This is a genomic window from Rhodobacter lacus, from assembly GCF_042683065.1.
Lineage (GTDB): Bacteria > Pseudomonadota > Alphaproteobacteria > Rhodobacterales > Rhodobacteraceae > Rhodobacter > Rhodobacter lacus.
In genome coordinates this window covers 55,570-106,904 of the sequence record NZ_JBHUIX010000019.1, presented here as the reverse complement: position 1 = coordinate 106,904, position 51,335 = coordinate 55,570, and the positions used below count along the sequence as shown (strand labels likewise).

Sequence of the window (51,335 nt, the reverse complement as noted above, 5' to 3'; positions counted from 1 at the left end):
GAGGGGACTGAATATGAGGATGCGCCCAATGTCGGCGCCGAGGTGATCGCGTTTCCGAATTTTTCGGGGGGGTAATGGAATATGACCGCACGCAACGAATATTTTCAGCTGCCTCACGCGACGCGTCAACGCCGATATGCGAAATTATTTTTCGCAAACCAGAGAAATGCGCGAAAACTATTACTCAAGGGCAGCTCTCGCAAAGCAATATTGCCCCATCATTTCAGGCGCTTAATGGATGTGAACTTTTGCGGATGAGGTTATCCACACCCTTGACCAACTCAAAATCGAATCAGGCATTATCGCTTATCCGTTTCTCGATTACATTCAAGGGCAAGAAGTCGGAAACAAAACTCCTTCCTCCCCGAAAAAACCTTGACGCCGCGAATTATTTTTCACTCGCGAGAACGGAGAAACTCGGACGATGGCGCGGGAACGAAAAGGCCATGTCAGCAATGGGGCAGGGGCGGATGCGCAACAGGCCAGCGTGATTTCCGTGCCGTGCGTTCCGCCGGATGAACAAAATGAAGATCGCGCGACAACAAAAACGGAATGGAAGGAACGAAAAGCCGAAGAACTACAATGGCATATGACACAAGCTAGTCCGCAATTTTCAGAAGTGGAAATGGATGTGGGTGCGGCCTCCACTCTTTCGCGTATCGAGGGTGGTTTGGGTGCAGCGTCAAGAGGCAACGCTATCAAACCATTTTTGATGACGTCCTCACAAGCAGCAAATTTCCTCGCCATCTCGGAACGCAGCCTGCGGCGGCTGCGAAGCACGGGACTCAAATATGTCGTTCTGGGCGCCGGCACAATTAGATATCGCCGGGTCGACCTCGAATCCTATATAGGAGAAAGCACATGCCATTTCGCCCCAAGAACACGCGCTACTGGCACTATGATTTCCAAATTCGGGGTTGTCGATTTCATGGAAGTTGTGAAACCGAAAACTACGAGGAGGCCAAGGCAGTAGAGGCGGCGGCCCGGGTTGAGGCGCGCAAGAGACTGTCGACCAAAAAACCAGCGCCGAGCGTCTTCACGCTCTCACAGGCGCTCGGAACCTATTATAATGATGTCGCCGCACATCAACCTTCGGCCCGAACAGCGCGCTCGCAGGCGACAGCGCTGCTTCGCGGGCTCGATCCGCAACTCACTTTGCCAAAACTCACCGCGGCCGAAATTCAGCGATATGTCTCGTTCCGCCGCACCAAGTGTGCGAATGCGACGGTCAATCGGGAACTGCAGCTTCTGGGACGCGCGATGCGCCACATGGCACGCATCCACCACGCCGAGATCCCTGCGATCGATCTGGCCGCAATGCAAATCGAGGAGGCTGAAGAGCGCGTTCGGGAATTGACGCGCGATGAGCAACAACGACTCTTTGAAAAGCTTCGCCCCGACTTGCATCCTCTGGTCTCGATGGCGTTGGCCACCGGTTTGCGGCTTTCCGAACTGTGCAATATGCAGTGGTCTGCCGTCGACTTCGGCACCGCCAGCATTCGCGTCGTTCAAAAGGGTGGACGTCATCGGAACTTTCCCGTCAATTCCGAGTTGCGGGACTTTCTGAAAGACCTCCCTCGGGCGGACAGCCTTCCACATGCGCGATTTGTGCTGACCTATCTCAATCACCGGAAGAAGAGCCTTCCTCGGCACAGGATCACGCAGGGCGGTGGCATCATGGAGCTCTTTCGGGATGCCGCCATCGCCGCCGAAATCGAGGACTTTCGCTTTCACGACCTGCGCCATACTTTTGCAACGCGACTGCTGCGTCAGACTGGCAACTTGAAGCTGGTCAGCCGCCTGCTCGGGCATTCAGACATTACGACGACGATGCGCTATGCGCATGTGCTCAACGCGGACATGCGCGCAGCTTTGGAAGACTACGCGGTCGAAATGGTACCCGCGGCACAGCGAAAAATGCGGGGTCAGAAAACCGCGTGACCTTGGCCCGCCGCCGCCATTCCCGCGATGGAGGAACCCGAACAGGGTGTTCATCTCCATGGCCGATATCAGGGCAACACTGGGATAAGGTCTCGCCAATTAGAGCTATGCCTTTGCAAAGAGACAGAGAAAAGAAAGCGCCGCAACGCCGCCCCTGATGCCCTTTCCCGAAGACCCCCCGAAGTGGCTCGCAAGGCATTGATTCCAAAAGGTAGTTGTTATCTTCCCAAGCTGATGACGAGGGTTCGATTCCCTTCACCCGCTCCAATCCCCTGCCGTCAATCTTGCCAAGAGCTTCGTGCGCTTGACCGGCCCGGTGCGCATTCGGGCCAGATGGCGCCTGTCTTGGCGCGTTGAGCAAACCGGATCGGGAGGCGGGGTATACCGCCGCCGGGGCTCCAGCCACGTTTCGGGGGGCATCATGAGGCGGGAGCGCAAGCGCAAACCGGGCGTTGCCTGAAAGGAGGCCCGTGCCGCCTCTCCGCAGGTGCCGGCGCAAATGGAGCGCGCGCGCGGCGGCTTGCCGGGTCACATCGCGCGGCTTGGCCGCTACGGCAAGTGATGCAGCACCAGCGGCCGGCCCGCATGGGAGGCCACAGCGATTTCGGTGTCGTAAAGCGCAGAGAGGCGCGGCGCGGTCAGCACCGTTTCGGGCGGCCCCTCGGCCACCACGGCGCCCGCCTTCATCGCCACCACATGATCGGCCCAGGCGGCGGCAAAGTTCAGATCGTGCAGCACGATCAGCACCGAGCCGCCCGCATCGCGCAGCCGCGCCAGATGCGCCATCAGCCCCCGCGCATGCGCAAGGTCGAGATTGTTGAGCGGCTCGTCAAGGATCAGCCAGGGCGTTTCCTGCGCCGCTGCCATTGCCAGATGCGCGCGCTGCGCCTGTCCGCCCGACAGCGTGTCGAGAAACCGATGCGCCAGCGGTTCCAGCTCGAAATCGGCCAGGGCCCGGGCGATCGCGGCGTGATCGGCGGGCCCCGGGCGACCATGGCAATGCGGCCAGCGCCCGAAGGCCACAAGCTCGCGCACCCGCAGCCGCGAGGCGAGCCCGGTGTGCTGGCCCAAAAACGCCATCTCCCGCGCCAGCTGCCCGCCCGGCGTCGTGGCGACGTCGCGCCCGTTCACCCGCACGGCGCCGGGGCGCGGTGTCTCGATCCGCGCGATCAGCCGCGACAGCGTCGATTTTCCCGCCCCGTTCGGCCCGATCAGCGCGGTGATCCGGCCCGCGGGCAGGGTCAGCGTCGTCGGTGCCAGGATCGGCGTATTCCCCACGGTGAAGGAAAGGCCCGTCACCTCGATCATCGGATCTTCCCCCGCATCAGCAATATCAGGAACAAAAGCCCGCCGCCGCATTCCAGCACCACGCTGAGTGTGGCCTTCAGCCCCAGAACCCGCTCAAAGGCCCATTGCCCGCCGACAAGCCCGACCAGCGCGAGCGCCGCCGCCAGCGCCAGAAGCCGCCGATGGCGCGCCCCCGGTGCAAGGCTTTGCGCGAGCCCCGCCACGATCAGCCCGAAAAAGGCGATCGGCCCCACCAGCGCGGTTGCCGTTGCGGTCAGCACCGCGACCAGCCCGAGCGTGAGCACCACGAGCCGCCGATGCGGCAGGCCAAGCGACAGCGCCCGCTCGCGCCCCAGCGCCAGCACATCGAGCCTTGGCCCCAGCCAGAACGCCAGCGCCATTGCCGGAACGGCAAGGCCCGCGGCATGGCTCAGCGTCTCGACCGAAGGGCGGGAGAAATTCGCGAAACTCACCGATTGCACCACCGCATTGGCATTGGGGTCGAGCATCCGCATCACCAGCACCGATCCGGCCCGAAACAGGATGCCAAGGATCACCCCGCTCAGGATCGTGCGGCCAATGTCGGCGCCGCGCGCGCGCCCCAGCAGCATGCCAAACAGCGCCGCCGCAAGCCCCGCCATCAGCGCCGTCTCGATCAGGAATTTCGGCCCGGCGGGCAGGGCAGCAAAGCCAGAGATGCCAAGCGTGGCCAGTGCCAAGCTTTGCACCAGACCATAAAGCGCGTCGAAGCCCATGATCGAAGGGGTCAGAATGCGGTTTTGCGCCACGGTCTGAAACAGCACGGTGGCGATGGCGACCGACGCCGCCACCAGCGCGAGCGCCGCCAGCTTTTTTGCCCGCAAGGTGAGCACAAAGGCCGTATTGCCCGACAGGCCCTGAAACAGCCAGAGCGCGATGACGAGCGCCAAAAGCGCCGAGAGTGGCAGCCAAAGCCTAGCGCCCATCGCGATCGCCCCGCCACAGAAGCCACAGAAAGGCGAGCGCGCCGACCACCCCCAGAATGGTCCCGGCGGGGATCTCGTAGGGGTGAATGACGATCCGCCCCAAAAGATCGCACGCGAGCACAAGCCCCGCGCCCGAGAGCGCCACAACGGGCAAAGCGGCGCGCAGATTGTCGCCCATCACGCGGGTGACCAGATTGGGCACGATCAGCCCGACAAAGGGAAACATGCCCACCGTCACCACCACCATCGCGGTGACAAGGGCCACCACCGCCAGACCAAGGCGCAGCACCGCACGCGGGTTCAGACCGAGCGCGGTGGTCGCCTCGGGCCCAAGGCCAAGGATCGCGAAACGGTCAGCCGCCGCCCATGCCAGCACCACCGCCGCGCCCGCAAACCACAAAAGCTCATAGCGCCCGGCCACGACGCCGGAAAACTCTCCCGACATCAGCCAGACCGAGACATAGGGCAAAAGATCGGTTTCCCAGCCGACAAAGGTGACGCCTGCGCCGAGCACGCCCGAGAGGATCAGCCCGGCGAGCGGCACCAGATAGACCTCGCGCGCGGGCAGGCGGCGGATCAGCGCCGCGAACAGCACCGCCCCCGCCAGCGCCGAGACGGCGGCCAGAGCCATCTTGGCCCAGATCGGTGCGGCGGGGGCGGCAAGGGTCACCGCCAGAAGCCCCGCCGCCGCCGCCTCGGGCGTGCCGGTGGTGGCCGGCTCGACAAAGCGATTGCGCACGATCTGCTGCATCACCACGCCCGCCACGGCCAGCGCCGCCCCGGTCAGGATCGCCGCCGCCGTGCGCGGGATGCGCGAGACCGACAACAGCAGCCCCGCCCGCCCGTCAAGACTGGCGGCGCCGACGAACAGGCTCGCAACGGCCAGCAGCGCCAGACCCGCGAGCGCCAGAACCAGCGGGCGCGACATCGCCCCTCAGCCTTGCAGCGCGGCCAGAAGTTCGGCCAGATTGGCCATCAATGCCTGATAGCCACCGCCCGCGATGTAGAGATCGGCGGCGTTCAGCATCACCACATGACCGGCCTTTGCGGCTTTGGTCCCCGCCACCAGCGGCGTGTTCAGGGTCTCGGCAGCCGAAGGCCCCTCCGCCCCGGTCGCCGCCCCCCGATCCACCACGATCAGCCAGTCGGGATCGACCTCGGCGATGAACTCGAACGAGATCGCATCGCCATGCACCTCGGGTTTGAGCGCCGGCCAGGCTTCGGGCAGGCCAACCGTGTCATGGATCCAGCCAAAGCGCGAGCCGCGGCCATAGGCGGACATCTTCGGCCCGTTCGTCAGCACGATCAGCGCATCGCCCTTGCCCTTGGCTGCCGCCTGCACCGCGGCGATACGGGCCTCCAGCGCGGCGGCCAGCGCCTGGGCCTCGGCCTCCTTGCCAAAGAGTGTGCCATAGGCCGCAAGCCGCGCCCTCGCATCGCCCACGACATCGGCCGAAATCGACATGTCGAGCGTGGGCGCCACCTGCGCCACCGCGTTAAATTGCGTCGCGGAGCGCGCCCCCACCACGATCAGATCGGGCGCAAGCGCGGACAGCGCCTCAAGATCGGGCTCGAACAGCGTGCCGATCGGCGCGGCAGAACCGGGCGCAAGGTAATCGACATAAAGCTTCTCGGGCAGGCCCGCCACGGGAACGCCAAGCGCCGCGAGCGTGTCAGCCGCGGCAATATCATAGACCGCGATCGCGGCGGGGCGCTCGGGCAGGGTGACGGCGCCGCGGGCGGTGGCGATGGTGACGGGATCAGCCAGAACAGGCGGGGCGGCCAGCATCAGCGCCGCCGCAAGCGCAAAGCGTTTCATCGGATCTCTCCAGGTTTGGCGTGGCTGAAACTGGCTGCGCGGTTCAGGGCATATCCCCTTGCCGCGCCAATCGCCAGTGGGTAGCCTAGAAAAAAAGTAAGGATTTTGCATGCTCGTCACCACGGCCCGCTTTGCCACCCCGTATGCCGGAAAATACATCGCCCAGCTGTGCAAGCATTTCGCCCACAAGGTGCGGGCGGAATGGGATGAGCTGCAGGGCCGGGCAGAGCTGCCCTCAGGCCCGGTGCTGCTGCGGGCCGAGCCGGAGGCTCTGGTGGTGCGCATCACCGCCCCCGATGCTAAGGCGATGATCCAGTCGCGTTTCGTGGTGGACAGCCATCTGGTGACCTTTGCGTTTCGAGAGGGGTTCACCGGCCTTTCATGGCAGCTTGGGCCCGCCCCCGAAGGCGCCGCGCAAGAGGCGCGTGAGATCAGCGCCACAGAAAGTCAACCGCGGCCGCCAGAAACGGCGTGACCGAGGCGCCATGGCTCAGGCCGGGAAATTCCACCAGCTCCGTTCCCAGTTCGCGGGCCAGGGTCTCGGCGCGCCCGGCCATGTCGCGGCTGCGCAGGCGTTCGACGCGCGCGGGCGCCGCGCCTGCCGCACGGGCGGCTTCGGGCCGCTCCAGCGCGCCGATCGAGATCAGCACCTCGGGCCGGGTGGCCCCCGGCGGCGGTGCGCCAAGCCCTGTCGGATCGGTCCAGAGCGAGGGGCTGCCCGCCGCGACATGGCTGAACAGATCGGGCCGCGCAAAGCCTGCCCGCAGCGCAAAGGCGCCGCCATAGGAATGGCCCAGCACCATCCGATGCGCCGGATCGACGGGCAGCGCGGCCTCGATCCGGGGCAGGATGGTGTCGCTCAGCACCCGGACCATTGCCTCGGCCCCCGGTGCTTCCACCAGATCGGGGCCGCGCCGGTCCATGTCGATCAGGCCGGGGCCGGGCCAGCCGATCCCCACCACCACCGTGGGCCGCACCGGACCCGCCGCCTGCGCCGAGCCTTGCAGCGCGAGCGCGTCGCAAAGCGTGCCGAAGGTCCAGCCCGCATCGAGCGCATAGATGATGCCATAGCCCTCGGGCGGGGGCGCGGCGGCGGGCCAGTGCGCCTGCACCACCAGCGGCCCGTTCGGCCCGTCCACCGCGAACCGGGCGGAGTGCTCCAGCACCACCGCCGGGCCGAGGTCTTGCGGGTCGGCGGCCGTGCCGGGGGTCCCCAGCAGCGCAACGCCGATTGCAGTCGCGAGCATGAGCCGCATCAGACGCCCCCTCAGAACCGCCGCGTCAGCGCCAGCGTCACGTTGCGCGGCTCGCCACGGAAGTTGAACACCGCGGCGCTGCCGACGCGCGAGTAATAGTCCTTGTCGAAGGCATTCGAGACGGTCAGGCGCAGATCGGTGTTGTCGTCGAGGCGGCGCTTGGCGCTCAGATTGACGACGCCATAGCCCGGCGCGTGGATCGTGGTGCCCCCGGAGGTTGAGGAAAAGCTCGACATCGCCACCAGTTGCCCGCCGAAGGACCAATCGGCCAGCGCCCCCTCGGTGACGTCATATTCCGCCGAGAGTTTCAGCATGTGGTAGGGGGTGTAGGTGGAGAACACCCCCCCCGCGCCGGTGCCGTTGAGGTATTCCGAGTCGGTATACGTGTAGCCCGCCGCCAGATGCAGATTGTTGCCGATCTCGCCCGCGGCCTCGATCTCGAAGCCCCGTATCCGCACCTCGCCATTGGCCACCGAATAGGTCTCCCCCGGCACCGTTTGCGCGCGGTTGACCTGATCAAGCTGGAACAGCGCCGCCGTCAGGCCGAGCCCCGCGGCGGTCTCGGTCTTGACGCCCAGCTCGATCTGTTTGCCCTCCAGCGGGTCGAGCACCTTGCCCGAAGCATCGAGCGCGGTCTGGGTCTGGAAGATCTCCGTGTAGCTTGCATAAAGCGTGGTGTCGGGGCGGATGTCCCAGGTCACCCCGGCGAAGGGCGTCAGATGCCCGTTTTCCCGCACCTGCGAGGCGACCCCTGTGGCCGAGACCGCGTCGATGTCGACCCAGCTCAGCCGCGCCCCGCCCAAAAGCGTCAGCGTGGAGATCGGTTTCAGCCGCAGCTGCGCATAAACGCCCTGCTGCTCGGTCTTGGTGGTGGCGGCATTGCCATAAACCACGGTGGGTTCGGCCAGCCCCGAAGTGTCCCAGTCGTCCAGATCCCATGAGCCGGTGAAAGCGCCCGAGGCCGCGCGCACCGAGGAATCGGTGCTTTGCGCATCAAGGCCGACAATCGCCAGCCCCTCCCATCCGCCAATTGCAAAGGGCAGTTCGGCATGGGCATCGAAGGCGAGCGTATCATGGCTGAAATCGCGCGCCAGCCAGGTGAGCCGCGACACGGTATTGTCGGCGGCGGCCGCCGATCCGCTGTAGGCATAAAGGAAATCGCCGGTCTGATGCGAATGGCGCAGGCTCGTCTTGACGCGCGCGCCGTTGTCGAAGCGATGTTCGATCGCCGCCACCGCATCGGTCACGTTATTGTCGAACCGGTTCCAGTCGGCGGCGGTGGTGGTTTCGACATCAAGCCAGAGCAACGACCCGTCGGCATAAGTGGGCAGGCCGTTATAGGGGGAAATGTCGCGCCGCATGTTGGAGATCGAAAAGGTGGCGGTGGTGTTGGGCGTGATGTCCCAGGCCAGCGCGCCATAAAGCTGATCGACGCCGTTTTCTTGCTTGTCCACGAAGCCGTCGCCTTGCGCATGGGCCGCCACCAGCCGCCCGCGCAGGCTGCCCGAGTGGTTCAACGCGCCGCCGTAATCCAGCTCGATCCGCTTTTGCCCGACCGAGGAGAGCGAGGTGGTCACATATCCCCCCGGCTCGGTCCGGTTCGCCTGCTTGAGCCGCATGTTCACCGAGCCCGCCGGCGATCCGGTGCCGATGAACAGCCCCGAGGGGCCCTTGAGCACCTCGACGTGATCGACAATCGACAGGTCAGGCTGGGTGCCATAGATCGAGCTGACCGGCGCGGGCAGGCCGTCGTAATAGAGATAGTCGAACTCGAACCCGCGCGAGAACAGCGACGAGCGACCAACGTCATTCGAGAGCACCAGCAGGCCCGGAACGTTCCGCACCGCCGTTTCCAGCGCGGTGTAACCGCCGTCCTCGATCTGCTTGCGCGTCACCACCGAGGTGGATTGCGGCACTTCGCGCGGCGTCATCGCCGCCTTCTCGCCCACCGAAATCAGCCCGCTCTTGTAGCTGTTCGAGCCTTCGGTCTCGTAACTCGCCCCCTCGACGTTGATCTCTTCGAGCGTGGTGATTTCCTCGGCCAGCGCCGCTCCGGCCAGCGCCGGCACGACAAGGGCCGTGCCAATGGCGAGCGCTCGGCGGATCGTGATCATGGGCATTGCGTTTCCTCGTTCTTTATATCTGATAATTTTAGTAGTATATTGCCTGCGCAGGTCCGGCTTCGCCACGGGGCGAGCTTGCGGGAACTGTCAAAATGCTTGCCAAAACCGTCAGACTGGGGCCGCGATGAACCAACCGATCCTGTTGCAAGACATCGCCGCCGGGGCGCATCACGCGGGCCGCGAGTTCGGCGCCACGATTCGCGCCGATCGGGTGGCGCTTTGCGGTGTGCGGGAGGCGGGGCGCCTGCCATCGGGGCTGCATCTGCACACGCTCGACGCGGCGGCGGCGACCGATTTTGAAACCCGGATCCTGCGCGCGCCGGCGGTGGTGGTGCATCTGATCCTTGCGGGCCGTGCCGAGGCCTTCATCGGCCGCCAGCCGCTGCGGCTCGCTCGGGTGGAGGGCGCCCCGGTGCGCATGGCCTTTTACGCGCTGCGCCATGCCGCGCCGTTCCGGCGCCGGGCGCGGGCCGGGGAGGCGCTGCGCAAGGTCAGCATCGACATCGGCTGGGAGTGGCTGGCGGCACGCGGGGTGAGCCAGGACATGGTGCTGGAAGCGAGAGATTTCCGCCACGAGGATTGGCCCGCCAGCGCCGCCGAAATCGCCATGGCAGAAGAGATCCTGGCGCTGGAGGGGCAGGGGGCCGCCTGCACCTTGCGCCGCGAGGCGCTGGTGTTCGGGCTGGTGGCGGGCTGGCTTGAGCATGTTCTGGCGGGCGCAAGCGCGCTGCGCCCCCCCGAAATGGAGCGGTTGCGCCGGATCGAGGACAGTGCGCTTTTGCCCGGCCCGGTGCCCGCCTTGGCCGAGATTGCCGCAAAGGCGGGGCTGAGCCTGTCCTCGATGCAACGGCTGTTTCAGCGCGCCCATGGCACTTCGGCCAAGGACCGGATCCGCAGGCTTCGGCTGGAGCGCGCGGAGGCCGCCTTGCGCGCGGGCGAGAGCGTGGCGCAGGCGGCGCATGTGGCGGGGTTTGTCTCGGTCGAGAGCTTCGCCACCGCCTTCAAGCGCCATCGCGGGCTATGCCCCTCGGCATTGATCTGCGCCGGGGCCGGGCGGTCGGGACAAAGCCCGGAGGCGAGAGGAGCTGTGCAAAAAGCCCGAGAAGAGCCGCCACAAACCTCGGGGCCGGCGCGCTGACGCCGTTTTCGATGGTTGCCACGCCCGGCGGATCAGGGCGTTTCGGGCTTTTGGCGCGATGCTCTCCGCGTGCTCAGGAGTTTGCCAGCGCCCGCAAAAGCTGTTGCGCACTCGCCCGCAAGGGCGTGTCCCGGCGGTAAAAGGCGCGCAGTGGCAGGGTTGGCACCTGCGCGATCGGGCGCGTGATCAGACCCGTCGTCAACAGGCTGTCCGCCGTCATGGCATCAATAATCCCGATGCCGCCGCACGCACTGATCATGTGGCACACGGTCGAGCAGTAAGGCACCTGACAGGCGAGCAGATAGGGCAGCCCCTGAGCGCGGAACGCGCGCCGGATCACCGCGCCCATCGGCGACCAATCCGGGTCAAAGCCGACCAGCGGACGCTCCCGAAAATCGCTGATCACCAGCGTCGGGCGGGTGGCGAGCGGGTGATCGGGGCGCATCACCGCGATCAGCGCCACGCTGCACAGCGTTTCCTCTGCCAGATCGGGCCGCGGTGGCACCGCCAGTTGCATGCCGATATCGGCGCGGCCGCGGCTCACGTCCTGCTCGGGCTCGCCCACCCAGAGCCTGAGCGCGCGCGCCCAGTCGCGGTAGCCCGCCCGCGCAAGGCGCGGCGCCAGATAGCCCTCGACCACCGCCGGCGTGGCCGAGATCGTCACCGGGCGCTGCTGGTTGCCGCGGATCTCCTCGATCCGCTCGCGGATCTCCTTTTGCGCCACGAACACGGCCCCGGTCTGGGCGTAAAGCTCCAGCGCCTCCGCCGAGGGCTCAAGCCGGTTGCCCCGGCGTTGAAACAGCAAAAAGCCAAGGCGGCTTTCCAGCCGCTTCAGCCGGTCACTGACGGCAGGTTGCGAGAGCCCGAGCACGCGCGCTGTCTCGATGGTGGTTCCGACCCGCATCAGCGTGCCGAACAGCTCGATCTCTGCCAGATCCATTATCAGTAATCCGATTAAAGGGCCATTATTTCTCATTATCGCGATTGTCTGCGGCAATCTAGCCTGATCCGACGGCATAGAGACAGGAGCGGATTCGGTGTTCTTTGACTCCGACAACGATTGGGCGCAGCGGGCGGCGCGGGTGGTGGCAGAGCTGCCTGCGCGGTTTGCACAAGACGGGCTGACGGTGGACAACCATGGCCTTGTTGCGCTGCGCGAGGAGGGCGGCGGCCGGTTGAGCGGCTATGCCTATCGCGGCGACTGGCGCTGCTATCCGTGCTCTCTTGTGAAAAGCTTCCATCTCGTGCATGCGCTTGGTGCGCTGGAGCAGGGGGCGCTCACGCCGCATCCCGAACTTGAGCGCGCGCTTCGGGACATGATCCTGTGGTCCTCGAACACGGCGACGAATTACGTGATCGACCTTTTGACAGGCACCACCGGTGACACGCTTCTGGAGGAGGAGGCGCTGGCGCGCTGGATTGCGGCACGCGAGGGGTTGAACCGTTGGTTTGACCGGCTTGGCTGGCCGGAGATGGCGGGCTGCAATCTGACGCAAAAACTGATGGACGACATCCGCTATGGCCGAGAGGCGCAATTTGCCGCCACCCAGGGGGGCTATCTCAACCAGTTGACACCGTGCGCCACGGCGCGGCTGATGGCGGCAATCTTTGGCGCGGCCTTGCCGCTTTCGCCCGCCGCCCATCTGCGCGCGCAGGCGCTTCTGGCGCGCGACCCCCGCGACCCCGAGGCCGCCAATCCGAATTTTCAGCTCTCGGAATATCTGGGCGGGCATCTGCCGGCCGGGGTGCGGATCTGGTCGAAGGCCGGGCACAATCTCTGGACCGGTGATCCCAAGGCCTCGTGGTTCAAGCATGACATGATCCGGCTTGAAGCGCCGGGGCAAAAGCCCGTGATCTTCGTGCTGATGACGCAGGGTGAGCGGTTGGCAAGCACCGTGCCGGACGCCTTTCCGCGCATCGGGCGGCATCTTTTTGACGCACTTTGCGGGGAGAGCGCATGACCCCAGTGCTGCGGCCGCTGTTTCCCGAGATCACCCCGCACCGCTGCGGGCGGCTGCGCGTGTCTGACCTGCACGAGATCCATTTTGAGGAATGCGGCAATCCCGCGGGCCAGCCGGTCTTGATCTTGCATGGCGGGCCGGGGGCGGGGATTGCGCCCTTTTTGCGCCGCAGCCACGATCCGGCGCAGTATCGCATCGTGCTCGCCGATCAGCGCGGGGCAGGGCAATCGACCCCGCTCGGCGCGCTGGAGGAGAATACCACAGCCGATCTTGTGGCCGATATCGAGGCGTTGCGCCTCCATCTGGGGATTGCGCGGTGGCAGATCGTTGGTGGCTCCTGGGGCTCGACACTGGCGCTGGCCTATGGGCTCGCCCACCCCGAGCGGGTGAGCGGGATGATCCTGCGCGGTATCTTTACCGGGCGGCAGGTCGAGGTGGATTGGTTTTACCAGCAGGGCGCGGGCATGATCCTGCCCGAAGCCTTTGCCCGCTACCGGGCCACGATCCCGGTGGCCGAGCAAGGCGCGATGATTGCCGCCTATCACCGGCGGCTGACCGGCCCGGCGGGCCCGGTGCGGCGGGCGGCGGCACAGGCCTGGGCCGGGTGGGAGGAGGCGGCGCTGCGCCTGATCCCGTGCCCGAGCACGCCCGACGACCCCGCCCAGATCGACGCCGTTGCCCGGATCGAATGCCATTATTTTGCCAACGGTTGCTTTTTTCCGACCGATGGCTGGCTGCTTGATCAGATCCGCGCCGCAGCGGCCCTGCGCGCCGTGCCCTGCCATATCATTCAGGGCCGCTACGATCTTATCACCCCGGCCCAGACCGCGTTCGAGCTTGCCAGGGTCTGGCCCGAGGCGCGGCTCACGCTTGTGCCCGATGCCGGGCATTCCGGCACCGAACCCGGCATCGCCGATGCGATGGTGCGCGCCAGCACCGCCCTTTCCGACCAAGACCCGCGCCAAGACGGGTCAAATCTCCCTCCCTCCCCCTTGTCCACAGAGGAACCCAACGCATGACCTTTCCGTTCAAGACCCTGCTCACCGCCGGTTCGCTGATCGCCCTGATGGCCTCCGGCGCGCTGGCGGAAACGGTGCTCAACCGCGGCAACAACGGTGATCCCGAAACGCTCGATCCGCACAAGAACTCGACCATTCCCGAAGCCAACCTGATGCGGGATCTGTTCATGGGGCTGACCATGCATGATGGTGCGGCCAACCTGATCCCGGGCGCGGCGGCAAGCTGGAGCGTATCGGCCGATGGCAAGGTCTGGACCTTCAAGCTGCGCGAGGGCGCGCTCTGGTCCGATGGCACGCCCGTGACCGCCGAAGATTTCGTCTGGTCATGGCAGCGCGTGGTCTCCCCCGATACCGCGGCGGAATATGCCTATATGCTGGCGCCGGTCTTGAATGCCGAGGCGATCACCAAAGGCGAGAAACCCGCCGCCGACCTTGGTGTGCGCGCTCTCGATGCCACGACGCTCGAAGTCACGCTGAAGGCGCCCACCCCCTATTTTCTCGAGATGCTGACGCATCAGGCGACCTATCCGGTCGAACGCGCCAATGTCGAGAAATATGGCGCCGATTTCACCAAGCCGGGCAATCTGGTCTCGAACGGGGCCTATACCCTCGACAGCTTCACGCCCAATGATCACATCTCGCTGGTGAAAAACCCGAAATTCTATGATGCGGCGCATGTCGCTTATGATCGCGTCAATTTTTACCCCACCGAAGATGCCACCGCGGCGGTGCGCCGGTTCGAGGCGGGCGAGCTGGACATGACGCTCGACTTCCCCGCGCAGCAAACCGCGGCGCTGCAGGCCGCGCTTGGCGATGAGGTCAAGGTCGGCCCGACGCTCGCGACCTATTACTACGGCTTCAAGCTCGACAAGGCGCCGTGGTCCGATCTGGAGATCCGCAAGGCGATCTCGATGGCGATCGACCGGGATTATCTGGCCGAGGAAATCTGGCAAAACACCATGATCCCCGCCTATACGCTGGTGCCGCCGGGGATCGCGGGCTATGAGGTCGCGGCCCCCGACTGGGCAGGACTGAGCCAGATCGACCGCGAGGATCAGGCCCGCGCCATCCTTGAAAAGCACGGCTACACCGAGGCGAACCCGTTGCACATGGAGATCCGCTTCAACACCAACGAGAACAACGCCAATACCGCCGTTGCGTTGCAGGAACTGCTCAAGCCGATGGGGATCGCGGTGACGATGGTCAATCTCGACATCTCGGCCCATTACGCGCATCTGGAGCAGAAGGGCGATTTTGACGTGGCCCGCGCGGCATGGTTTGCCGATTACAAAGACCCGGAGAACTTCCTGTCGCTGTGCACCACCGGGGCCGGGAACAACTATTCGCTCTACTCGAACGCCGAGTATGACGCGCTGATGCAACAGGCCGCGGTCGAGCCGGATGCCGCCAAGCGCATGGCGGCGCTCGCCAAAGCCGAGGAAAAAGGCGTGATCGAGGATCAATGCGTGATGTCGCTGATGTTCTACAGCTATCGCGGGCTGGTCTCCGACAAGCTGGCGGGCTGGCAGGCCAACAGCCTTGACGTGCATCCGAGCCGCTTCCTCGCCCCGGCGCACTGAGCTTATCCCTGGCCGGGCTTCCGTCCGGCCGGGGCTTCCTGCACAAGGCCGGGACCATGACACGTTTTATCCTGCGACGTCTGCTGACCGCGATCCCGACGCTGTTTCTGATCATCACGATCTCGTTTTTCCTGATGCGCATCGCCCCCGGCGGGCCGTTCAATCAGGAAAAGGGGCTCAACCCGGCGGTGATCGAGAACCTCAACCGCGTCTACCACCTCGATCAACCGCTCTGGAGCCAGTATCTGCATTATCTCGCCAACCTTCTGCATGGCGATCTGGGGCCGAGCTACACCCGGCCCGATTTCACCGTGACCGAGATGTTTGCCACCGCCCTGCCGATCTCGATCCAGATCGGCACGCTGGCTTTGGCTTTGGCGCTGCTGCTCGGCTCGGCTCTGGGCATCATCGCGGCGCTGAACCAGAACCGCGGGCTCGATTATCTCGTGGTGGCCACGGCAACGGCGGGGAGCACCATTCCAACCTTTGTCATCGCGCCGCTTTATCAGCTCACCTTCGCGCTTTCGCTCAGCCTCGTGCCCGTGGCGGGCTGGGGCGGGGGCGCCCTGGTGAACAAGATCGGCCCGGTGCTGACGCTGATGTTGCCGCAACTGGCGGTGGTGGCGCGGTTGATGCGCGGCTCGATGATCGAGGCCTTGCGCGCCCATCACATCCGCACCTGTCGCGCGATGGGCTTGTCCGAGGTGTCGGTGGTGGCGCGCCATGCGCTGCGCTCGGCGGTGATGCCGATCATCTCTTATGCCGGGCCGGCGGCGGCCTCACTGCTGACCGGCTCGGTGATCGTGGAAACCGTGTTCGGCATTCCCGGCATCGGGCGCTATTTCGTCGAGGCGGCGCTGGCGCGCGATTACACCGTGGTGATGGGCACGGTTGTCGTGCTGGCCGCCTTCACCATCGTGTTCAACCTGATCGTTGATCTGCTTTACGCCGTCGTCGACCCCAGAGTGCGCCATGACTGATACGCCTTCCCTTGCTCCCGGCCGCTCGCTCTGGTCCGACGCCTGGGCGCGGTTGCGGGCAAACCGTGCCGCCAGCCTCTCGGCGCTCTATCTGCTGCTGATGGCGCTGGCCTGCGGCCTTGGCCCCTATGTGGTGCCCAATGATTTCACGACGATCAACCAGAGCTACACCAAGGTGCCGCCGCGGCTGAGCGCCTATCCAACGCCGGAGATGATCGGCCCGGCGCTCGAGCAGGTGGCCAAACGCGCCCGGCTCGAGATCCGCGAGTGGCATCTGCAAGGCGGCGAGATCGTCGCCACACTGGCCGCGCCGCGCGGGGTGGATGCGCGCGCCGCGCGCTATTTCGACCGGTCTGATCTCTTTGACGGGGCCCGCATCTTAGCTGCAAGCGCCCCCGGAACCGCCCCCGGAACCGCCACGTTGACCGCGCAGGTCGAGCACAGGTGGTTTCTGTTCGGCACCGATTCCAATGGCCGCGACCTGCTGGCCCGGACCCTTGTGGCCGGCCGGGTCTCGATGGCGATCGGGCTTCTGGCCGGGCTGGTCGCGGTGGTGATCGGGGTCGTTTACGGCGCCGTCTCCGGGTTTTTCGGGGGCAAGGTCGACGAGGCGATGATGCGGCTTGTCGACATTCTCTATTCGCTGCCCTTCATCTTCTTCGTGATCATGCTGGTGGTGTTTTTCGGGCGGAACTTTTTGCTGACCTTTCTGGCCGTCGGGGCGGTGATGTGGCTCGACATGGCGCGGATCGTGCGCGGGCAGACACTGGCGCTCAAACGGCTCGAATTCGTTCAGGCCGCTGAGGCTCTCGGCGTCAGCCGGGCGGGCATCTTGCGCCGCCATATCCTGCCCAACCTGCTTGGCCCCGTCATCATCTACATGACGCTGCTCGTGCCCACCGTGATCATCATGGAGAGCTTTCTCTCCTATCTCGGCCTTGGCGTGCAGGAGCCGATGTCGTCCTGGGGGGTGCTGATCTCGCAGGGCGCAAAGAACATCCCGAACGCGAACTGGCTTTTGTTCTTTCCCGCGTTGTTCCTGATTTCCACCCTCTTTGCGCTGAACTTCATCGGCGACGGGCTGCGCGATGCGCTCGATCCAAGGGACCGCTGACATGACGACCGCACCTGTGCTGGAGCTTGACGATATCCATGTGAGCTTCGAGACCCTCGACGGCACGGTGGAGGCGGTCAAGGGCGTCTCCTTCCATGTTGCCCGGGGAGAAACCGTGGCCGTCGTCGGCGAATCCGGCTCGGGCAAGAGCCAGATCATGATGGGGGTGATGGGGCTTCTTGCGCCCAATGGCCGGATCCGCGGCCGGGCGGATTTTCATGGCACCGGGCTGATTGGCCTGCCCCGGCGCGCGCTGAACCGCATTCGCGGAGAGCGGATCGCGATGATCTTTCAGGAGCCGATGACCTCGCTCGACCCGCTCTTCACCATTGGCGCGCAGCTGATCGAGCCGCTTCGCCGCCATCAGGGCCTGTCGCACCGCGCCGCCCATGCGCGCGCCATCGAGCTGTTGCGTCTGGTGCAGATCCCCGAGCCGGAGCAGCGCATGTCTGCCTGGCCGCATGAGCTGTCGGGCGGGCAGCGGCAACGGGTGATGATTGCCATGGCGATCTCGAACAACCCCGAGCTTCTGATCGCCGATGAGCCGACGACGGCGCTTGATGTGACGATTCAGGCCGAGATCCTGACCTTGCTGCGCGATTTGCAGCAGCGCCTGGGCATGGCGATCGTGTTCATCACCCACGATCTGCATGTGGTGCGCCGGATCGCCGACCGCGTGGTGGTGATGCGGCGCGGCGAGAAGGTGGAGGAGGGGCCCGTCGAGGAGGTTTTCGCGCGCCCGCAAAATGCCTATACCCGCGCCCTGATCGACGCCGAGCCGGAGGGCCGCAAGCCGCCGGTTGCCGCCGATGCCCCGGTTGTGCTGGAGGTTAAGGAGGCTTCGGTCACGTTCGGGCGGCGCCGACGGCGGCTGTTCCAGCCCGTCGAGCCCGGGTTTCGGGCGGTCAACGGGCTCTCGCTGAGCCTGCGGCGCGGCGAAACCATCGGCATTGTGGGCGAGTCCGGCTCCGGCAAGAGCACGCTCGCGCGCGCCATTTTGCGGCTCGTGCCGGCGTCCGGGACGATCCGCCTGCATGGCCGCGCGATCGAGGATCTGTCGCCGCGCGCGCTTTTGCCATTGCGGCGCGACATGCAGGTGGTGATGCAAGATCCGTTCGGCAGCCTCTCGCCGCGGATGACGGCGGGGCGGATCGTGGCCGAGGGGCTGTTGGTGCATCACCCGCAGATGAGTGCCGCCGAGCGGGACCGGGCCGCCGCCGCGGCGCTTGCCGAATGTCAGTTCGACCCGAGCCTGCGCAACCGCTATCCGCATGAGTTCTCGGGCGGTCAGCGCCAGCGCATCGCCATTGCGCGGGCGCTGGTGCTCAAGCCCAGCATCATCGTGCTCGATGAGCCAACCTCGGCGCTTGACCGGCAGGTGCAAAAGCAGATCGTTGATCTGCTCCGGCGCCTGCAAGCGGAGCACGGGCTGAGCTATCTGTTCATCAGCCACGATCTTGCGGTCGTGCGCGCGCTCTCGGATCGCGTGATGGTGCTCAAATCGGGCGCGCTGGTTGAGGAGGGAAGCTGCGCCGAGGTGATCGGCGCGCCCCGGCAGGACTACACCCGCCGGCTTGTGCAGGCCGCGTTTCTGGCCTGAGGCCGCGCCCCGGTTCAAGGCGGTGCAACGCGCCCGCCCGCCGCGGCGGGCAGGCGGCGCTCAGCCGCGCCGCCGCCTGCGCCCGCCGCCCTCGGGGGCGGGGCCGCCGTTGAAGCTGACCTCGGGCAGGGTGACGATTTTTGCCAGTTCCGAGAATGGTGCGGTGGCATGCGGGATCGCATTGGCGGCCACGAAATGCTCCTGAAACCGCGGCTCGATGGCCGTTTCGATTTTTACGATCCGCTTCACCTGCGCCTCGATCGCGCGGCGTGCGCTGCGCGAACAAAGCGCCATGCGCGCCCCCGTGCCCGCGGCATTGCCCGCCGAGGTCACCGCCTCAAGGGGCACATCGGGGATCATGCCAAGCACCATCGCATGTTTGGGGCTGATATGCGCGCCAAAGGCGCCCGCCAGCACCACCCGGTCCACCCGGTCCACGCCCATCTCGTCCATCAGCAGCCGGGCGCCTGCATAAAGCGCAGATTTCGCAAGCTGAATCGCGCGAATGTCGCCCTGCGTCACGGTTACGCGCGGGCCATCCGGGGTGGCGTCATGGATCACATATTCATGCGTGCGCCCGGTGGCCACGCAGCGCGCACTGCCCACCTGTTCCGCCGAGCCGATCAGGCCGGAGGGATCGAGAATGCCCGCGATGCGCATTTCCGCCACGGCCTCGATGATGCCCGAGCCGCAGATGCCCGTGATTGTCGGCGTGCCAAAGGCCGGGTCATCCGACCAATGCGCATTGCCGATGATGCGAAAGCGCGGCTCTTTCGTCACCGGGTCGATCTCGATGCGCTCGATCGCGCCCGGCGCAGCACGCTGGCCCGAGGAGATTTGCGCCCCCTCGAAGGCCGGGCCGGTGGGGGAAGAGCAGGCCAGCACGCGGCTGCGGTTGCCCAGAAGGATCTCCGCATTGGTGCCAACATCGACGATGAGCGAGAGGTCATCGCGCGTTTCGGGCGCCTCGGAGAGCGCCACCGCCGCGCAATCGGCGCCGACATGGCCCGCGATCAGCGGCAGGAGATAGGCGCGCGCCGCCGGGGCGAGGGGGGCAAGGCCGATCTCGGCTGCGGCAAGCGAAAGGCTGGCGCCGGAGGCAAGCGCAAAAGGCGCCTGACCAAGCTCGACCGGATCGAGGCCAAGCAGCAGGTGGTGCATCACCGGGTTGCACACGACCACCGCCTCGACCACCGCCTCGGGCTCGATGCCCGCCTCGGTGGTGAGCGCGGCTGCGAGCCCCGCCATCGCCTCGCGCACGGCGGCGGTCATCTCCGCCGCGCCACCCGGGTTCATCATCGCATAGGAGACCCGGCTCATCAGGTCTTCGCCAAAGCGGATCTGCGGGTTCATCAGCCCCGAGGAGGCAAGCACATGGCCGTCATTGAGGGCGACCAGATGGCCTGCGATCGTGGTCGAGCCAAGGTCGATGGCAAGCCCGTAAAGCGGCGCCTCGCGGTAGCCGGGGTAAAGCGCAAGGAGCCGCGGCGCGGTGCCGTCGCCCGGTTCATGAACCGCGGCGGTCACCTTCCAGTCGCCTTTGCGCAGCCGCGTCTGCAGCACTGAGAGCACCGCAAGATCGGCCTGCAATCCCTTGATTTGCCATTGGCTTTCCAGCGCAGCGGCGAGCCGCTCAAAATCGCCGGAGGGCTCATGCATCGAGGGCTCGGCGACGTCCACATATAGCGGGCGGGTCGCCGGATCCATCTCCATCACCCGCTCCGAGGCGCTCTTGCGGATCACCTGGCGGTGCACCTGGCTCTCGGCGGGCACATCAATCACCACATCGCCCTGAATGCAGGCCTGACAGCCCAGACGCCGCCCGGGCTTGAGGCCCCGGATCCGGTCGTAGCGCTCCTCGACGGCATTGACCGGGCTCAGCGCATCGGGCGCAACATGCAGGCCATGCTTGGGAAATTCGCCATAGCCCGGCGCGACCTGACATTTCGAGCAGATGCCCCGCCCGCCGCAGACCGAATCGAGATCGACGCCGAGCTTGCGCGCCGCCGCAAGCACGCTCGTGCCCTTTTCAACCCGCCCCCGTTTGCCCGAAGGCGTGAAGATCACCAGTGCATCGTCCGACATCGCAGGCTCCCTGTTGCGCTCTCCGTTCTAGGGCAGGCGCGCGCAAAGGCAAAGCCCGGCTGCGACGGCGCGCCGCAGCTTTGCGGCATTGCGGGGGACATGACGGGTCAATGCGGAGGAATGGCCCAGCCCGGAGAGAACTGGTAGAGCCATGTCTCGGTAAGCGGGCGGCCCGCAAGCTCCAGATACATCCGCAGATCGGCGATTTCTCCGGGCAACAGCGCAAGGTCGAAATTCGCGCGCCAGATATTGCCGTTGGGCATCGGCTCGGCAAAAGTCCGGCTGATCGTGCCTGCGCTCGTGCTCACAACCACCTTCGGAAACACCCCGTAGGGGATCTGGCGCATCACCGCAGGACGGTCGAATTCCACCGCGAAATTATAGACGTTCTCGGGGCGGGGCAGGCCGGGCTGGCCGCCGCGCCCGATCCGGGTTTCCACCGTTTGTGCGATGTTTTCGGCGGGCACCGGGCAGAGGTTTTGCCAGTGCAGCCGGTAGTGCAGCGCATAATGCGCGCCCTTGAGCGCGGGGCCTTCGGGCACCCAGAAGGCGCCGATATTGTCGTTGATCTCGTCGTCGGTGGGGATTTCCATCAACTGGATCTCGCCCTTGCCAAGCGGGGTGAGCGGCTCGACCCAGACGCTCGGGCGGCGGTCATAGAGCACGCCGTCCTGATAGTGATCGAAGTCGCGGTCGCGCTGCATCAGGCCAAAGCCCTTCGGGTCAGTGTCGGTGAAAGCCGAGATCCGGGTGCCGTCGGGGTTGTTGAGCGGGCGCCAGATCCGCTCGCCCGAGCCTGCCCACATCTCCAGCCCGTCGGAATCATGCACCTCCGGGCGCCAGTCCAGAAGCCGGTCGCGGCCATATTCGCCAAACCAGAACATCGAGGTGAGCGGCATCAGCCCGAGCCGGTCAACATCTTCGCGCAGGAAGATCTGGGCCTCGATCTCCATGCCCACGCCGCGCGCGCGCTGCTGCCCGCGGGTGAGTTGGAAGCGATAGGCACCGGTGACGCTTGGCCCGTCAAGGAGCGCGCAGACGGTGACCGGGTCATCCGCGCTGGCGCCCGGGCGCTGTTCAATATAGAACTCTGTAAAATCAGGGAATTCTTCGGGTTTTCCGTTGCTCGCGGCATTGATGACGATGCCGCGCGCGGATTGGCCGTATTGCCCCGCCGCGCCGATCGCGCGGAAATAGGAAGCGCCCTGAAAGGCGACCCAGTCCTGATGCGTCCAATCCTCGGCCTCGGCCCATTCCTGCAGCCGGAAGCCGGCAAAGCCCGCGTTATGGGGCAGTTTGCGGGCCGGGTTGTCGGCGGGCATGTCGAAGAAATCGGCCGAATAGGGCACCTCGGTGGCGCGGCCCGCTTCGACGACGAACATTTGCACCCGCTTGGTGGCATATTTGCCGAGCGGGAAAAACTCGAGCGGATAGCCCTTTTGCGGCCCCGTGCCGGGCTGGCCGGAGAACGGCGCCTTTGCGGTGCGGAACACCAGCTCCCCCTTGCGCTGATAGTCGATCTGCGCAACGATTTCGGGCGCGGGCTGGAATGGCGGCGCATAGGGCGCCTGCGCCATCCCCCGCGCGCGCTCGACAAGCGCGTCGTAGCTGAAGGAAAAGGGGATGGGGGTGGCCAGTGCGGCGGGCACGGGCAGGATCATAACGCTTGCAAGGGCGGTGGCCCCCTGCAGCACGCTCCGTCGGTTCAGCATTGCGGCACTTCTTCGCTAAGGTACTGAAGGCTGACGCATCGCGGAGTTCCCGCATCTTGGCAAGAGAGTGTTTTGCGCTAACGCGACGGAGTGATGCGAAAGATACATCTGTGCTGAGGCACTGCTCAAATTCTCAGCATTTCAGCGGCGTTCGCGCCGCGCCATGAAGGCGAGGCGCTCAAACAGCTGCACATCCTGCTCGTTCTTCAAAAGCGCGCCATGGAGTTTCGGCAGCAGGTTCGCCGGATCGGCTTTCAGCTCCTCGGGCGCAAGATCCGCGGCCAAAAGCAGCTTGAGCCAGTCGAGCACTTCCGAGGTGGAGGGTTTTTTCTTCAGCCCCGGCGTTTCGCGGATTTCAAAGAACCGGGTCAGCGCGGCGGCCAGAAGCGCCTCCTTGATGCCCGGAAAATGCACCTCCACGATCGCGCGCAGGGTCTCGGCATCGGGAAACCGGATGTAGTGGAAGAAGCAGCGCCGCAAAAAGGCGTCGGGCAGTTCTTTCTCGTTGTTCGAGGTGATGATGACGATCGGGCGGTGCCGGGCGCGGATCGTCTCGCCGGTTTCGTAGACGTGAAAGGCCATCTGGTCGAGTTCTTGCAGCAGATCGTTCGGAAATTCGATATCCGCCTTGTCGATCTCGTCGATCAGCAGCACGACTTTTCCTTCCGCCTCGAAGGCCTGCCAGAGCTTGCCCTTGCGGATGTAATTCTTCACGTCATTCACGCGGGCATCGCCCAGCTGGCTGTCGCGCAACCGGCTCACGGCATCATATTCGTAAAGCCCCTGACTGGCCTTGGTGGTCGATTTGATCGCCCATTCAAGCATCGGCAGGCCGAGCGCCTGCGCCACCTGCCGCGCCAGTTCGGTCTTGCCGGTGCCGGGCTCGCCCTTCACCAGAAGCGGCCGCTCCAGCGCCACGGCAGCATTCACGGCCACCACCAGATCGGGCGGCGCAACATAGCTTTCGGTCGAGCGAAACTGCACGGCTTTCCCCCCGTTTTCCTGCCGATTTTGCAGACAAGAGCCTAGCGGCGCAGGAAAAATCACGCAAGCGGCGGGCTGCGCTTGCAGGAAACATGCCGCAACCGCAAACGCGGGGCGTGACATCGCGTCTCGCTTGGGTTATGGGAGCGCGCAAGCGGCGCCGGGCGGGTGACGCCCCCTGGGACCGAGGGCACGAAAGTGAGTGACGCGATGAAAGCCGAGACATTCCTTCCCGACGATTACCGGCCGGCCGAAGACGAGCCCTTCATGAATGATCGGCAGCTCGAGTATTTCCGCCGCAAGTTGCAAGCCTGGAAAACGGAGTTGCTCGAGCAGTCGCAAGAGACGCTCGAAGGCCTCGCCGAATCGGCGCGCAACGTGCCGGATCTGGCCGACCGCGCCTCTGAAGAGACCGACCGCGCGCTGGAGTTGCGCACCCGTGATCGCCAGCGCAAGCTGGTGTCCAAGATCGACGCGGCACTGCGTCGCATCGAGAATGGCGAATATGGCTATTGCGAAATGACCGGAGAACCTATCTCTCTGAAACGTCTCGATGCCCGCCCGATCGCCACGATGACGCTTGAGGCGCAAGAACGCCACGAACGCCGGGAACGGGTGCATCGCGACGACTGAAGCCGGACCGGCAGGCCCGGGTGAGGCCTGTTGGTGCCGCGATCCGCGCACGTTGAAGATCAGGTTTCACCGGTGCCCCAAGGGTGCCGGTGTTTGCTTATGAAAGGACGCGGGCGGTGCTGATCGGACGACGCGTAACAGTCTTGGGGGCGGGGATCGCCGGGCTCGCCGTGGCGCGGGCGCTGGCGCTTCATGGCGCTCAGGTGACGGTTCTCGAACAGGCGGATCAGGTCCGCGAAGTGGGCGCCGGGCTGCAAATTTCGCCCAATGGGGCCAAGGTGCTGCGCGCGCTTGGCCTTGGCGATGCGCTGGAAAAGGCGGGCCCGGCCACCGCGGCCATCGAGATGCTCGATGGCGAAACGGGGAGCCGGGTGATCCGGCTCGATCTTGCCAAATTGCGCCCCGGGGCGGAATACCGTCTGGTCCATCGCGCCCGGTTGATCGAGCTTCTGGCGGAGGGCGCGCGCGATGCCGGGGTCGAGATCCGGCTGTCGCAGAAGGTCGAGGATGTCGATCTGAGCGCCGGGCGGCCGAAGCTTCTCACCGCGATGGGCGAGACGATCGAGCCTGACCTGCTGATTGGCGCCGATGGGCTGCATTCGCGCGTGCGCCGGGCGCTCAATGGCGAGGCGCGGCCGTTTTTCACGCATCAGGTGGCGTGGCGCGCGCTTGTGCCCTGCGATGAGGCCGAGCCGAAGGTGGCGCAGGTGTTCCTTGGCGCGGGCAAGCATCTTGTGAGCTATCCGCTGGGCCGGGGGCTGCGCAACATCGTGGCGGTGGAGGAACGCTGGCGCTGGGTCGAGGAAAGCTGGAACCTGCGCGATGATCCGCTGACACTGCTCGCGGCTTTCGAGGAATTTTGCCCAAAGGTGCAGGAGTGGCTGGAGGCCGTGCGCGAGCCGTGGCTCTGGGGCCTCTTCCGCCATCCGGTCGCGCGCGTCTGGCAGGGGCGCCATGCGGTGATTTTGGGCGATGCCGCGCATCCGACGCTGCCCTTCCTCGCGCAGGGGGCGGTGATGGCGCTTGAGGATGCCTGGGTGCTGGCGCAGGCGCTCAACAAGTTCGAAAATGACGAGCATGCCTTTGCGGTTTATCAGCAAATGCGGGCGGGGCGTTGCAAGGCGATTGTCGAGGCGGCAAACCGCAATGCGCGCAACTATCACCTCTCGGGCTTCCAGCGCACGCTGGGGCATTTTGCGCTGCGCACCGCCTCGATTTTCGCGCCGGGGCAGGTGCTCAACCGCTATGACTGGGTGCATGGCCACGACGTGACCACAGAAATCTGAGCACAGAGATCTGAGCGATGGGCTCAGTCCGCGCCGGCAATGGCGCGAGCCAGCCCGTCGATCACCGCCGTGAAGGCCTCGGCGCGCTCCAGCCGCGCGCCCGGGCAAAGCGCCTGCGCCTCTTGCGCCACCAGCTCCATCAGGCTTGAGCCGCCCACCAGAACGACGGCACCGATCTGCCCGGGCGTGACGCTCGCAAGGCGGCAGGTTTCGGCCATCGCCTCGGCCAGATCCGCGCGGGCGCGCGCGAGCGCAGCCGCCATCGAGGCGGCGCTGATCTCGGCATAGAGCCCGCGCTCGATCTTGCCCATGCGGATCATCGCGCCGGGCTTGCCCGCATTCGCCTCGATCTTGCCGCGCTCGACGGCAAAGGCGAGATCATGGCCGATTTCATGTTTGAGCACCTCGGCAAGGCGCCCGAGCGCGCGCGCATCAACCGCAAGCTTGCGCATCCGCGCCACCGCGTTGCGGGTCTCTTGCGTGTAGAGGAACGGAATTTTCGCCCAGGTGGCGAGATCGACATAAATATCGGCGGGCATCGGCAAAAGCTCCGGGCCAAATTCGCGCCGAAGCTGCCCGCCATGGCCCAGAAGCGGCATTGCATGCTCAAGCGAGATCGCGCGGTCGAAATCGGTGCCGCCCAAGCGGATGCCGTGGCTGGCGATGATCTCGACCCCCGAGGGGGTCTCGCGGAAGAGCGAAAAATCCGAGGTGCCGCCGCCAATATCGACAATCAGCCCGAGCGCGCCGGGGGGAAGGGCAGGGGAGGCAAGCGCCGCCGCCTCCGGCTCGAAGCAAAAGCTGACCCGCGTGAAACCCGCCGCAAGATAGCAGCCGCGCAGGTCTTCCTCGGCTTGGGCATCGCGCTCGGGCTCGGCATGAAAATGCACAGGGCGGCCCGAGAGCGCATGCGTGAAGCTGTGCCCGGTCGCGGCTTCGGCGCGGGTTTTCAGCGTGGCAAGGAAGGCCGTGACCACCTCTGCGAGCGCGCGCCTTTTGCCGCCGATCAGCCGTTTTTCATGAAAGAGCGGCGTGCCGAGCACCGATTTGAGCGCGCGCATGTAGCGCCCCTCTTCGCCGCCGATCAGCGCCTCGGTGGCGGCGGTGCCAATCCGCATCGCCCCGCGGTCGGCGGGGAAGAAAACAGCGGTGGGCAGCACCTCTGCCGTGCCCTCGAGGCTCAGGCGGCGCGGGGTGCCCGCCTCCAGAACCGCCACCGCGGAATTCGAGGTGCCGAAGTCGATCGCCAGCGTGTTCATGTGAGACCTCCTGCCGAAGCCCGGCGGCCTAGCGCGTTTTCCCGCGCCGGGCAAGGGGGGCTCAGGCGTCGAGGTCGATCCAGATCGGCACGTGGTCGGAGGGCTTGTCGCCGCCGCGCACCTCCTTGTCGATGCCCACCGCCGTGAGCAGGTCCGCCGCCTGCGGGCTGAGCAACAGATGATCAATGCGGATGCCGTTGTTGCGCTGCCACGCGCCCGCCTGATAGTCCCAAAACGTATAGTGCCCCGGGCCGGGCACGCGGTCGCGGAGCGCATCGGTCAGCCCCAGATGCAAAAGCTCGCGGAAGGCTGCGCGGGTTTCGGGCAGCGCCAGCGCATCTGTCGCCCAGGCCTCCGGCTTCGCGGCATCTTCCTCTTGCGGGATCACATTGTAGTCGCCCGCAAAAACAAGCGGCTCCTCGGTTTTCAAAAGCGCGCTGACGCGTGCGCGCATGCGCGCCATCCAGGCAAGCTTGTAGTCATATTTTGGCCCCGGCGCCGGGTTGCCATTGGGCAGGTAGAGCCCGCAGATCCGCACCGCGCGGCGGCCCACCACGGTTGCCTCGATCCAGCGCGCCTGTTCATCGCTCGCATCGCCCGGCAAGCCGCAGACCACATCTTCAAGCGGGAACCGGCTCAGAAGGGCAACCCCGTTGAAGCTTTTTTGCCCGTGCGTGACGATGTGATAGCCCAGCCCGTCAAAAATCTCGTGCGGGAAGGTCTCGTCGGTCGACTTGATCTCCTGCAGCGCCACCACATCGGGCTCTGCCGCCTTGAGCCAGGCGGGAAGCGCCTCGGCGCGGGCCTTGATGCCGTTGATGTTGAAGCTTGCGATCTTCATGGGTGCCTCCCTTTTGCCCTTGATAGGGGGGGAGCGACCAGAAGGGAAGAGAGGGGGCTGCGCAAGCGCAGGCACCGTGCCCCGCCAGACATGGGGCAAAGGAAGCGCAGTAGGGCGAAACGGCTCAGCGCGCGCCGCGGCAGGTTGCGCGGTCGTGCGGATCGGTCAGATCGGCGCAATCCCAGCCGCTGCCCTCGCAGCAACAGCGGTGCCCGTCGAGATGCTCGGCGCGGTCTTTGGCCGTGTAAAGCGGCACCCCGCAATAGGGGCAAAGAATGGTTTTCTGCGCCAGACGATGCGCAGGTCTTTGGGGCACGAGAGGCGAGACGGCGGCAGCTGTCCTTGCCATGGGCACACTCCTGAAAGGGGGCGAGAGCGGAACTCTCACCCGGTCGCCGAACGCGTTCCTCCAAGCGCTCCCGGCCAGATTATCCCATTATGGAACGATTCTATTAATTAATCCATGATCGGGATCAATTCAGGCTTAATTCTTTCATGAGCGCCCGGGGGGGCGCGCGGCGAAGCGCCCATTGCTCCGCGCGCGCCCTTGCGGTAAAGGCGCGCCATGAGCAACGCACCCGTCCTCCCGCCCGAAATCGCCCGCCGTCGGACCTTCGCGATCATCTCGCACCCCGACGCCGGCAAGACCACGCTGACCGAGAAGTTCCTGCTTTTCGGCGGGGCGATCCAGATGGCGGGGCAGGTGCGAGCGAAGGGCGAGGCGCGCCGCACCCGGTCCGACTTCATGAAGCTCGAACAGGAGCGCGGGATCTCGGTTTCGGCCTCGGCGATGAGCTTCGAGTTCCGAACCTACCGCTTCAACCTTGTCGACACGCCCGGCCACTCGGACTTTTCCGAAGACACCTACCGCACGCTCACCGCCGTTGACGCGGCGATCATGGTGATCGACGGCGCGAAAGGGGTGGAAAGCCAGACCCGCAAGCTTTTTGAGGTGTGCCGCCTGCGCGATCTGCCGATCCTGACCTTTTGCAACAAGATGGACCGCGAAAGCCGCGACACTTTCGAGATCATCGACGAGATTCAGGAAAACCTTGCCATCGACGTGGCGCCCGCCTCGTGGCCGATTGGCATGGGGCGCGATTTTCTCGGTTGCTACGACATTTTGCACGACCGGCTTGAGCTGATGGACCGGGCGGATCGCAACAAGGTGGCCGAAAGCATCAAGATTGACGGGCTTGAGGATCCGAAGCTCGCCGCGCACGTGCCCGCCGCGCAATTGGCAAAGCTGCGCGAAGAGCTGGAAATGGCGCGCGAGCTTTTGCCCGCCTTCAACCGGCAGGCCTTCCTTGAGGGTCACATGACGCCGATCTGGTTTGGTTCGGCGATCAACTCCTTCGGTGTGAAGGAGCTGATGGACGGGATGGGCGAATACGGCCCCGAACCGCAGCCGCAACGCGCCGCGGAGCGGCAGATTTCGGCGGATGAGAAAAAGGTCACGGGCTTCGTGTTCAAGGTGCAGGCGAACATGGACCCCAAGCACCGCGACCGGGTGGCCTTTGTGCGCCTCGCCAGCGGCCATTTTGAACGCGGCATGAAGCTCATGCATGTGCGCAGCGCAAAACCGATGGCGGTGACCAACCCGGTGCTGTTCCTTGCCGCCGACCGCGAACTGGCCGAAGAGGCCTGGGCGGGCGATATCATCGGCATTCCGAACCACGGGCAATTGCGCATCGGTGACGCGCTGACCGAGGGCGAAAAGCTGCGCTTCACCGGCATCCCGTCGTTTGCGCCCGAACTCTTGCAATCGGTGCGCTCGACCGACCCGATGAAGGGCAAGCACCTCGAAAAAGCGCTGATGCAATTTGCCGAGGAAGGCGCGGCGAAAGTGTTCAAGCCGGCGATTGGCTCGGGCTTCGTTGTGGGTGTGGTCGGCGCGCTGCAATTTGACGTGCTGGCGAGCCGGATCGAGATCGAATACGGCATTCCGGTGCGCTTCGAGCCCTCGCAATTCACCTCGGCGCGCTGGGTGCAGGGGCCGAAAGAGGTGGTGGAGAAGATGGTCAACGTGAACAAGCAGCACATTGCCCATGACCACGACGGCGACATCGTCTTTTTGACCCGTCTGCAATGGGACATCGACCGGGTGGTGCGCGACTACGAGGGGCTGAAGCTCAGCGCCACCAAGGAAATGATGCAATAAGCCCTGACCGGGGCGGGGGGCGCTGCCCCCCTGCACCCCCCGGGATATTTGCACAAAGTCGAAGGCAAAGGGCGGTGGTCGGCCCGCATCTTGCGACAGGTGGAGGCGGGCTGCTTTCGGCGCAGCTTTATTCGGGCTCCACCAGCCGGTGATATTCCTGAATGGCGAAACGGTCGGTCATCCCCGCCACATAGTCGAGCACCACGCGCGCGATCTCGGTGCGGCCCTCTTCATTGCCCTTGGCAATCGCTTTCGCCACATCGCCCTGCCAATCCTCGGGCAGAAGCTCGGGGCGCTCCAGAAACAGCGGGAAGAGCGCATTGACCATCCCCGTCACCCGTTTGCGCTCCACCACCACCGTGGGGGCGCGATACATGCGGGTGAAAAGGAAGCTCTTGATCGCCTTGATGTTTTGGTAAAGAGGCTTGGAGAAGCGGATGATCGGCCCCTGCATGTGGCGGATGTCGTCCACATGGCGCGGCTGCAGGCTCTCAAGCCGGTTGCGCGCCACCGCGATCACATCTTCCACCATCACGCCAAAGACGCGCCGCAGCGCCTCGTGGCGGCGCCGCATCGGGTCGAGCCCGGGGTAGAGTTTGTCCACCGTGGCGAAACATTCGCCCAGCACCGGAAGCTCGCACAGATCCGCCTCGGTAAAGAGCCCGGCGCGCAACCCGTCGTGCAGATCGTGGTGGTTGTAGGCGCAATCATCGGCCACCGCCGCCACCTGCGCCTCGGCCGAGGCATTGGTGCCAAGCTCGAGATCCCAAAGCCCGTTCACCTCGGCGAGCGCATAGTTCCACGGCGCCTCGACCGGGCCATTGTGCTTGGCGATGCCCTCAAGCGTTTCCCAGGTGAGGTTGAGCCCGTCGAAATCGGCGTAATGGCGCTCGAGCCGGGTGACGATGCGCAAAGCCTGCGCGTTATGGTCAAACCCGCCATAGGGCTCCATCAGGAGCGCGAGCGCATCCTCGCCGGTGTGGCCAAAGGGCGGGTGGCCGAGGTCATGCGCCAGTGCCACCGCCTCGGCGAGATCGGTGTTGAGCCCGAGCGCCCCGGCAATCGTGCGCGCGACCTGCGCCACCTCGATCGTGTGGGTGAGCCGGGTGCGGTAGTAATCGCCCTCATGCTCCACAAACACCTGCGTCTTGTGCTTGAGGCGGCGGAAGGCGGAGGAATGGATGATCCGGTCCCGGTCGCGCTGAAACGGCGTGCGGAAGGTGGAATAGCTCTCAGGGAACAGCCGCCCCCGGCTCGCCTCCGGTTGGCACGCATAGGGTTGCAGCATTCCTCACCTCGCCTTGTCGTGGGCCTTTGCTCTCCCTATACTTATAGCCATCCCAACGACAGGTCCAACCCCATGCTTTTGCCCCCCAAAGTGACCCCCCGCGCGTTCGAACGTCTGGCTGCGATCAATGCCAAGGAGCCCGCGCCCAAGGCGCTGCGCGTGGCGGTGGAGGGCGGCGGCTGTTCGGGCTTTCAATATGATCTCAAGCTTGAGGCCGCGCCCGCCGCGGATGATCTCGTGATCGCGGGCGAGGGGGAGATGGCGGCGCAAAAGGTGCTGATCGACCCGGTGAGCCTGCCGTTCTTGCAAGATGCGGTGATTGATTACACGCAAGAGTTGATCGGCGCGCGGTTTGTGGTGCAAAACCCGAATGCGACAAGCTCCTGCGGCTGCGGCATTTCCTTCTCGATGTAACGCCCCGCTTGCCGCAAAGCCCAAGCCCCGGCAAACTTGCCCCATGCGGCAAGGGGCGGGGCATGGTGCAGGCGCGTGAGATACGGGACCATAAAACGCTGCAAGCGTGGCTGGACGCGCGGCCAAGGAAAACGCGGCAGCGCGAGGCTGTTGCTCTTGCCCATCGCGCGGCCATGCGCGTGCTGCCGCTATTCGTTTCACAGCCGGGCGCAGATTGGACGCGCGAACGGGATTTGACAGCCCTGCCAATTTTGCGCTGTGCTCTAATCACCGGGGTCTACACTGGGAACCCGGCTCCGGAGATCAAAAAGGCCGCCGACGCCTACGCCGACGCCGCCGCCGCCGCCAGAGCCACCGCCGCCGCCAGAGCCACCGCCGCCAGAGCCACCGCTGACACCGACGACGCCAGAGCCGCCGTCTATGCTGACGCTAATGCCGCCGCCGCCGCCAGAGCCGCCGCCGCAGCTTACGCCGCCGCCGCAGCTTACGCCGCCGCCGCCACCAGAGCCGCCGCAGCAACCTACGCTGCGGCCAAAGCCGCCGCCGCCGCCAACACCGCCGCCGCCTACGACGCTAGAGCCGTTGCCGACGCCGCCAGAGCAGATTCCGCCGCCGACATTTGGGCTGCGCTGCAGTTCGATGCCGCCGCGATCGAAGCGGGGGCGTTGCCGCTTGCGACGCCCCTTTGGGCCGAGCAAACGCCGGATTGGGCGCAAAAGGCATGGCGCGCTGCCGAAGACTGGCTTGGCGCAAACCCCGGTCATGACGTCTGGATCCGCTGGTATGAAGCTGCGCGCGATGGCCGCCCACTGACCGGCGATTGGAAGAGCCACGCCCAGCTTTTGACCGACATTGCCCTCATTCCCGACGCAGACTGGAAGCAGGGCGCGGAGCATGTGGCGCAGATCATTGCCGAGATCGAGGAGCGGTATCAACCCTCGAAGGCAGAGCGACTTGCTGCGGCCCTACCGCTTATTGAAACGGTCGGTGTGAACCCGGAGACGGGCCTGTTCCATGTCGTTCCTGAGCGCTTGCAGAATCCGCCTCTGATCGGCGCGGTTCTCGCGCGCGTGCGCGACGCCCTCGAAGATGCACTTTTGGGCCATAATTGCATCACTGAGCAGTCGCGAGAATTCCGTGTTGTGACCCGTGTCGTCACCCGTTACGGCAATGATCCGCAGCGGATCGAGATGGATTTCTCAGGTCTGGCGCAGGGGCTGCGGCGGCAATTCGACGTCGAAGACTTGCCGCGGACCGAAGATAACCTTGCACTCTTTGAAGCGCTTGAGGAAAGCGTTCGGGCGATCCGTGCCACCCATCCCGAAGTCGCCAAAAACCGGTCCCTTCTGGCCAAACAGGCGATGGCGGAATTGGGCATGGAGGATCGCAAGCTTCTGGAAGGTGCGGCCCCGCTTCTTGCTGCCATCAGCGATGCGCCGATGGCGGAGGATTTCTCCGAAGATATTGCCGAGATGCTGGCGCCCAGATTGCCGGGAGCTTTGCGCGCCGACCCCGGCGGGAAATCTCCTCCGCTGCCGGGGGAGATGAGGGTTTTCTCACGAGTGGCGAAAATCGCGCTCTCAAAGCAATTGGAAGATGTGATCGTCAAGATTCACGGCAGTCCTGCTTACAAAGGGGCGCAGATTGTCACGACGCTCTCTGCGCTCGTCGCGCTCGGATTGAAGCTCTTCATGGTCATCTGATGATGTCGCGCTTTAGGGCCTTCAAATTCTTATGCCCATTCACCTTGCCCCAAATATCTGCGGGGTGAATTGGGCGGAGCCCAAGAGGGGGCGGCGAGCCCCCTTGGCGCTTTCCGCGCGCGTGCCGTCAGTCCTTCTTGCGAAACAGCGCGGCGCGGCCGACGCGGTCGAGGAGGTCGCGGCCCGCTTCGGTGCCGAAATGCGGCGTGTGGATCAGATCGGGCAGGCGCGCGCGGATCTCGGCGGTCAGCTCCTCGGGCATCAGCTTCAGCACCGCCTCGCTCACCTGCAGGCTCTCGACCGGCACGCCCTCGGCATAGACGATCTCATGATGATCAAACACGAGCGCGTAGTAATCCACATAGCCGCCCTCGCGCCGCCAGACATGCTCGCCATCGACAAGGTGTTTCGCCTGCACCAGAATTTCGGCGGTATCGCCAAGCCGCTGCGCGCCGCGGCGGTACAGAAACACGCGGTGATGCGGCGCCACGATCAGGTCGCTCTCATTGCCGAGCGTGCCCGCCGAGATCACCACCGGGGCAAAGCTGCCAAGCGCACGCAGCGTGGTTTTGGCCACGAGCCGCACCGGCTGGGGGCCGTTGTCGCGGGTGAGCACGCGGTCGCCCGGGCCGAGCGTTTCGATCAGCCTTTGCGCGCCGCCCGCCATGGTGATCATCGTGCCGGTGGTGAAGGCGATGCAGACGAGGTCTGAAAGGCGCACATCGCCCGGATCGTCGGTCGCCTCCAGAAGCGTGTAATCCACCCGCGCGATGATCGGCGAGAGCGGCAGCGCGTAAAGCGCCTGCGTGGCCTCATGCCGGATCAGGAGGATATCGACCGTGTCGCCCTCGGGCGTGATCATCACATGGCGCGCGACGAGCGCGATCTGATCGCCCTCGGTGCCCACATCGGAGCCTGCGCAGATGTGCTGGCGCTGCGCGGGATCGGCCGAGAGCAGAAGCCGCAAGGGTTTGGCGCCGCGGTCCAGCTGATACACATCGCCGGGCTGGCTCAGCGCGGCCAGATCGAGCCCGTCGCCATGATTGGCGCCCGAGGTCACCCAGATCAGATCCGCCTCATAGACATGGACGGCCTGAGGGGGCAGGGCAGGGGGCGAGGTCATGGCGGCTCCAGCGCGAATGGCGGTGCGACAATGGCGCGATCTGTTCACAATTCGGTTAAGGGGCGGGCGCGGCAAGGTCAAGTCCAACCGCGGCTCCGGGGCTTGCCGCCGGGGGGAAGGAGGCTAGTTTGGGGCAAAACGGAGGATAGCATGGATCTGGGGCTAACTGGAAAACGCGCGCTTGTCTGTGCCGGCTCGAAAGGGCTGGGGCGGGGCTGCGCCGAGGCGCTGGCGGCGGCGGGCGTGGAGATTGTGCTCAATGCGCGCGGGGCCGAGGTGCTGGAGCGCACCGCGGCCGAGATTGCGGCGGCGCATGGCGTAAAGGTCACCGCGGTGGCCGCCGATATCACCACGCCCGAGGGGCGCGCGAAGGTGATTGCGGCGGCGGGCGAGATCGACATTCTCGTCAATAACGCGGGCGGCCCGCCGCCAGGCGTTTGGTCGGACTGGGCGCATGAGGATTTTCTCGCCGCGATCGAGGCCAACATGCTCGCGCCCATCGCGCTGATGCAGGCCTTTGTGCCGGGGATGAGCGCACGCGGCTGGGGGCGGGTGGTCAACATCACCTCCGCCGCGGTGAAGGCGCCGATTGCGCAGCTTGGCCTTTCCAACACCGCGCGCTGCGGGCTCACCGGCTTTGTCGCGGGCATGGCGCGGCAGGTGGCCCCCACCGGCGTGACGGTGAACAACCTTTTGCCCGGCATCCATGCCACGGACCGGATGGCCGCGCTCGACGGCCCGGTGGCGCAGGCCGAGGGGATCAGCCTTGAAGAGGCCTCGGCCCGGCGCAAGGCAACGATCCCGGCGCGCCGCTATGGCGCGCCGCAAGACTTTGGCGCGGTCTGCGCCTTCCTGTGCTCGCAGCAGGCGGCCTTCATCGTCGGGCAAAACGTGCTTGTCGATGGCGGCGCGGCAAACCAGACGCTGTAAGCCCGCGGGCGCGGGGGTCAGTACCCCTCCGCGCCCTCGCCCTGCCACGGTTTGGCAAGATCGGAAAACCGGGTGAAGCGGCTCTCGAAGGCCACTTCGACGGTGCCGATCGGCCCGTGGCGCTGCTTGCCGAGGATCACCTCGGCCTTGCCATGCACGCGCTCGGCCTTTTGCATCCATTCGGCAAATTTCGGGTCGTCTTCCGGCGGCTTCATGCGCTCGTGATAATATTCGTCGCGGTAGACGAACATCACCACGTCGGCATCCTGCTCGATGGAGCCGGATTCGCGCAGGTCGCTCAGCTGCGGGCGCTTGTCCTCGCGGCTCTCAACGGTCCGCGAAAGCTGCGAAAGCGCCACCACGGGAATGTTGAGCTCCTTCGCCAAGGCTTTGAGACCCATGGAAATTTCGCCAATTTCCTGCACCCGGTTATCGGTCCGGCCCGAGCCGCGCAGAAGCTGCAGGTAGTCCACAAAAACCACATCAAGCCCATGCGTGCGCTTGAGCCGGCGGCAGCGCGCGGCGACCTGCGCGATCGGCAGCGCGGGCGTGTCGTCGATATAGAGCGGGCAGGTTTCAAGCGCCTTGGCCGCCTCGACAAAGCGGCGGAACTCGGCCTCGGTCATGTCGCCGCGGCGGATCTGTTCGGAGGGCACTTCGGAGGCTTCCGAGAGCACCCGCGCGGCAAGCTGTTCGGCGCTCATCTCGAGCGAGAAAAAGCCCACGACGCCACCCTCGACGGCGCCCTCGGTGCCATCATGACGGGTGCCGCGCTTGTAAGCCTTGGCAATGTTGAAGGCAACGTTGGTGGCGAGCGAGGTTTTCCCCATCGAGGGGCGCCCTGCGAGGATCAGAAGGTCAGAGGGGTGCAGCCCGCCCAGTTTCTTGTCGAGATCGCGCAGCCCGGTGGACACGCCCGCAAGGCCGCCCTCGCGCTGATAGGCGGCGTTGGCCGACTGAACAGCCTCGGTTACGGCCTTGAGAAAGCTCACAAAACCCTTTTCGGCAGTGCCCGTTTCGGCCAGCTTGTAAAGCGCCCCTTCGGTGGCGACGATCAGCTCTTCCGGTTCGCGCCCGATCTCCACTTTTGAGGCGGAGGCGGAGAGATCCTTGCCAAGCCGGATCAGCTCGCGGCGCAGCGCAAGGTCATGGATCATCTGCGCATAGTCGCGCGCCGCATAGGCCGAGATCGCCGCGCCCGCAAGCCGCGCCAGATAGGCAGCGCCGCCGAGTGCCTTGAGCCCCTCGTCTTCCTCAAGATAGGCCTTGAGCGTGACCGGCGAGGCCAGCGCGTTCTTCTGGATCCGCGCCACGGCGACCTCGTAGATCGTGCGGTGAACCGGTTCGAAGAAATGCTCCGCCCGCACCACAGAGGCGATACGGTCAAAAATATCGTTGTTGGTCAGGATCGCACCGAGCAATTGCTGCTCGGCTTCGATATTGTGCGGCAAGGCCTCTTCTTCGGCGCCAGAGGCGCCGTCAGGGCGAATGGCGGTGCTTTCGTTCATCTCTGCCTCATCTGGGTCCCGCCTGATAGCCGGGCTGCACGCGCTGCGGTATCGGGATAAGTTCGGGGATAAGCGCGCGCCGCGCACTCAAGTTACAGCTCTTTTGGGGTCTGCCTGAGGGCGAGCCTACCACGGATTGTGGTGTCTGGCGAGGCATACAGGAGCGGAGCGAGTCGCGCGCAAAACGCTCCCCACCCCGTCCACAGGGTCTTCACAGAGTTATCCCCAAAAATCGGGTTAGCCTTTTTGCCGGGCTTCCTGCCAGGCGCGCGGCGCCTTGAGAAACGCCTCGACCTCGTCGAGCGTGGCATCGCTGAAGGCGCCTTGCGCACGCGCCTCGGCGAGCACATCCCACCAGGTGCAAAGCGCATGGAGCTTCACCCCATGTTCGGCCAGCCGCGGCTCGGTCTCCGGGAAGATGCCGTAGTAAAAGATCACCGCCGTATGCGCGCAGCTGGCCCCGGTCTCGCGGATCGCATCGACAAAGCTCAGCTTCGAGCCGCCATCGGTGGTCAGATCCTCGACCAGCAGCACCCGCTGCCCCTCGGTCATCGCGCCCTCGATGCGGGCATTGCGGCCGTAACCCTTGGGCTTTTTGCGCACATAGGTCATCGGCAGCGCAAGCCGCTCGGCGACCATTGCGGCAAAAGGAATGCCCGCCGTCTCGCCGCCGGCGATATTGTCAAACGCCTCAAAGCCCGCCTCGCGCAGCACCGTGACGGCGAGGAAATCCATCAAGGTCGAGCGGATGCGCGGAAAGCTGATCAGCTTGCGGCAGTCGATATAGGTGGGCGAGGGCAGGCCGGAGGCGAGGGTGAAGGGCTCCTCGGCGTTGAAATGCACGGCCTTGATCTCAAGGAGCATCCGCGCGGTCAGCCGGGCGATCTCTTCTTTCGCGGGATAGGAGGAGGGGATCATCTCATTGGTCCTTTCGCGCTTTCAGCTTGCCGAAAATATCCCCGCCGGAGGCTCCCGGCGGCCCCGCAGGCGCGCTGCGGGGGATATTCAGAGCAAGATGAAAGCCATCATTTCACATGCCAGTAGACCGGGAAGCCCGGATCGAAAACAGTGACCGGGCCCGCACCGGTCTCGATTTTTGCGGGCCATTGGGCGGGGGTGTCGGTTTTGATCAGCGTGAGCGTGTCGCTGTTCACCGGCAGCCGGTAAAAGGCCGGGCCATTGCGGCTTGCGAAGGCCTCAAGATTGGCAAGCTTGCCCTCTTCCTCAAACACATGGGCAAGCAATTGCATCGTGTTCGTGGCGGTAAAGCAGCCCGCGCAGCCGCAGGCATGTTCTTTCAGCGCGTCGATATGGGGCGCGGAATCGGTGCCAAGGAAGAACCGCGCCTCGCCCGAGGTGGCCGCTTCGCGCAGCGCAAGGCGATGGTGCTCGCGCTTCGCCACCGGCAGGCAATAGTAATGCGGCTTGATCCCGCCCACGAGGATGTGGTTGCGGTTGATAATCAGATGATGCGTGGTGATTGTTGCGCCGAGGCTCTCGTCCTGGCTGCGGGCATAATCGACGCCGTCTTTCGTGGTGATATGCTCCATCACCACGCGCAGGCCGGGCGTGGCGCGGCGGATCGGGTCGAGCACGGTCTCGATGAACACCGCCTCGCGGTCAAAAATATCAACCTCCGGGCTCACCACCTCGCCGTGCACACAGAGCGGAAGCCCGATCTCGGCCATCACCTCAAGCACGCCGCGCACCTTGTCAAAATCGCGCACGCCGGAGGCAGAGTTGGTCGTGGCGCCCGCCGGGTAGAGCTTCACCGCGCGCACAAGCCCGCTCTCGGCGGCGGCGCGCAGATCGGCCGGATCGGTTGTCTCGGTGAGATAGAGCGTCATCAGCGGGGTGAAGCGCGCCCCCGCCGGCAGCGCCGCGATGATCCGCGCGCGATAGGCCGCGGCATCCGCCGCCGTCACCACCGGCGGCACGAGGTTCGGCATCACGATCGCGCGGGCAAAATGATGCGTGCTCTCGGGCAGGATGCCCCTGAGCATCGCGCCATCGCGCAGGTGCAGGTGCCAGTCGTCGGGGCGGGGGAGCGTGATCTCGGTCATGCGCTCCGGTTACACCCTCGCGCGGCTCATTTCCAGTGGCAGCTTCGCGCCGATGTGATCGCACCGGGCTGGACGGGCCGGAGCGGGCTTGCGATGCTGCACAACAGCCCGACACAACGGTGCAAAGGAGGCGCGCAGATGAAACCCCATGTCCTGAGCCTTGTCCTTTTGGGCGCGAGCGCGCTTGCGGGCTGCAACGATCCGGGCTTTCGGGGCGTGCCCGAAGTGCGCATTGCCTCCGCGGCAGAGGTGGCGCAATGCCGCCCGGTTTCGGTGATCACCAACGAGCCGGGCGTTTATGGCCCGCTGGTCGGTCATGAAGCGGAGCGCTACGCCCGCAACAAGATCCTTGAAAGCGCGAAGGACGCGGGCGCCGATACGGTCGTGTTCGATCCGGTGACGCCCGGCGAGCCGGTTTATCTTTTGCGCGCGCAGGCTTACGACTGCTGAGGCGCGCCGACGCCCCCCCGGATTTGGTATGCCAACGTATGCTGCGTTGCAGAAACTGCAGGGCGGGATTGCGCCTGCGCCGGTTGATGGGGAAGGGGCTCTGACATAAATTCCCCTTACGGGAGGAAACTCTCTGCCCCTAGGAGGTTTCCATGGCTTATGTGACGACGTTCACTCAGAAAGAAAAGGGTCCGGTAAAAGGTCTGCAGGCACGGCTTGGCCAGATCGGTGCGGCAATTGGCGCACGGCTGGTCGAAGCGGTCGAGACCGGGTCCCGGATGCGCGACGTGGTGCGGTATTCCGAGATGTCGGATGCCGAACTGGCGGTGCACGGGCTCACCCGTGACGAGATCGTCAGCCACGTTTTCCGCGATAAATTCTGCTACTGACGCGGCGGTCAGTGCCGCAGTTCTGCGCCCCGGGGCTCTTGCGCCGGGGCGTTTGCAGTTGAATAATGCTCTGGCGGTGGAGCTTGGGAGGAAGCGATGACGCAGGAAACTCTGACGGAAGTGCGCGGCGATCTGGTGTTGGCTGCGCTTTGTGTGGGCCAGTTCCGGGCGCCCTGCCAGATCGACAGTGACCGGCTTCTGGTGCGCGCCGACGAGGCGCTCGGTCAGGCGCTCTGTGCGCTTGGCCTTGAGCTTGCCGTTGTGGTGGAGAGTTTCACGCCTGCGCCCCTCTTTGCGCCCGACGAGGTGTTGCTCGAGCAGGCGGCCCGAAGCCTCGCGCGGCGGCAGGTGCAAACGCATGTGTTCCGCCCGCATGATGAGGAACCGCCCGAAGAAGACGCCGTGCTGGAGGGGCAGGGCGCGCATCAGGGCTGAGCGTTGCGGCGGCGCCGAGGCGAAACGCCCCGGCCCGCGGGGCCGGGGCGCTGCGCTCAGAGATCTTCGCCGAAGCCGTAGGTTTCGGTCACGTAGTCGATGTCTTTGTCGCCGCGCCCGGAGAGGTTGATCAGGATCGACTTGCCGGGGTTTGCCGCGGCCTCGCGCATCGCAAAGGCCACCGCATGCGCGCTTTCGAGCGCGGGGATGATCCCCTCGTGGCGCGAGAGCGCATAGAAGGCCTTGAGCGCTTCCTTGTCATTGGCGGTGGTGTAATGCACCCGTCCGGTCTTGTGCAGATGCGCATGTTCCGGGCCGACGCCGGGGTAATCAAGCCCCGAAGCCACGGTATGCACCGGCGCCGGTTCGCCGTTTTCATCGGTCAGCACCAGCGTGCGGAAGCCGTGAATGTCGCCATCTGCGCCAAAGCTGATGGTGGCGGCATGCTCGCCGAGCTTCGAGGAGGTGCCGAGCGGCTCGACCCCGTGCAGGCTCACGCCCGCATCGTCGATGAAGCCCGCAAAGATCCCCATCGAATTCGAGCCGCCGCCGACGCAGGCCGCCACCATGTCGGGGAGTTCTCCCGTCATTTCAAGGAATTGCTCGCGCGCCTCGATGCCGACAACATGCTGGAAGTTGCGCACCATCATCGGGAAGGGATGCGGCCCCACCACCGAGCCAATGGCGAAAAGCGCGTGATCGGCCTGCGCGATATAGCTCTGGAAGCAACTGTCGACCGCTTCCTTGAGCGAGCGCCCGCCAAAGCTCACCGGCACCACCTTGGCGCCCAGAAGCTTCATCCGGGTGACGTTCGGCGCCTCCTTGGCAATGTCGATCTCACCCATGTGGATCTCGCATTCCATGCCGAAATAGGCCGCCGCCGTGGCCAGGGCAACGCCGTGCTGGCCCGCGCCCGTCTCTGCCATCAGCTTGGTCTTGCCCATGAATTTCGCAAGCAGCCCCTCTGCCATGCAGTGGTTGAGCTTGTGCGCGCCGGTGTGGTTGAGATCTTCGCGCTTGGCATAGATCTGCGCCCCGCCATAAAGCCGCGACAGGTTCTTGAGGTAGGAGACGGGCGTGGGCCGGCCTTGGTAATGCTTGCGGATCTGGCGCAGTTCGGCAATGAAATCGGCCGATTTCGAGATCTGGGCATAGGCCTCGCGGATCTCCTTGAAATGCGGCACGAGCGGGGGCGGCAGCATCGCGCCTCCGTAACTGCCAAAGAAGCCCTGCGCATCGGGCATGGTCTTGAGGTAGGAAGTCATTGGCCCTCTCCTTGCTGTACCCCGGTTTGGCGGGATTTGACGCGCCTTTCTGCCCGCTGGCAAGCCGTGACCCTGCCTGCCTCTCCCCCGCGCCAATTAACCGCAGGGTAAAGCTTCTACGCTAATCCGGGAGGTTGACGGCATGGGAGTTTGGTATGAGATTCGGCAAGGTTCTAACGATTGCAACCCTTTGCACCGCATTCTTCGGATCGGTCGGCACGGCTGCCGCACAGCAGGGTGTGACATCTTCGGAAGTGCGCTTCGCCCAAGTGGCGGCGCTCGAGGGGCCGGCGGCTGCGCTCGGCACCGGTATGAACCTTGGCCTGAAGGCCGCTTTTGAGGAGGTGAACCGCGCCGGCGGTGTTGCCGGGCGCAAGCTTGTGCTCGAGGCATTCGACGACGGTTATGAGCCCGCGAAATCGATCGAGCAGACCCGGGGGGTGATCGAGAAGGATGCGCATCTCGCGCTGATCGGGCCGGTCGGCACGCCGACCTCGGCGGCGACGCAGCCGCTCGCCACCGCGGCGGGCTGGCCCTTCATCGGCCCTTTCACCGGCGCGGGTTTCCTGCGCGATCCGCGGCTCGGCAATGTCTTCAACCTGCGTGCGAGCTATGATGCCGAGACCGAGACCTGGATCCGGCTTCTGGTCGATGAGCGGGCCCATAAGCGCATCGGCATTCTCTATCAGGACGACGCCTTCGGGCGCGCCGGGCTCAAGGGCGTCGAGGCGGCGCTCGGGCGGCGTGGTCTGAGCCCGGTGGCGCGGGGCGCCTACACGCGCAACACCCTTGCGGTAAAGGCGGCGCTGCTCGATATCCGCCGCGCCGGTGCCGAAGCGGTGGTGATGGTGGGGGCCTACAAGCCGGTCGCCGAATTCATCCGCGTCTCGCGCAAGATCGAATTCACCCCGGATCTCGTGACGATCTCTTTCGTCGGCACCGATGCGCTTGTGGGCGAATTGGGCCGCGACGGGGCCGGTGTGATCATCTCGCAGGTGGTGCCCTATCCGATGGACACCGCAACGCCGGTGGTGGCGCGCTATACCGAGGCGCTGAAGGCGGTCGCGCCGGAAGCGCATCCGAGCTTCATCTCGCTTGAGGGCTACCTCGTGGGGCGGCTGGCGATTGCGGGGCTTGAAGCGGCGGGCCCGCAACTGACGCGGGAGAGCTATCTTGCGGCGCTCAAGGGCCTCACCGATGTCGATATCGACGGGCTCGTGCTGCACTTCGGCGAGAACGACAACCAGGGCCTCGACGAAGTGTTCCTGACGCAGATTTCTCCTGAGGGGACAATCGCACCGCTGGCGCCTGATGCGCCTGACGCGGCGGATTGCGCACCGCAGGGTGCGGGCGGCTGACCCGGCGCCCCACCCGGACGGCCCCTGTAACGAGTAGCGAAGGGAAATGAGATGATCGGCAAGCTGCAAGGCTTTTTCGCCAGCGTCGGCGTCAAGATCGTGACCGTGGTGATTGCGCTCGTCGCGGTGACGGCGGTGGCGGTCGTGGTCAGCCTGAGCGTGTTCCGCGCCACCGACCGGGTGGTGCGCACGCTGGCGCAAGAAGATGTCCCGGTGCTGGAGGCGACGATGAGCCTCGGCCGAACCACTGCGAACCTGACGCAGGACATGGTGGACATTCTCTCGGCGCGAGATGTGGGGGCGCTCGACAGCCCCGCAACAGCGGCGCGGACGGATTTTGACGCATTGCGCAAGCTGCTTGCCACTGGCGGAGAGGCGCTCTCGGCGCTGGCGCCGCTGCTCGACGGGGCCGAGGCCGATGTGCTGGAACTGGTCGCTCAAAGGCGCGCGCTTTTCGAGGCTTCCGCCGCCACCGATGCGGCGATGGATCAGCTCTTCGCGCGCAACGAAGAGATTTCCGAGCGCTTGATCGAGGTCGGGGATGACGCCCATTTCGACATGGCGATGGGGGGCGAGGCGGCGGTGCGCCGAGTCAGCCGGACGCTCGAAAGGCTCGTGGACCGGGAGTTTGACGCGCTCACCGATGCGCTGACCTTGCGCGTTGAAGTCAATGTGCTGCGCGGCACCGTGGTGACGATGGCGCCCGGGATCGATGCCACAGCGCAAGCCGCGATCCGGGAAGGGATCTCCTCCTCCGAGACGCATATGCGCGACCGGCTCTTGCGCATTGATGCAGGCTCGCCCCTCAACGATATTCGCCCCGATATTGTCGCGCTGGCAGATATGGCCACGCAGATGGTGGCGCGCGGAAACGCGGTGACGCGCCGGGAGCGCAGCGCCGTGCAGGAGCTGGCGAAAAAGCTTGATTCCGCTCTCGCAGCCCGGATTGACGACCTGTCCTTCGAGCTGACGATGGGCGCGCGCGCGGCCTCGGAGCACAACGGGGCGGCCATCGACAAATTGACGAGCGAGGAGCTGGCGCCGATGCTTCTGGCCGAAGCGATTGAGGTACGGGTCCGCGATCTCGCAACGGCCAGTTTGCGGCTGGCCCAGACCCGCAGCGAAACGGCCTATGCCCGCGAACGCGTGGCGGTGGATGCGACCCTGGCTGCGCTTTCCGAGATTATGCCGCAGGCGCCCACGGCACTGCAGCCCGATATCGAGGCGCTGATCGCCATGGCCGCGCCCGAGGCAGACCTTGCACGCACGCATCAAGACATGCTCCGCGCCCAGATCGCGGCAGATGCGGCTTTCGCCAAAGCGAACACCGCGCTCAAGGATATTGATGCCGAGGCGCAGGCCGCAGCGGCCAAGGTGCTCAACCTGATCGAGGCGGCCGCGGCGGATGTGTCCACGCGCACGGCAAATTCGATCGGCGCGATGCTGGTGGTGGCGGCGCTGAGCCTGTTGATCGGCATTGCCGCACCCTGGCTCGCCTGGGTCACGATTGTGCGCCCGCTGCAACGGGCCTCTCGCGCGACAGCGCGGCTGGCCGCGGGCGAGATGGATGCCGTGGATGGCATGAAGGCCGGTCCGGGTGAAATCGGCGGCTTGATCGGGGCGCTGATGGTGTTCCGCGACGGGCTGCGCGACAAGGCGCGGCTCGAGGCCGAGGAGCGCCGTCAGGCCGAAGCGGCGCTGGCGCGCGAAGCGGCGGAACGCGATGCGGAAGCGGCGCGGGTGGCGGCAGAGCTCGAGCGCGAGCGCGCCGAGCACGAGCGCCAGATCGCCGATGAGGCAGAGCGCGCACGCTTGCGCGAGGCGGCAGAGGCAGAGCGCGCCGCCCGTGCCGAAGAGCAAAGCCGGATCGTCACCCAGCTTGCAACGGGGCTCCGGGCGATGTCGGGGGGCGATCTCACGGCCACGATCGAGACCGCTTTCCCCGAGGATTACGAGGCGCTGCGCCACGATTTCAACCAGACGGTTGCGCGGATGGCGGAGCTCATGTCCTCGATTGTGCAATCGACCGGTGTGGTCGAAAGCGAGGCGCGCCAGCTCAGCAATGCCTCGGCGGAGCTTGGTCGACGCACCGAAACGCAGGCCGCCTCGCTGGAAGAGACCGCGGCGGCGATGAACGAAATGGCCTCCTCGGTGGCGCAATCGGTGGCGGGCACGCGCGAGGCGGCGAAAGCCGTGGGCCAGACGCGCGACACCACCACCAGCGGGCGCGATGTTGTGCGTCAGACGCTGCAGGCGATGAACGATATCGCGCGCAGCTCCGAGCAGATCTCCCGCATCACCTCCGTGATTGACGATATCGCCTTCCAGACCAACCTCTTGGCCCTGAACGCCGGGGTCGAGGCGGCGCGGGCCGGCGAAACGGGGCGCGGTTTTGCGGTTGTGGCTTCGGAGGTGCGCGCGCTCGCGCAGCGCTCCTCGGAGGCGGCAAAAGAGATCGCAGAGCTGATCGAGACCTCAAGCCGGCAGGTGCATTCGGGGGTGCAGCTTGCCGCGCGCTCCGATACCGCGCTTGGCGAGATCGAGGAGCTTGTCGGCAAGCTCGATAGCCTGCTTGAGGCGATTGCATCGGCGGCGGGGGAGCAATCTGCCGGGATCTCCGAAGTGACGGCTGCGGTGAACCAGCTCGATCAGGTGACCCAGCACAATGCGGCGATGTTCGAGGAAAATTCGGCGGCAACGCAGGGGCTTCTGGGCGAAGCGCAGAGCCTGCGCCAACTCAGCGCCGTGTTCCGCGTCGAGCCCGGCGCTGGCGCCTCCGAGGTGTGGCGCGCGGCGGGCTGAGGCCACAACAGCATTGAGGCAAAAAACCCTCCGGGCCTTTGGGCGCGGAGGGCTTTTCTCAAGTCACTTGGTCAGAGCGGCGCTCAGGCGCCGGTGCGCTTCAACACGACCGTTGCCGTGCGCAGGATCAGCGACAGATCCCCCATCGCCGACATATTGGCGCCGTAAGCTTCGTCAAAGCGGACGCGCGAACCGAAGGTCGTGTCCTTGCGGCTGAACACTTGCCACAGGCCGGTCACGCCGGGGCGCATGCGGTAATAAGCCTTGCCCCCGGCCTCATCGTAGATGGCCTTTTGCGAGGGCAGGAACGGGCGCGGGCCAACAAGGCTCATGTCGCCCTTGAGCACGTTGAGGATTTGCGGCAGCTCATCCAAGCTCGTTTTGCGGATGATCCGGCCGATGCGGGTGATACGCGGATCGCGCGCAAGCTTTTGATACGTGGCCCATTCGGCCGCAACCGCCGGATCGCGTGCGCACATCTCGGCCAGCACGCGCTCTGCATTGGGCACCATCGAGCGGAACTTGTAGCACCGGAACACGCGCCCGTTGCGCCCCACGCGCGGTTGCGTGAACATCGCGGCATTGCCGTCGGTGCGGATAACGAGAGCGATCACCAGCATCACCGGCAGCAGCACCGGCAACATCAGAACGGCAAGGAAAAGATCAAGCGCACGCTTGCCGAACCGGGCATAAAGGCTTGATGCACTGCGCCGCCGTGTCAGGCTTTCTGGTTGCGCGCCCTGCGCCGGCCGGGCAACTGCAAATCCACCGGGATAAGCTTCCATCTCTTGAAACGCCATGATTACTCCCTCAGCACAACGCCACCCTCGTCGGGCCCGAAAACTCGCCAACGCTTTCTGCGTTTCTAAAATCCGCTCCGCGCTTACCAGCGCTCTTAACGCGGTATCTTAAGAATTTAGTAACACATATCCGAGAAAGCGGCATCGAAGACAAGGGGGGCCACAGCGATGCAAACGTTCAAACGCGTAAAAAACAATCAGCAATTGTGGTTAAGATTGCATCCTGTGGCGCTTTTGTGCACGGATGCGCGATCGCAGCGCAATGCACCGCGGCGCAAGGTGCTGCGCTGCGGCGTTAACGCCTGAATTTTTGCGAAACGATTCGCTCTGAAGCTGGCGGAAGGTGCCATTGCGAAAACAATCGCGCCCCGCGCGCGCCGCGCAATCGCTGTGGCCCCCCGGCAGATCTTTGGATTAAAGCTCTTTTTCGGAGCGATCCGCTTCTCCCGAGACCCAATAGCCTGCGGCTTTGAGCCACGGCTTCGGGTGGCCGCGTTCGGCAAGCGCGGCCCGCAGCGCCTTGGCCACACCGGCCTCGGCGGCCAGCCAGACAAAGGTTCCCTCCGCCAGCGGTATCCGCGTCAGCGCCGCACAAAGCGCCGCGGCATCGGTCGGATCAGCACGATGCACCCAAAGCGCGACATGTTCCGCCGCGGTGCGGATCGTGATTTCTTCTGCCGGGCCTTCGACGGCGACGAGGCTGGTCACAGGCGTTCCCTCTGCCATCTCTTCGATCCGGCGCGCAATCGCGGGCAGGGCGGTCTCGTCGCCGATCAAAAGCCAGCGCGCGATGGGACCGGAAATCACCTGCGAGCCGCGCGGACCGCCGATTTCCACCCCATCGCCCGGCTGCGCCGCCATCGCCCAAGCGGTCGCCGGCCCCGCCTCATGAAGCGCGAAATCAATCATCAGCTCGCCCCGGTCGGCGTTGTAGTGGCGCGGCGTGTAATCGCGCATCTGAACCTCGCCGGAGGCATCGGGAAGGATCAGCTTGATGTGGTCATCGGCGCCAAGCGAGGTGAAGCCCATCAATTCCGGCCCGCCGAGAACGAGCCGCAGCATCCGCGGCGTGATCTCCTCGCGGCGCAGCACGGTCAGCTTGCGGCGGTGGAGTTTGTGGCGGTGGCGGGTGATCTCGGGCAGGGCAGTCATGACGGGTCTCCGAAGCAGTGTCGCAATCGCCAACCAGCTAATCCGTGCGCGCGCCCCGGCAAGCCCGATTCAGGTTCTGTTAAACTTTGGTCTGATCGGGGTTACGCGGCAACGCAGCAATTGCGGCCTGTCTCCTTGGCCAGTTGCAGCGCCTGATCGGCGCGCGCCAGCGCCGCGGTCAGGCTCTCCTCGACCGCGTGAAAGCAGCCATAGCCGAAAGAGGCGCTGAGCGCGGGCGCAGGAGCGGAGCCGGAGCCGGAGGGCATGGCAACAATCGCGCGGCGCAACCGCTCGCTCAGATCGGAGAGCTGCTCGCGGTGGCTGATTTCAAGCAGAAGCAGGAATTCCTCGCCGCCCCACCGCGCGAAAACATCGGTGGGCGTCAGCTCTGCGCGCACGCGATCGGTCACGGTGCGCAGCACGCGATCCCCCTCCAGATGGCCCATCGTGTCATTGATCCGCTTGAAATGGTCGATATCGAACAGGATCATGCCGTTCAGCCGCGGATTGGCCCGGATCGCTTCGTTCAGCCCGCGCCGGTTCAATGCCCCGGTCAGCGGGTCGTGGCGCAGCGCATGGTCGAGCTTTTCGCGCTGTGCATTCAACGTTGCCCCGGTGTAGAGCACCACCGCCAGAAGCAGATATTCCATCACTTCGAAAACGATGATCATTGCATCGAGATGGCCGTCGTCGAAGTCTCCGGTATGGGACAGCAATGCCCCGGTCAGAAATGGCACGGTGACGATCGCGCCGAGCATCACGAGAAAAGGGTGACGGAAATCGCTCGGCGCCAGAAAGATGCGGAAGGGCGAGCTTTCTGCATAGCGCAGCACAAACGCGCTCAGAAGCGTCAGCAGGGCAAACAGCGAAAAGATCGAAAGCTGGACCGTCTCGTTGAAGAGGCTGAAGGCGAGCTTGAAGAGCGCGCCCGCCGCAGTGAACCAGCCGAGCGCGACGATACCGATGGCAAGCCGCGTCGAGACCCGCTCGGCCAGCAGCGCCCCGTTCAGGATCAGGAGAGATCTTGCTGTTGCCGTTGAAAACGCATCATGAAAGGTCAGATCGGTGCCCCAATGGGCGAAGCTCCCGGACGAGAGAAGCACCGGCCAGTGGGGAAGGCCCGCTTCAAACAGCCGTTGTGCCGCGATCAGGCACGCCAGCGCCTGCGCCACCGTCAACCCGACATGCGGGCGCAGCAACAGGCTGAGCGCCACCACCAGATACCCCGCCGCAGAGAGCGGATGCAGCGCGGCGCTTTGCAGATGTTGCGAGAGCGTGAAGTTCTGCGCCGACCCAACGAAAACAATCAAGATACCAAGGACCGCGAACGCACGGATTGCAGAAGGGAAACGCCCCGTCGTCTCGAACACCATTACACGTCGCCTCGCGCATATTATCTTATCCCGCGAAGGGGCTGCGTTCGCCTCCGCTGGCCGGACAGGTCAGATAGGTCCGTGCGTAAAACAGTTTAACGATACGCGGGAGACTCTCTTCGCGCCAGATTTTTTTGGTCGCACCCCTCTCCCTTCGCGCAGGAACACGGCCTTTCGTGCGCATGGCGCAAGAAAGGGCGGTCTGTTCCGCGCCGTGGTGATTTTCGCCGCGCTCACAGAGCGCGGCGCGTGAACCGGGCGGCGAGCGACATGATCAGCACATAGAGCGCGGGCACCATGAAGATGCCGAGGAAGGTCGATGCGACCATGCCGCCAATCACCCCGGTGCCAATGGCATTTTGCGCGGCGGCACCCGCGCCGGAGGCCGTGGCAAGCGGGGTGACGCCCAGGATGAAGGCCAGCGCGGTCATCAGGATCGGGCGCAGGCGGAGGCGCGCGGAATCGATTGCCGCCTGTTTGAGCGTTTTGCCCTCTTTGCGCAGGCTCTCGGCAAATTCCACGATCAGGATCGCATTGCGTGCCGCAAGCCCGATGGTGGTGAGCATGCCGACCTTGAAGTAGACATCGTTCGATTGCCCGAACACCCAGGCGGCGATGAGCGCGCCGAGCACCCCCACCGGCACCGCGAGCATCACGGCAAAGGGGATCGTCCAGCTTTCATAAAGGGCTGCGAGCGCAAGAAAGACAACGAGCACCGAGACCGCATAGAGGAGCGGCGCCTGATTGCCCGATTGTTGCTCCTGATAGCTCAGCCCGGTCCAGGCGAGACCATAGCCGCCCTCAAGCCCGTCCACGAGGTCTTGCATCGCGGCCATTGCCGTCCCGGTCGAGACGCCATTGGCCGCGGAACCCGAAACCGAGATGGCCGCGGTCGAGTTGTAGCGGCTCAGGCTTGGCGGCACCGGCTCCCACCGGGTTGTGGCGAAGGCCGAAAACGGCACCATTTCGCCCGAGGCGTTGCGGGCATACCAATCATAGATGTCTTCCGGTTGCATCCGGTAGGCGGCATCGGCCTGCACGATCACCGGGCGCAGCGAGGAGCCGAGCACGAAATCGTTCACCTCGTTGCCCGCGAAAACGGTGGAAAGCATCGCGTTCACCTCTGACAGGGTGAGCCCGAGGCTTTCGAGCTTTTGCTGGTCGATGTCGAGGCGCAGCGCGCTTTCTGAATCGATCCCGTCCACGCGCACGGTGGTCAGCCGGGGGTCCTGATCGGCGCGGGTCTCAAGCTCTTTCGCGGCGGCCTGAAGCGCCTCGACGCCGTGGCCCGCCTGATCGATCAGGTAAAAGCTGAAGCCGCCGGTATTGCCAAGGCCCCGGATCGCGGGTGGCTGGTTGACAAACACCCGCCCCGCGCGCTCGGTGGCAAAGGCCGCATTGGCGCGCGCGGCAATGGCGGCGGCGGTGAGGGCGGGGTCTTTTGCGCGTTCCTCAAAATCGCGCAGCTTCACAAACAGCATGCCGCGGTTTTGCCCGGTGCCGCTGAAGCCAAAGCCGAGCGAGGCGAAGCTGGCCTCCACCCCGGCTTTTTCGGTGTTCAGAAGGTAGTCGTTGACCCGGTCGAGCACGTCTTTGGTTTGTTGCGTGGTTGCGCCCTGATCAAGCTGGATGATCGCCATCAGCACGCCCTGATCCTCGGTCGGGATGAAGGACGAGGTGATGCGCCCGTAAACGCCCCAGGCGGCCGCAAGCACCACGGCCAGAACCGCAAGCATCAACCCCGGCGCGCGCAGGCTCCGGCCCACGGACTTGCCGTAAAAATCCGTGAACCGGTCGAGCCCGCCGTTGAACCAGCGCGCGGGCGCAAAGGTCGGTTCGGCATCGCCCAGCCGCAATAGCCGCGCCGACATCGGTGGCGACAGGATAATGGCGACAAGCAGCGAGAGCGCCATCGCCGTGACCATGGTGAGCGAGAACTGGCGGTAGATCACGCCCGTCGAGCCCGGGAAAAAGGCCATCGGCAGGAACACCGCGGCGAGCACCACGTTGATGCCGACAAGGGCGGCGGTAATTTGCCCCATGCTCTTCGCCGTCGCCTCGGGCGCGGGCAGGCGCTCGTCGCGCATCAGCCGCTCGACGTTTTCCACCACCACGATCGCATCGTCGACCAAAAGCCCGATCGCGAGCACCATCGCAAACATCGTCAGCGTGTTGATCGAATAGCCCGCGGCCCAGAGCACGGCGAGCGTGCCGAGCAGCACCACCGGCACGGTGATCAGCGGAATGAGCGTGGCCCGCCAGCTTTGCAAAAACACGATCAGCACCAGCACCACGAGCCCCACCGCCTCGATCAGCGTATGTTCCACCTGCTCGATGGAAAGCTCGACAAAGGGCGAGGTGTCATAGGCCACGCGGAATTCGAGCCCGGCGGGAAGCGCCTTGGCAAGCCGGTCAAGCGTGGCGCGCACCGCGGTCGAGGTATCAACCGCATTGGCGCCGGTTTCGAGGTTTACGGAAAAGCCCGCGGCGGGTTCGCCGCTGAAATAGGCGTCCCCGCCATAGCTTTCCTGACCGATC

The 51,335-nt window shown here is 65.3% G+C and carries 44 protein-coding genes (1 of these 44 running past the window's edge); 21 read left to right on the top strand and 23 right to left on the bottom strand.

The annotated features are described in order from the left end of the window. Nucleotides 1-74: 74 nt before the first annotated feature. The gene (locus tag ACFSM0_RS17050; RefSeq protein ID WP_377393340.1) at nucleotides 75-491 is read left to right on the top strand and encodes a hypothetical protein; all 417 of its coding nucleotides are present in this window, start codon (nucleotides 75-77) and stop codon (nucleotides 489-491) included. Nucleotides 492-861: 370 nt separating this feature from the next. Continuing rightward, on the top strand, nucleotides 862-1,941 hold the full coding sequence (locus ACFSM0_RS17040; RefSeq protein WP_377393331.1) for a tyrosine-type recombinase/integrase: 1,080 nt from the start codon (nucleotides 862-864) through the stop codon (nucleotides 1,939-1,941). 549 nt (nucleotides 1,942-2,490) lie between these two features. Here ACFSM0_RS17040 and ACFSM0_RS17035 read toward each other — a convergent pair. Genes ACFSM0_RS17035 through ACFSM0_RS17020 form a run of 4 tightly spaced genes read right to left on the bottom strand, consistent with a single transcriptional unit; the run spans nucleotide 2,491 to nucleotide 6,012 of the window. Next, nucleotides 2,491-3,249 carry an iron ABC transporter ATP-binding protein gene (locus tag ACFSM0_RS17035; RefSeq protein ID WP_377393328.1) on the bottom strand — a complete coding sequence of 253 codons (759 nt, stop codon included), beginning with the start codon at nucleotides 3,247-3,249 and terminating at the stop codon, nucleotides 2,491-2,493. Continuing rightward, the gene (locus ACFSM0_RS17030; RefSeq protein WP_377393325.1) at nucleotides 3,246-4,193 is read right to left on the bottom strand and encodes an iron chelate uptake ABC transporter family permease subunit; all 948 of its coding nucleotides are present in this window, start codon (nucleotides 4,191-4,193) and stop codon (nucleotides 3,246-3,248) included. Before ACFSM0_RS17030 ends, ACFSM0_RS17035 begins: the two co-directional genes overlap by 4 nt. Then, on the bottom strand, nucleotides 4,183-5,121 hold the full coding sequence (locus ACFSM0_RS17025) for an ABC transporter permease (protein WP_377393322.1): 939 nt from the start codon (nucleotides 5,119-5,121) through the stop codon (nucleotides 4,183-4,185). Before ACFSM0_RS17025 ends, ACFSM0_RS17030 begins: the two co-directional genes overlap by 11 nt. A 6-nt stretch (nucleotides 5,122-5,127) precedes the next feature. Then, nucleotides 5,128-6,012: a siderophore ABC transporter substrate-binding protein gene (locus tag ACFSM0_RS17020; RefSeq protein ID WP_377393319.1), complete on the bottom strand. Its 885-nt coding sequence runs from the start codon at nucleotides 6,010-6,012 to the stop codon at nucleotides 5,128-5,130. Nucleotides 6,013-6,121: 109 nt separating this feature from the next. Between ACFSM0_RS17020 and ACFSM0_RS17015 the strand changes: the two genes are divergently transcribed. Further along, complete coding sequence (locus tag ACFSM0_RS17015; RefSeq protein WP_377393316.1) at nucleotides 6,122-6,487, top strand: DUF2218 domain-containing protein; 366 nt, start codon at nucleotides 6,122-6,124, stop codon at nucleotides 6,485-6,487. Here ACFSM0_RS17015 and ACFSM0_RS17010 read toward each other — a convergent pair. Both ACFSM0_RS17010 and ACFSM0_RS17005 read right to left on the bottom strand, forming a co-directional pair. Then, complete coding sequence (locus ACFSM0_RS17010) at nucleotides 6,444-7,268, bottom strand: alpha/beta hydrolase (RefSeq protein WP_377393313.1); 825 nt, start codon at nucleotides 7,266-7,268, stop codon at nucleotides 6,444-6,446. The two genes, ACFSM0_RS17015 and ACFSM0_RS17010, sit on opposite strands and share 44 nt — an antisense overlap. An 11-nt stretch (nucleotides 7,269-7,279) precedes the next feature. Continuing rightward, nucleotides 7,280-9,388: a TonB-dependent siderophore receptor gene (locus ACFSM0_RS17005; protein WP_377393310.1), complete on the bottom strand. Its 2,109-nt coding sequence runs from the start codon at nucleotides 9,386-9,388 to the stop codon at nucleotides 7,280-7,282. Nucleotides 9,389-9,515: 127 nt separating this feature from the next. Here ACFSM0_RS17005 and ACFSM0_RS17000 point away from each other — a divergent pair, with 127 nt between their 5' ends. Further along, nucleotides 9,516-10,529, top strand: coding sequence for a helix-turn-helix transcriptional regulator (locus ACFSM0_RS17000; protein ID WP_377393307.1), 1,014 nt, complete (start codon nucleotides 9,516-9,518; stop codon nucleotides 10,527-10,529). Between the two features lie 73 nt (nucleotides 10,530-10,602). On the opposite strand, the gene ACFSM0_RS16995 is transcribed toward ACFSM0_RS17000, so the two are convergent. Next, a complete protein-coding gene (locus ACFSM0_RS16995) occupies nucleotides 10,603-11,469 on the bottom strand; it encodes a LysR family transcriptional regulator (protein WP_377393304.1) in 867 nt (288 codons plus the stop codon). A gap of 97 nt (nucleotides 11,470-11,566) precedes the next feature. Here ACFSM0_RS16995 and ACFSM0_RS16990 point away from each other — a divergent pair, with 97 nt between their 5' ends. From ACFSM0_RS16990 to ACFSM0_RS16965, 6 genes are read left to right on the top strand one after another with little or no spacing between them, the layout of a single operon-like run. Further along, a complete protein-coding gene (locus ACFSM0_RS16990; protein ID WP_377393301.1) occupies nucleotides 11,567-12,490 on the top strand; it encodes a serine hydrolase in 924 nt (307 codons plus the stop codon). After that, nucleotides 12,487-13,509: a prolyl aminopeptidase gene (pip, locus tag ACFSM0_RS16985; protein WP_377393298.1), complete on the top strand. Its 1,023-nt coding sequence runs from the start codon at nucleotides 12,487-12,489 to the stop codon at nucleotides 13,507-13,509. Before ACFSM0_RS16990 ends, pip begins: the two co-directional genes overlap by 4 nt. Further along, on the top strand, nucleotides 13,506-15,089 hold the full coding sequence (locus ACFSM0_RS16980) for a peptide ABC transporter substrate-binding protein (RefSeq protein WP_377393295.1): 1,584 nt from the start codon (nucleotides 13,506-13,508) through the stop codon (nucleotides 15,087-15,089). The genes pip and ACFSM0_RS16980 overlap by 4 nt, the downstream gene beginning before the upstream one ends. Nucleotides 15,090-15,145: 56 nt before the next feature. After that, a complete protein-coding gene (locus tag ACFSM0_RS16975) occupies nucleotides 15,146-16,069 on the top strand; it encodes an ABC transporter permease subunit (protein ID WP_377393292.1) in 924 nt (307 codons plus the stop codon). Next, entirely contained in the window at nucleotides 16,062-17,183 is a 1,122-nt protein-coding gene (locus tag ACFSM0_RS16970) for an ABC transporter permease subunit (RefSeq protein ID WP_377393289.1), read from the top strand. Before ACFSM0_RS16975 ends, ACFSM0_RS16970 begins: the two co-directional genes overlap by 8 nt. A gap of 1 nt (nucleotide 17,184) precedes the next feature. Further along, nucleotides 17,185-18,783, top strand: coding sequence for an ABC transporter ATP-binding protein (locus ACFSM0_RS16965; RefSeq protein WP_377393286.1), 1,599 nt, complete (start codon nucleotides 17,185-17,187; stop codon nucleotides 18,781-18,783). A 60-nt stretch (nucleotides 18,784-18,843) separates the two neighbouring features. Here the strand turns inward: ACFSM0_RS16965 and ACFSM0_RS16960 are convergent, their stop codons facing one another. From ACFSM0_RS16960 to ACFSM0_RS16950, 3 genes are all read right to left on the bottom strand, one after another. Further along, nucleotides 18,844-20,868, bottom strand: a complete 2,025-nt coding sequence (locus ACFSM0_RS16960; protein WP_377393283.1) for an ASKHA domain-containing protein — start codon at nucleotides 20,866-20,868, stop codon at nucleotides 18,844-18,846. A 107-nt stretch (nucleotides 20,869-20,975) separates the two neighbouring features. Beyond that, nucleotides 20,976-22,580, bottom strand: coding sequence for an OpgD/OpgG family glucan biosynthesis protein (locus ACFSM0_RS16955; protein ID WP_377393280.1), 1,605 nt, complete (start codon nucleotides 22,578-22,580; stop codon nucleotides 20,976-20,978). A 141-nt stretch (nucleotides 22,581-22,721) separates the two neighbouring features. Further along, nucleotides 22,722-23,564 (bottom strand): AAA family ATPase, encoded by an 843-nt coding sequence (locus tag ACFSM0_RS16950; RefSeq protein ID WP_377393278.1) that lies wholly within the window; start codon nucleotides 23,562-23,564, stop codon nucleotides 22,722-22,724. Nucleotides 23,565-23,774: 210 nt separating this feature from the next. On the opposite strand from ACFSM0_RS16950, the gene dksA reads away from it, so the two are divergent. Both dksA and ACFSM0_RS16940 read left to right on the top strand, forming a co-directional pair. Beyond that, nucleotides 23,775-24,197 (top strand): RNA polymerase-binding protein DksA, encoded by a 423-nt coding sequence (gene dksA, locus ACFSM0_RS16945; protein ID WP_377393275.1) that lies wholly within the window; start codon nucleotides 23,775-23,777, stop codon nucleotides 24,195-24,197. Between the two features lie 116 nt (nucleotides 24,198-24,313). Further along, complete coding sequence (locus tag ACFSM0_RS16940) at nucleotides 24,314-25,483, top strand: FAD-dependent monooxygenase (RefSeq protein WP_377393272.1); 1,170 nt, start codon at nucleotides 24,314-24,316, stop codon at nucleotides 25,481-25,483. A gap of 23 nt (nucleotides 25,484-25,506) precedes the next feature. On the opposite strand, the gene ACFSM0_RS16935 is transcribed toward ACFSM0_RS16940, so the two are convergent. The 3 genes from ACFSM0_RS16935 to ACFSM0_RS16925 all read right to left on the bottom strand — a co-directional run bounded on the left by ACFSM0_RS16935 (nucleotide 25,507) and on the right by ACFSM0_RS16925 (nucleotide 27,932). Next, nucleotides 25,507-26,742, bottom strand: a complete 1,236-nt coding sequence (locus ACFSM0_RS16935) for an Hsp70 family protein (protein ID WP_377393269.1) — start codon at nucleotides 26,740-26,742, stop codon at nucleotides 25,507-25,509. A gap of 61 nt (nucleotides 26,743-26,803) precedes the next feature. Continuing rightward, complete coding sequence (gene xth, locus ACFSM0_RS16930; protein WP_377393266.1) at nucleotides 26,804-27,583, bottom strand: exodeoxyribonuclease III; 780 nt, start codon at nucleotides 27,581-27,583, stop codon at nucleotides 26,804-26,806. 124 nt (nucleotides 27,584-27,707) lie between these two features. Further along, entirely contained in the window at nucleotides 27,708-27,932 is a 225-nt protein-coding gene (locus ACFSM0_RS16925; RefSeq protein ID WP_377393263.1) for a hypothetical protein, read from the bottom strand. Nucleotides 27,933-28,148: 216 nt separating this feature from the next. On the opposite strand from ACFSM0_RS16925, the gene ACFSM0_RS16920 reads away from it, so the two are divergent. After that, the gene (locus ACFSM0_RS16920) at nucleotides 28,149-29,744 is read left to right on the top strand and encodes a peptide chain release factor 3 (protein WP_377393260.1); all 1,596 of its coding nucleotides are present in this window, start codon (nucleotides 28,149-28,151) and stop codon (nucleotides 29,742-29,744) included. 127 nt (nucleotides 29,745-29,871) lie between these two features. Here the strand turns inward: ACFSM0_RS16920 and ACFSM0_RS16915 are convergent, their stop codons facing one another. Next, complete coding sequence (locus ACFSM0_RS16915; RefSeq protein ID WP_377393257.1) at nucleotides 29,872-31,032, bottom strand: deoxyguanosinetriphosphate triphosphohydrolase; 1,161 nt, start codon at nucleotides 31,030-31,032, stop codon at nucleotides 29,872-29,874. Between the two features lie 72 nt (nucleotides 31,033-31,104). On the opposite strand from ACFSM0_RS16915, the gene ACFSM0_RS16910 reads away from it, so the two are divergent. Then, nucleotides 31,105-31,446 carry a HesB/IscA family protein gene (locus tag ACFSM0_RS16910; RefSeq protein WP_377393254.1) on the top strand — a complete coding sequence of 114 codons (342 nt, stop codon included), beginning with the start codon at nucleotides 31,105-31,107 and terminating at the stop codon, nucleotides 31,444-31,446. Nucleotides 31,447-31,508: 62 nt separating this feature from the next. Beyond that, nucleotides 31,509-33,149 carry a hypothetical protein gene (locus ACFSM0_RS16905; RefSeq protein WP_377393251.1) on the top strand — a complete coding sequence of 547 codons (1,641 nt, stop codon included), beginning with the start codon at nucleotides 31,509-31,511 and terminating at the stop codon, nucleotides 33,147-33,149. Between the two features lie 127 nt (nucleotides 33,150-33,276). On the opposite strand, the gene ACFSM0_RS16900 is transcribed toward ACFSM0_RS16905, so the two are convergent. Beyond that, nucleotides 33,277-34,272: a Hint domain-containing protein gene (locus ACFSM0_RS16900; protein WP_377393248.1), complete on the bottom strand. Its 996-nt coding sequence runs from the start codon at nucleotides 34,270-34,272 to the stop codon at nucleotides 33,277-33,279. Between the two features lie 150 nt (nucleotides 34,273-34,422). On the opposite strand from ACFSM0_RS16900, the gene ACFSM0_RS16895 reads away from it, so the two are divergent. After that, on the top strand, nucleotides 34,423-35,202 hold the full coding sequence (locus ACFSM0_RS16895) for an SDR family oxidoreductase (protein ID WP_377393245.1): 780 nt from the start codon (nucleotides 34,423-34,425) through the stop codon (nucleotides 35,200-35,202). A 17-nt stretch (nucleotides 35,203-35,219) separates the two neighbouring features. Here ACFSM0_RS16895 and ACFSM0_RS16890 read toward each other — a convergent pair whose 3' ends face one another. From ACFSM0_RS16890 to pyrC, 3 genes are all read right to left on the bottom strand, one after another. Beyond that, complete coding sequence (locus tag ACFSM0_RS16890; RefSeq protein ID WP_377393242.1) at nucleotides 35,220-36,710, bottom strand: replicative DNA helicase; 1,491 nt, start codon at nucleotides 36,708-36,710, stop codon at nucleotides 35,220-35,222. Between the two features lie 237 nt (nucleotides 36,711-36,947). Next, a complete protein-coding gene (locus tag ACFSM0_RS16885; protein WP_377393239.1) occupies nucleotides 36,948-37,628 on the bottom strand; it encodes an orotate phosphoribosyltransferase in 681 nt (226 codons plus the stop codon). Between the two features lie 107 nt (nucleotides 37,629-37,735). Then, nucleotides 37,736-38,773 carry a dihydroorotase gene (gene pyrC, locus ACFSM0_RS16880; RefSeq protein WP_377393236.1) on the bottom strand — a complete coding sequence of 346 codons (1,038 nt, stop codon included), beginning with the start codon at nucleotides 38,771-38,773 and terminating at the stop codon, nucleotides 37,736-37,738. 138 nt (nucleotides 38,774-38,911) lie between these two features. Between pyrC and ACFSM0_RS16875 the strand changes: the two genes are divergently transcribed. From ACFSM0_RS16875 to ACFSM0_RS16865, 3 genes are all read left to right on the top strand, one after another. Further along, on the top strand, nucleotides 38,912-39,223 hold the full coding sequence (locus ACFSM0_RS16875; RefSeq protein WP_377393233.1) for a hypothetical protein: 312 nt from the start codon (nucleotides 38,912-38,914) through the stop codon (nucleotides 39,221-39,223). A gap of 152 nt (nucleotides 39,224-39,375) precedes the next feature. Beyond that, complete coding sequence (locus tag ACFSM0_RS16870; protein ID WP_377393230.1) at nucleotides 39,376-39,612, top strand: hypothetical protein; 237 nt, start codon at nucleotides 39,376-39,378, stop codon at nucleotides 39,610-39,612. Nucleotides 39,613-39,708: 96 nt separating this feature from the next. After that, nucleotides 39,709-40,047: a hypothetical protein gene (locus ACFSM0_RS16865; protein WP_377393227.1), complete on the top strand. Its 339-nt coding sequence runs from the start codon at nucleotides 39,709-39,711 to the stop codon at nucleotides 40,045-40,047. 56 nt (nucleotides 40,048-40,103) lie between these two features. Here the strand turns inward: ACFSM0_RS16865 and trpB are convergent, their stop codons facing one another. Beyond that, nucleotides 40,104-41,312: a tryptophan synthase subunit beta gene (gene trpB / locus ACFSM0_RS16860; RefSeq protein ID WP_377393224.1), complete on the bottom strand. Its 1,209-nt coding sequence runs from the start codon at nucleotides 41,310-41,312 to the stop codon at nucleotides 40,104-40,106. A gap of 155 nt (nucleotides 41,313-41,467) precedes the next feature. On the opposite strand from trpB, the gene ACFSM0_RS16855 reads away from it, so the two are divergent. Together ACFSM0_RS16855 and ACFSM0_RS16850 are read left to right on the top strand one after the other, a co-directional pair. Further along, a complete protein-coding gene (locus tag ACFSM0_RS16855; RefSeq protein WP_377393221.1) occupies nucleotides 41,468-42,670 on the top strand; it encodes an ABC transporter substrate-binding protein in 1,203 nt (400 codons plus the stop codon). A gap of 51 nt (nucleotides 42,671-42,721) precedes the next feature. After that, entirely contained in the window at nucleotides 42,722-45,472 is a 2,751-nt protein-coding gene (locus ACFSM0_RS16850) for a methyl-accepting chemotaxis protein (protein ID WP_377393218.1), read from the top strand. 83 nt (nucleotides 45,473-45,555) lie between these two features. Here the strand turns inward: ACFSM0_RS16850 and ACFSM0_RS16845 are convergent, their stop codons facing one another. The 4 genes from ACFSM0_RS16845 to ACFSM0_RS16830 form a co-directional block, all read right to left on the bottom strand. Beyond that, nucleotides 45,556-46,272, bottom strand: coding sequence for a sugar transferase (locus ACFSM0_RS16845; RefSeq protein WP_377393215.1), 717 nt, complete (start codon nucleotides 46,270-46,272; stop codon nucleotides 45,556-45,558). Between the two features lie 414 nt (nucleotides 46,273-46,686). Beyond that, nucleotides 46,687-47,424 (bottom strand): siderophore-interacting protein, encoded by a 738-nt coding sequence (locus ACFSM0_RS16840; RefSeq protein WP_377393213.1) that lies wholly within the window; start codon nucleotides 47,422-47,424, stop codon nucleotides 46,687-46,689. 101 nt (nucleotides 47,425-47,525) lie between these two features. After that, nucleotides 47,526-48,734, bottom strand: a complete 1,209-nt coding sequence (locus ACFSM0_RS16835) for a GGDEF domain-containing protein (protein WP_377393210.1) — start codon at nucleotides 48,732-48,734, stop codon at nucleotides 47,526-47,528. Nucleotides 48,735-49,030: 296 nt separating this feature from the next. Beyond that, nucleotides 49,031-51,335, bottom strand: partial view of an efflux RND transporter permease subunit gene (locus ACFSM0_RS16830; RefSeq protein WP_377393206.1) — the 3' portion only. It continues 803 nt past the right edge of the window; only the last 2,305 of its 3,108 coding nucleotides appear in the window; the start codon falls outside the window, past its right edge; its stop codon occupies nucleotides 49,031-49,033.

What these genes read in the sequence shown, in the direction of transcription:
- ACFSM0_RS17050 (WP_377393340.1), top strand. Translation starts at nt 75, where the DNA reads ATGGAATATGACCGCACGCAACGAATATTTTCAGCTGCCTCACGCGAC.
- xth (WP_377393266.1), bottom strand. Translation starts at nt 27,583, where the DNA reads ATGAAGATCGCAAGCTTCAACATCAACGGCATCAAGGCCCGCGCCGAG.
- ACFSM0_RS16905 (WP_377393251.1), top strand. Translation starts at nt 31,509, where the DNA reads ATGGTGCAGGCGCGTGAGATACGGGACCATAAAACGCTGCAAGCGTGG.
- ACFSM0_RS17010 (WP_377393313.1), bottom strand. Translation starts at nt 7,268, where the DNA reads ATGCGGCTCATGCTCGCGACTGCAATCGGCGTTGCGCTGCTGGGGACC.
- ACFSM0_RS16915 (WP_377393257.1), bottom strand. Translation starts at nt 31,032, where the DNA reads ATGCTGCAACCCTATGCGTGCCAACCGGAGGCGAGCCGGGGGCGGCTG.
- ACFSM0_RS16875 (WP_377393233.1), top strand. Translation starts at nt 38,912, where the DNA reads ATGAAACCCCATGTCCTGAGCCTTGTCCTTTTGGGCGCGAGCGCGCTT.
- ACFSM0_RS16965 (WP_377393286.1), top strand. Translation starts at nt 17,185, where the DNA reads ATGACGACCGCACCTGTGCTGGAGCTTGACGATATCCATGTGAGCTTC.
- ACFSM0_RS16870 (WP_377393230.1), top strand. Translation starts at nt 39,376, where the DNA reads ATGGCTTATGTGACGACGTTCACTCAGAAAGAAAAGGGTCCGGTAAAA.
- ACFSM0_RS17005 (WP_377393310.1), bottom strand. Translation starts at nt 9,388, where the DNA reads ATGCCCATGATCACGATCCGCCGAGCGCTCGCCATTGGCACGGCCCTT.
- ACFSM0_RS16850 (WP_377393218.1), top strand. Translation starts at nt 42,722, where the DNA reads ATGATCGGCAAGCTGCAAGGCTTTTTCGCCAGCGTCGGCGTCAAGATC.
- ACFSM0_RS16840 (WP_377393213.1), bottom strand. Translation starts at nt 47,424, where the DNA reads ATGACTGCCCTGCCCGAGATCACCCGCCACCGCCACAAACTCCACCGC.
- ACFSM0_RS17030 (WP_377393325.1), bottom strand. Translation starts at nt 4,193, where the DNA reads ATGGGCGCTAGGCTTTGGCTGCCACTCTCGGCGCTTTTGGCGCTCGTC.
- ACFSM0_RS16890 (WP_377393242.1), bottom strand. Translation starts at nt 36,710, where the DNA reads ATGAACGAAAGCACCGCCATTCGCCCTGACGGCGCCTCTGGCGCCGAA.
- ACFSM0_RS16980 (WP_377393295.1), top strand. Translation starts at nt 13,506, where the DNA reads ATGACCTTTCCGTTCAAGACCCTGCTCACCGCCGGTTCGCTGATCGCC.
- ACFSM0_RS16910 (WP_377393254.1), top strand. Translation starts at nt 31,105, where the DNA reads ATGCTTTTGCCCCCCAAAGTGACCCCCCGCGCGTTCGAACGTCTGGCT.
- ACFSM0_RS17040 (WP_377393331.1), top strand. Translation starts at nt 862, where the DNA reads ATGCCATTTCGCCCCAAGAACACGCGCTACTGGCACTATGATTTCCAA.
- ACFSM0_RS16855 (WP_377393221.1), top strand. Translation starts at nt 41,468, where the DNA reads ATGAGATTCGGCAAGGTTCTAACGATTGCAACCCTTTGCACCGCATTC.
- ACFSM0_RS16885 (WP_377393239.1), bottom strand. Translation starts at nt 37,628, where the DNA reads ATGATCCCCTCCTCCTATCCCGCGAAAGAAGAGATCGCCCGGCTGACC.
- ACFSM0_RS16935 (WP_377393269.1), bottom strand. Translation starts at nt 26,742, where the DNA reads ATGAACACGCTGGCGATCGACTTCGGCACCTCGAATTCCGCGGTGGCG.
- ACFSM0_RS16865 (WP_377393227.1), top strand. Translation starts at nt 39,709, where the DNA reads ATGACGCAGGAAACTCTGACGGAAGTGCGCGGCGATCTGGTGTTGGCT.
- pyrC (WP_377393236.1), bottom strand. Translation starts at nt 38,773, where the DNA reads ATGACCGAGATCACGCTCCCCCGCCCCGACGACTGGCACCTGCACCTG.
- dksA (WP_377393275.1), top strand. Translation starts at nt 23,775, where the DNA reads ATGAAAGCCGAGACATTCCTTCCCGACGATTACCGGCCGGCCGAAGAC.
- ACFSM0_RS16920 (WP_377393260.1), top strand. Translation starts at nt 28,149, where the DNA reads ATGAGCAACGCACCCGTCCTCCCGCCCGAAATCGCCCGCCGTCGGACC.
- ACFSM0_RS16955 (WP_377393280.1), bottom strand. Translation starts at nt 22,580, where the DNA reads ATGCTGAACCGACGGAGCGTGCTGCAGGGGGCCACCGCCCTTGCAAGC.
- ACFSM0_RS17025 (WP_377393322.1), bottom strand. Translation starts at nt 5,121, where the DNA reads ATGTCGCGCCCGCTGGTTCTGGCGCTCGCGGGTCTGGCGCTGCTGGCC.
- ACFSM0_RS17035 (WP_377393328.1), bottom strand. Translation starts at nt 3,249, where the DNA reads ATGATCGAGGTGACGGGCCTTTCCTTCACCGTGGGGAATACGCCGATC.
- ACFSM0_RS16970 (WP_377393289.1), top strand. Translation starts at nt 16,062, where the DNA reads ATGACTGATACGCCTTCCCTTGCTCCCGGCCGCTCGCTCTGGTCCGAC.
- ACFSM0_RS16975 (WP_377393292.1), top strand. Translation starts at nt 15,146, where the DNA reads ATGACACGTTTTATCCTGCGACGTCTGCTGACCGCGATCCCGACGCTG.
- ACFSM0_RS16845 (WP_377393215.1), bottom strand. Translation starts at nt 46,272, where the DNA reads ATGGCGTTTCAAGAGATGGAAGCTTATCCCGGTGGATTTGCAGTTGCC.
- trpB (WP_377393224.1), bottom strand. Translation starts at nt 41,312, where the DNA reads ATGACTTCCTACCTCAAGACCATGCCCGATGCGCAGGGCTTCTTTGGC.
- pip (WP_377393298.1), top strand. Translation starts at nt 12,487, where the DNA reads ATGACCCCAGTGCTGCGGCCGCTGTTTCCCGAGATCACCCCGCACCGC.
- ACFSM0_RS16925 (WP_377393263.1), bottom strand. Translation starts at nt 27,932, where the DNA reads ATGGCAAGGACAGCTGCCGCCGTCTCGCCTCTCGTGCCCCAAAGACCT.
- ACFSM0_RS17020 (WP_377393319.1), bottom strand. Translation starts at nt 6,012, where the DNA reads ATGAAACGCTTTGCGCTTGCGGCGGCGCTGATGCTGGCCGCCCCGCCT.
- ACFSM0_RS16960 (WP_377393283.1), bottom strand. Translation starts at nt 20,868, where the DNA reads ATGTCGGACGATGCACTGGTGATCTTCACGCCTTCGGGCAAACGGGGG.
- ACFSM0_RS16900 (WP_377393248.1), bottom strand. Translation starts at nt 34,272, where the DNA reads ATGACCTCGCCCCCTGCCCTGCCCCCTCAGGCCGTCCATGTCTATGAG.
- ACFSM0_RS17000 (WP_377393307.1), top strand. Translation starts at nt 9,516, where the DNA reads ATGAACCAACCGATCCTGTTGCAAGACATCGCCGCCGGGGCGCATCAC.
- ACFSM0_RS17015 (WP_377393316.1), top strand. Translation starts at nt 6,122, where the DNA reads ATGCTCGTCACCACGGCCCGCTTTGCCACCCCGTATGCCGGAAAATAC.
- ACFSM0_RS16895 (WP_377393245.1), top strand. Translation starts at nt 34,423, where the DNA reads ATGGATCTGGGGCTAACTGGAAAACGCGCGCTTGTCTGTGCCGGCTCG.
- ACFSM0_RS16995 (WP_377393304.1), bottom strand. Translation starts at nt 11,469, where the DNA reads ATGGATCTGGCAGAGATCGAGCTGTTCGGCACGCTGATGCGGGTCGGA.